The following is a 57671-nucleotide window of genomic DNA, read 5'->3' on the forward strand; positions in this document are numbered from 1 at the left end:
GCAACAGCACGAAAGTTAGTATCACTGATTCATCATGGTCGCATGCATACAGGTACGGGAATATCAACCCGTTATCCATCGACTACGCCTGACGGCCTCGCCTTAGGACCCGACTCACCCTGGGAAGACGAACTTGACCCAGGAACCCTTAGTCATACGGCGGATAAGATTCTCACTTATCAATCGTTACTCATGCCTGCATTCTCACTCGCGTACACTCCATCACACGGTCACCCGGCAACTTCACCACATACACGACGCTCCCCTACCCAACAACACACAAACATGTGTTCTTGCCGCGGCTTCGGCGGTGTACTTAAGCCCCACTACATTGTCGGCGCAGAACCACTCGACCAGTGAGCTATTACGCACTCTTTCAAGGATGGCTGCTTCTAAGCCAACCTCCTGGCTGTCTTCGCGATCCCACATCCTTTTCCACTTAGCACACCCTTAGGGGCCTTAGCCGGCGATCTGGGCTGTTTCCCTCTCGACTATGAAGCTTATCCCCCACAGTCTCACTGCCATGCTCACACTTACCGGCATTCGGAGTTTGGCTGATATCGCTAAGATGATCGTCCCGCTAAACCAACCAGTAGCTCTACCTCCAGCAAGCACACACAACGCTGCACCTAAATGCATTTCGGGGAGAACCAGCTATCACGGAGTTTGATTAGCCTTTCACCCCTACCCACAACTCATCCCCTCAGTTTTCAACCTAAGTGGGTTCGCGCCTCCACAACCTCTTACAATTGCTTCACACTGGCCATGGGTAGATCACTCCGCTTCGGGTCCAGGACATGCCACACACACCCCATGAGGATTCGCTTTCGCTACGGCTACCCACCAAAGGTTAACCCAAGCGACATGCCGCTGACTCGCAGGCTCATTCTTCAAAAGGCACGCCATCACCCCACACAGAGGCTCTGACGGATTGTTAGCGCACAGTTTCAGGTACTATTTCACTCCCCTCCCGGGGTACTTTTCACCATTCCCTCACGGTACTTAATCCACTATCGGTCATATCAAGTATTTAGGCTTACCGAGTGGTCCCGGCAGATTCACAGCAGATTCCACGAGCCCGCTGCTACTCGGGGACAATTCACAAACCATCACAATCACAAGTACACGTACAGGGCTATCACCTTCTACGACGAGTGCTCCCACACCACTTCCGCTCTTGCAACCACAACAATCAACAGCCTGGCAGAACTGTTACGCAAAAAACCCCACAACCCCTAGCATGCAACCACTGCCACGTATCACACACACCAGGTTTAGCCTCATCCGCTTTCGCTCGCCACTACTCACGAAATCACAAATTGTTTTCTCTTCCTACGGGTACTAAGATGTTTCACTTCCCCGCGTTACCCCCACCATGGCTATACATTCACCACGTGGTCACCACCCATAACGATGGCCAGGTTACCCCATTCGGACATCCTCGGATCAACGCTTAGCTGACAACTCCCCGAGGCTTAACGCAGCCTCTCACGTCCTTCATCGGCTCGATATACCACAGGCATCCACTATACGCCCTACACAACACACAACATGCTGCAGAAAAATAGAATAAGATGCTCGCGTCCACTATACAGTTCTCACACAACACCAACCACAGCACACCACCACCCACAAACAAGCAGCAGCACACCACAGCCAGACAACAAGGAAAACACTTAACTGTGCCATCCCAGACACCCAACAGCCACCAGCAGCACCACAACAAACCCACACGCTACCAACCATGACCACGCATGACGTTTCACAACCAAAAAAACAAAAAACAAAACTCCCTAGAAAGGAGGTGATCCAGCCGCACCTTCCGGTACGGCTACCTTGTTACGACTTCGTCCCAATCGCCGATCCCACCTTCGACAGCTCCCTAACGAGTTTAGGCCACTGGCTTCGGGTGTTACCAACTTTCATGACGTGACGGGCGGTGTGTACAAGGCCCGGGAACGTATTCACCGCAGCGTTGCTGATCTGCGATTACTAGCGACTCCGACTTCATGGGGTCGAGTTGCAGACCCCAATCCGAACTACGACCGGCTTTCCAAGGATTAGCTCCACCTCACGATATCGCAACCTACTGTACCGACCATTGTAGCATGTGTGAAGCCCTGGACATAAGGGGCATGATGATTTGACGTCATCCCCACCTTCCTCCGAGTTAACCCCGGCAGTTTCTCATGAGTCCCCACCACTACGTGCTGGCAACATAAGACAAGGGTTGCGCTCGTTGCGGGACTTAACCCAACATCTCACGACACGAGCTGACGACAACCATGCACCACCTGTACACCAACCACAAGGGAAACTACATCTCTGCAGCGATCTGGTGTATGTCAAGCCCAGGTAAGGTTCTTCGCGTTGCATCGAATTAATCCACATGCTCCGCCGCTTGTGCGGGCCCCCGTCAATTCCTTTGAGTTTTAGCCTTGCGGCCGTACTCCCCAGGCGGGGCGCTTAATGCGTTAGCTACGACACAGGAACCGTGAAAAAGTCCCTACACCTAGCGCCCACCGTTTACAGCATGGACTACCAGGGTATCTAATCCTGTTCGCTACCCATGCTTTCGCTCCTCAGCGTCAGTTACTGCCCAGAGACCTGCCTTCGCCATCGGTGTTCCTCCTGATATCTGCGCATTTCACCGCTACACCAGGAATTCCAGTCTCCCCTACAGCACTCAAGTTATGCCCGTATCGCCTGCACGCCCGAAGTTAAGCCCCGGAATTTCACAGACGACGCGACAAACCACCTACGAGCTCTTTACGCCCAGTAATTCCGGACAACGCTCGCACCCTACGTATTACCGCGGCTGCTGGCACGTAGTTAGCCGGTGCTTCTTATCTAGGTACCGTCACCAAAGCTTCGTCCCTAGCGAAAGAGGTTTACAACCCGAAGGCCGTCATCCCTCACGCGGCGTCGCTGCATCAGGCTTGCGCCCATTGTGCAATATTCCCCACTGCTGCCTCCCGTAGGAGTCTGGGCCGTATCTCAGTCCCAATGTGGCCGTCCACCCTCTCAGGCCGGCTACCCGTCGCCGCCTTGGTAGGCCATTACCCCACCAACAAGCTGATAGGCCGCGGGCTCATCTCATACCGAAAAAACTTTCCACCACACCACCTACAATGCAGTCCTATCCAGTATTAGACCCAGTTTCCCAGGCTTATCCCAGAGTATGAGGCAGATCACCCACGTGTTACTCACCCGTTCGCCACTCGAGTACCCTGCAAGCAAGGCCTTTCCGTTCGACTTGCATGTGTTAAGCACGCCGCCAGCGTTCGTCCTGAGCCAGGATCAAGCTCTCCATAAAAAAGGAAAAAACCCTTCCACAACAAAGAGTCAAAACCTAACCAAAAAAACAAAAAACCATCACCAATGACACAGCACATCCGACGAGGACAACACACCATACCACCAGCAACAGCCAAAGCTAAATTAAAAAAACATTATTGATCACCGTGACACCACAACAGCAAGGAATAGCCACAACCCCACCACAGCACCACGAGGCCCATCACACAACAAGCCACAACCAATAACGCGTGAATCCATCACAAAAAATACTACTGGCACACTATTGAGTTCTCACACAACACACATCACCCACACGAAACCACAACACAGCCCCACGCGGTGACCCGACTAAACTTACACACCCACCACACAACACACAAATCCCCAGCACACACCACAAAAAACCGGGGCGTGTGGGCTATTTGGTGAACTTAGGGGAGGGGCTGGACGACGATAGGGGTGCGTCGGACCATAATGGCTGTTGAATTTAGGGCTGCGGAGCTCCCCGCATCGACGGATGCGGGTGTTCTAGTGCATGCTGGTAAATAAAACAGTGACAACTTTAGGAAAGAAATTTAGGAGCCATGCTTGAACGCACACAGGTCTTTGTGGATACGTCTTATTTGCTTGCGAGCTTTTATAACTCGTGGGAGACCGGGGCACGTGCGCAATTAGAAATCGACCTTCCACAGGTAGTTAATACCCTGGATCGGATGATCCAGGAACAATTACATCAACCCGTTCATCGCCAAAATTGGTATGACGGAATTCCTGATTCTGGTCCACACCGTTATCAGCGGGCGCTGAGAACCTGCGACGGGGTGTTATTGCGGGCTGGGCAATTAATTGAATGGGGTGAGCGTCGGACTCAAAAAGCTGTAGACACCAGATTAGTTGCGGACATGGTGCTTGCTTCGGTGAAGCACCATTGTTCAGACATAGTTTTAGTATCGGGCGACGCGGATATGATTCCCGGCGTGCAAGAGGCCACCAATGCTGGCATTAGGGTGCACCTTTATGGCTTTGGCTGGGATTCCATGTCCTCGGCGCTGCGCCATAGTTGTGATACCACCACTATTTTGGATCCGCGCGAAGACTTCTGTGACTGTATGCAAATCCACGTCCTTGAAGGACCGCTGCCGCCCACGGTTCGAAGCAAACCTATTGGGGATGCAGAACCACTAGAGGAAGGTGGATTAACTGAAGTCCCGGACTCGGCTATGCCGCCAGCCCAGCCGCAGGAGGATCAGCCAACAGAATCTGGGGAACAACAACCAGATTGTGCTGAGCCTGATGTTACGGAAACCCCCGGCACTGGGCCGGATAAACCGCCAGCGCAATCTGGTTCCGCGATTGCCGATCCCAGTATTTTTGCCACTCACGACGAAGAATTAGTGCTGCAACCGGGGAATTTCAGTAGCTCTAGTACCCCAGCAACTCCCACTGGGCAAGGGGAAAGCGGAGGACAAAACCTGATTCCAGAGCCCGGGCTGGGAGAGTCGATACCGTCGGCAACACCTGAGCCGTCCACGGAGGATGATTCTGAACCGGCAATGCACAATCAGGGCGAGCAACCCGAGGAATCTGACGCAGCTGATGCCGACCTCAACCCGGAGGATCAGGACAATGGGGTTCCACCTAAGCCTAAGCCCTCAGGCCCACCCAAACCGTCGATGATGGCTCCGCGACGAAAATTGCGATCTCGCTATGTCCCGCTTCCCGCCGAAGTATGGACTACCGCAGGATCTCAAAACCCCTTTGACGTGGGACAGCAATATGCGGCCTGGTGGTATGAAAATGCTGCAAATGAGCAGCAACGCAACCACGCCCACCTGCTGTCCGGCGGAGGATTACCGCCGGAGATTGATCGGCCACTCTTGCAATTTGCCTGCGAAACCCTGCATGAATACACTCTCAGCGAAACCCAACGGGTAAACCTCAGAGATGGATTCCACTCTGGGATTCGGGGAATACTCATTAACCTATCTCAACCAGACTAAGGAATGTATCCCCCGGTGCGACACTACCCCTAAGATTTATCACTCTTGGGGGATTGTTATTCCTCGGAAGGTGTGCTGCTCTCTTCTAATGCAGGCTGGTTTTGTCCAGTGCTAATTCCTAATTCTCCACGCAGTTGCTCTAACCGGGCACTAGCTTTGAGATCAGTTTCAAGGCTTTGATAGTTACTGATCTGCTCACCCACCGAATTCTGGACAAGTTCCTGAGCGCCCAGGGCTTGAGCATAACGGCGCTCAATTTTCTCCCGCACCGAATCTAGCGTGGGCGTGGAACTATCACCACTCAACTGCTGTGCCCCGTCCAAAGCCTCGGAGGCTTTCTTTTGCATGTCCGCTTGAGCTGCTTGGCTGCGCAATTTCTCGAGTTCTCCCAGCTGTTCCTGCAACCGGGATTCGGACTCCTTTTGTTGACGCTTGGCTTGTTCAGCAGCCTGGCTAGCCTGCTGATGCATGGTTTGCGTTTCGCTGATTTGCTCCTCAATAGAAACCAACTGGGTGGCTAATACCTCGGCAGCCTGCTGGTACTCCTGAGCAGTCTGGGCATTCCCTTCACTTGCTGCTTTATCGGCAAGGTTTAAGGCGTTTTTGGTTTGCCCCTCTGCCTTCTCCTTATCCTGGAGCAGGCGATTGATCTTCAACTCCAGTTGATGCTGTTGGCCAATAACCGTTGCTGCCTGTTCACTGATGGCGCGGTGTTGATTACGAGCAGCTTCGATGGCCTGATTGATTTGAATTTGGGGGTCCGCATTCTCATCAATCTTGGCGTCAAGGGAAGCAGTAAGGTATTTCCAGCCTTTAGAGAAAGGGTTAGCCATAGTAGCATCACTCCATCGTTGGGGTTGGTTTGCGGCCGTGGGACGATCTTCCGCAACCGTCCAGAGGCGCCAGCACTATTTATCCTTAAAGGCGAAGATACCCGAAGTCCGACGCCTAGGTATACAGCATTAAGTAATAAATGTTGTTTCTCACAAAAGTAGCGGCAACAAAGTATTAGGCGTTGGGGTCTTGGCTGGCTTCGGCAACCTGACGTCGAACTTCATCCATATCCAGCTCACGGGCTTGAGAAATGAGATCATTCAAAGCAGCTGGCGGCAAAGCTCCAGCTCCGCGATAAATCAAAATGCCATCACGGAAAACCATGAGGGTAGGAATGGATTGAATCTCTAAAGCCGCAGCAAGAGACTGGTTGGCTTCGGTATCCAACTTGGCAAAAGTCAGATCAGTATGTTCATCAGAGGCTTTTTCAAAGGTCGGAGCGAAGGCTCGGCACGGTCCGCACCAGGACGCCCAGGCGTCGACCAGCACAATACCATCGGCGGTGACCGTTGCTTCAAAATTGTCTTCCGTGACATCAATAGTGGCCATTTTTCATCATCCTCCAGCCAATTGCACAGTGATACATCCAAAGATTCCGAGTTAACTGTATGGTCTGTGGTGTTAGGACCGATAATCTAACCCGGACTTGGCTCTTTCAACAGAACCATGGCGTGCATTATTCCGCTACGCGCTCCCACGACAATAAACCTACGGTCTACAGGTGCAAGAAAGGACGAAGTAAGTTGATTAAGAATTACTCCATTAAGGGTATGACCTGCGAACACTGTTCCCACGCGGTAGCGGAAGAAATTAATGATATTCCGGGTGTGCAAGGTGTCACGGTGGACTTAGCAGACGGGGTTGCCACCGTCACCGGTGAAGGTTTTAGCGATCAACAAATTGAAGAGGCTGTCGTGGAAGCCGGGTACACGCTGCTCTAACCCGATGATGTGGGAGTAAGCTAAGGGTGCGCTAAGACAAGGCGCACCCTTTTCGCTGAATGTCGGGGCTGAGTAATGATTTCCCGATCCCGGTGTAGAAGAAAGGACAACTGTGGCACTGGCAGCATCAAATTCTCCTTTTCATCTCCATCTAGATATCACCGGGATGACCTGCACGTCCTGTTCTGCGCGGGTAGAGCGGAAATTAAATAAGCTCGACGGCGTCTCAGCCACCGTCAACTTTGCCACCGAATCAGCAGATATCGACTATGATCCCGCCCTTGTTCAGCCCGAGCAGCTCATAGCTGTGGTCGAGAAAGCTGGATATGGGGCTTTTCTGCCGGTTGCTCCTGATCATGGCGGATCTGACGTTCCCGGGGGAGAGGAACAGTCCCAGGTTCACATGGCTAATGAGGCCCACGCAGCACAGGAACGAGATTTAGCTCAGCGCGCGGTGATCTCATTACTACTCAGTGTGCCGGTCATGGTGCTCAGCATGGTCCCGAGCCTGCAATTTGAGCACTGGCAATGGGCGGTAGCCTTGGTGGCCACTCCCGTTTTCCTGTGGGGCGGGGCGCCATTTCACCGGGCCGCGCTAAAGAATTTGCGACACGGTAGTTTCACCATGGATACCCTGATTTCTTTGGGCACCTCGGCTGCGTGGCTGTGGTCCATGGTGGCGCTATTTTGGGGAGGGGCTGGTGATCCCGGTTACCGAATGCACATGTCCTTAAGCGCTCACTCTCATGCCGGTACAGACCAAATCTATTTGGAATCGGCCAGCATGGTGGTGAGCTTTCTCTTACTAGGGCGATGGGGTGAGCATCGGGCTAAGGGGAAATCTTCGGCAGCCCTGTATCAATTGCTGAATTTGGGGGCGAAGGAAGCCTCCGTACTGCGCGATAACCAGGAGTATCGTATTCCGGCCGCTGACATCCAAGTAGGGGATGTGTTAGTGGTTCGGCCGGGGGAAAAGATTCCCACTGATGCTGAGGTGATCGAAGGGCATTCTGCAGTAGATGAATCCATGATTAGTGGGGAATCTATTCCGGTGGAGGTCAATCAGGGTAGCCAGGTCACCGGGGCAACCTTGAATACCTCCGGGCGTCTGGTGCTGCGCGCAACCCGGGTGGGGAAAGACACCACCTTAGCTCACATGGCAGCGTTGGTCACTGAAGCTCAGACCCGCAAAGCCCCGGTGCAGCGGCTAGTCGATAAAATCTCACAGATTTTTGTTCCCGCAGTCATTCTGATTGCTATTGTGAGCCTGATTCTGCACCTGCTCTGGGGATCTTCCCTCGCGGACTCCTTTAGCGCAGCAGTAGCAGTACTAATTATTGCTTGCCCTTGTGCTTTGGGTTTGGCTACACCTACTGCATTGTTGGTGGGTAGCGGCCGCGGGGCCCAACTTGGTTTGCTTATTCGGGGACCAGAGGTGCTGGAATCCTCACGCGCCATCGACACTGTGGTGTTGGATAAAACGGGCACCATAACCACCGGGCACATGGACGTTGATCAGATCTATATAACACCGAATTCTCAGGTTTGCCCTGGGGAAGAGGAACTGCTTCGCTATGCCGCATCAGTGGAGAAAGCCAGTGAACATCCCATAGCTCAAGCTCTGGTCCGCGCGGCTCAAGACCGCCAACTCTCGTTAATCCCAGTACAGGATTTCCAAGCGCTTCCAGGGCGTGGGGTAGATGGGAGGATCGACGGCCACCTCATCCATATTGCTCGCTTCTCTGGGCAAGAAAGCCCCGGCCTTGCCCGCTGGTGTTCCACGGTCCAGGAACAAGGAAGCACCGTGGTTGTGGTGTCCTGGGATGGTGAAGAAGCTGGGGCGCTTAGCCTCCGGGATCAGGTTAAGAAGTCCTCTGCTTCCGCGATTTCCTCATTACGCCGCATGGGGCTAGAAGTAAGGTTACTGAGCGGGGATAATGCTGGTGCGGTCAACGCCACGGCCCGCGAAGTAGGAATTGCTCCAGATCACGTTACTGCTGGGGTTTTGCCGGAAGATAAGGTGGCTGTTCTGGCCCAGTTGCAGCAAGCTGGACACAAAGTAGCGATGGTGGGTGATGGGATCAATGATGCGGCGGCCTTAGCGCAAGCGGACCTGGGGTTGGCGATGGGCGCTGGCACGGATGTCGCTATTGAAGCTAGCGACATTACCTTGATGAATAGTGATCTGGAATCGGCAGTAGATGCTTTAAAGCTCTCCCGCCGGACACTAAAAATTATCCACGGCAATCTCTTTTGGGCTTTTGCTTATAACGTGCTGCTTATTCCCGTAGCCGCGCTAGGTTTTCTTAATCCCATGTTCGCGGGTGCAGCAATGGCCTTATCCTCCATCTTCGTGGTCAGTAACTCGCTGCGCCTCCGGAACTTCCGCGGTCACCAAAGTTCCTAATCCATCCCCATCCTCTTCATGGGCACGAACCGGGAACAATTCAGCTGGTGGGCCACTTCCACTGTTCCGATGGGTCCACCGCGGTGCTTCGCGATGATAATGTCAGCCTCACCAGCGCGTTCATTATCTGGTTCTTGGGAGTCCGGGCGGTAAAGCAAAAACACCATGTCCGCGTCCTGCTCCAAAGAACCGGATTCACGAAGATCCGCCAACTGGGGGCGTTTATCCGTCCGGGATTCAGGACCGCGGTTGAGCTGAGAGATCGCGATGAGGGGGACGTCGAGCTCCTTGGCAAGAAGTTTTAATTGCCGGGAAAACTCTGACACTTCTTGCTGACGAGACTCCACTTTCTTGCCTGAGCTCATCAGCTGCAAATAGTCCACCACAATCAACTTCAAATCTGCTTGTTGGCTTAAGCGCCGCGCCTTGGCTCGAATTTCCATCATCGTCAGGTTTGGGGACTCATCAATGAAAAGCGGAGCATCACGGATTTCACCTGAGCGCTCTAGCACCTTCACCCAATCTTGGTCATCCATATTGCCGCTGTTCATCTTTTGAAGGTTGATCTCGGTTTCGGCCGAGAGCAGACGTCGACCAATCTCGGTACGGCTCATCTCAAGCGAAAAAATCACGGAGGCTTTTCCTTGGCGCAGTGAACAGGAACGAACAAAGTCCAGTCCTAAGGTTGATTTTCCGACGCCTGGACGCGCCGCAATAATAATCATTTGCCCGCCATGAAGCCCGTTGGTCATGGCATCGAGATCTGGGAATCCGGTGGCAATCCCGGTAGCTTGTCCACCAATTTGTGCAATCTCATCGAGCTCTTCCAAGGTTTCTTCTAGCACACCGGATAACGCCACGTAGTCCTCTTTAGTGCGCCCTTGGCTAATAGCGAATACTTCTTGCTGAGCCATATCCACCAAGGTGTCTATCTCAGCACCGTCATTGCCCTCAAAACCTAGCTGCACCATCCGCGTTCCAGCGTTAACCAGTTGACGCAACGTGGCTTTTTCGGCCACGATCTTGGCGTAATAAGGAGCGTTGAGGGTGGTGGGCACAATCTGAGTCAGGTCCAGGAGATAATCAGTTCCACCTGCTCGATCCAAGTTGTTATGGCGATCCAAATAGTCCGCCACAATTACCGGGTCGGTGGACTTATTTTGGCTGAATAGATCCAGAATTGCCTGGAAAATGATTTGGTGCCGGGGGATATAAAAATCAGCTGGGGCGAGTTCTTCAATAATTTCGACAACGGAGTCATTATTGAGCAGCATGGCGCCAAGGACACTTTGTTCTGCTTCATTGTCATGAGGCATACTCCGTAGCCCGGAAGAGTTTTCTGCGGCTTTTCCTCGGCTCGCGGGGCCTCGAGAGTATCGGGAAGAGGAGCTAGACGGTTCATCCGGATAAAAATTGTCCCGGGATTCAGGAAGCTGCACGGAATCATCATCGAAGCTGTCATCGTAGGCGTTATTAGCCATTGTTCCCCTCACAACGTGCGTCGGATTTTGCGGCTTTTTCTACCTTAGCCGGTGGAGAGAAGAGAAACGATCTCGGCTACTTTTCCACAAAGTTTTCCACAGGGGCTGTGGACGGTAGGTGGAAAACTACCCGATTGTTCACATTCGACACTGCGAAGCTGTGGGGAAACTGTGGAAAAACTCCTTCGACATCGCGTGGTTTTTCTATTTTTCCTGGTCAGCGGGTTTTTTCCAGGTGGAAAAGTTAGCTCTTTTCGTGGAATACCTCAACTACCTGCCAGTTTGACAAATGGTGAATAAGTAGATTCTAGGCAACTTCGCGCTTACCAGCACTTTTCATTTTTATGCAGGAGGAAAAGTTTTCCACAAATTTTCCACAACCTTCTCCACGGCTAAAACCTCACTAAAACCTCAAAAGCCCCGGGTTTCTCTCCTGACTCATCGGAGGAGCTAAACCCAGGGCTTTTAAGTGCTGTTGTCGTTGGGCTAGTTAGTTAGCCGCCATCTCAATACCGCTTAGGCAGAGACGACCTCAAAATTCACCTTGCCGGAAATATCATTGTGAAGCTTCACAATGACCTGGTAGCTACCAGTGCTCTTAATCAGAGTCTTCGGCAATTCAATGGCACGCTTGTCCAATTTCGGCCCGCCAGCTGCACTCACAGCTTGAGCGATGTCTTCCGGCTTCACAGAACCGAAGATTTTGCCTTTTTCAGAGGTGCGGACCTTCACGGTCACGCCGCGCAGCTCATCTAGCTGTTTGCGAACCTCATGTGCATGATCGAGATCTCGGATAGCCCGAGCCTCCTGGGCACGCTTAATGCCTTCAATCTGCTTCACCGCACCGCGGGTTGCGGGAATAGCTAAACCGCGGGGAAGCAGGAGATTACGTCCGTAGCCGTCCTTAACCTCCACGATGTCACCAGCGACACCGAGGTTATCAACGGCAGCGGTGAGGATCAGCTTCATGATCCCTGCCTTTCCTTAAAATCTATGTTGCTACCTCAGAACGGGACATCATCATTAGCTCCACCAAAGCCACCGGCCGGGGGAGCAGAGTTCCACGGATCATCTGCGGGGTCATTGCGAGAATTCCCAGAATTCTGCTGTCCTCCACCAAATCCACCGTAGTTATTAAGTCCCTGATTCTGGTTCTGTTGCGGAGCACCACCCATTCCACCGGAGGGCTGCTGCTGGCCACCGCCAAATCCACCGCTACGGTCTCCACCGTATCCGCCTTCTCGAGGATTACGGTTTACCTGTGCTGTGGCATAGCGCAAAGAAGGGCCAACCTCGTCTACCTCAATTTCAAAAACGGTTCGACGGTTGCCTTCACGGTCATCATAGGAACGCTGCCGGAGCCGACCAGTCACAATGACGCGCATTCCCTTGCTGAGAGTTTCTCGCACATTTTCGGCGAGTTTGCGCCACGCATTACAGGTCAGGAACAAGGCGTCGCCATCTTCCCACTGCCCGGTATCTCGATTATAGAAACGGGGCGTAGAGGCGATTCGGAAATTCGCTACCGCCGCATTGGAGGGGGTATAACGCAACTCCGGGTCATCGACAAGATTGCCGATCACGGTAATGCTGGTTTCTCCTTGTGCCATGTTCTTCTACCTTCCTGCTCTGTTGTGGCCGATGCTAGCAGCTCACGAGTGCTCGTCGCGGTGCTTACTTGTCGTTGCGCAGAACCTTGGTACGCAGGATGTTGTCGTTGATGGTGAGTAGACGATCCAGCTCCTGGACGGTATCCGGCTCACAGGTGAGGTTCAGAACCACGTAGATGCCCTCTTCCTTCTTGAGGATCGGGTACGCCAAACGGCGCTTACCCCATACATCCACCTGATCCACGGTCCCCTTTTCCTTGCGGACTACCTCAAGGAACTTATCCAGGGACGGGGCTACGGTGCGCTCATCCTGGCTCGGATCCATGATGATCATGACTTCGTACTGACGCACGGACCTCATCACCTCCTATGGTCTTCATTCTGTTTTATCGGCCGCACCTGGTCTGTGGGTGCGGCAGGAGGGTCGTTGCGTCAAGCAACCTGTCAAGAGTACCCCAGATTCAGTTCAAAAGATAATCGTCGAGAAAATCCCCCATGACCGCTCTCGCGGGGATCGCGAAAGAGGAACGAACGTTTTAGTTTCCCTCACCCCACACCGCCGTAGCTCGATCCTGAGGAACTAGGTCAGCTACCTGTTGGTCCTTGCGCCCAGAATCCTTGGCCCAGGCCACGGAGACGTCGAACCTGATAGAAGATTTAGAGCTTAGGGGCAGAGATAGTCAGGGCAATAATGACTGGGATAATCGTCACAAAAACTAGTGCGGCTAGGCCTAAGGCGATGAGCAGTTTCTTAGGCTTGGAGCGCATGAAGCCCCAGAACGCAGCCATGATGCATAAGAATCCCAGGAAGACGCTGCACATGGTGAGGAAGGTGAGGGTGTTCATCCTTGGTTCACAACCTTCTTAGCAGGAGAGTGTGATACCCCATGAACCGGCGCAAAATCACCAGCTAAGGGGTCTTGTCCGCGATGGAATTCCGCCACTGGGTCCGGCACCTTGCCTAGCATTTGGCGGATCACGATGATCATGAGGGCAATTATGAGCCCGTCTCGAGTGAGAATCACGAGATTAAGCGCCCATCCCGGAAGCCCATGTGCCGCAGATCCCATCATGTGCCACGTCAGCACGGGCCAGAGAATTGCTTCGGTACTCATCCAGGTCAGCACTAGGCGCCAGCGAGGCACCGCTAGGACAGCTGGAATCATTAGCCATAGCGAGTATTGGGGAGACCACACCTTATTCACCAGGAGAAAACTGGCGATAATGAGGAAGATGAGCTCCGCTACCCGCGGGGGGCGGGGTGCCGCCAGGCCAAGAACTGCGATGGCGATGCACGCCGCAGCGAAGAGCGCAAAGGTGAGTGTGTTGAGGACGGTGGGAACAGAATCTGGTGGATCAAATCCCGCCCACCCGGTGGCGCGAGCAATAACGGCGTAGATGGTGGTCCATTCCCAACTGCGTTCGCGGTTGAGACGGAGAAACTCACTCCACGCTGAGGGATAGAGAACCATCACCGGAAGGTTGATAATTAACCAGCACACTGCGCTGCCCACCAGCATTTTTCTCATCGCTGAGAAACGGCGGTGGCGCAGCGACAGCACCAAAAAGGCTCCTAAGAGATAAAGCGGCCACAGTTTAAAGGCGGTGCCGATTCCGATGCAGATTCCGGCGCAGCCCGCTCGGTGACGTCGAACCCAATATAAGGCAGCTACGGCGAGGAAAATAGAGGGGATGTCCCAGTTAGTGAAGGCGTGAACAACATAAAGGGGAGAGGCTGCGACTAGCACTACATCCCAAACTCGGTTACCGGCGAGTTCTGCCAGCATGGCTATGGTCAGCACCCAGAGCAGGGAGATGGTCAGAGCAGTCAGCGTGAAGTAGACCGCAGCGTCAGCTGGGGGAGTGCCGGGGAGAAGATCGATGAGAGGAATTGCCAGCCGACTCATCCAACCGAGGATCCCCTGGAACAGACCAGCAGCCACGGGATATTCCATGTATCGGGTGAGATCGCCTTCTTGCCAGCTGTAGGCGTAGGGGAATCCCCCGATGTTAAGGCCCCGACCTTGGTAGAGGGGGATGATGTCGTTATAACAAGCCGTGGTGTATTGCCAGGAACCGGACCAATTCAGCCCGACGTGTCCATCGGCGTCAATGCTACGCCGGAGGCAAGCTGCTTTTGCTAAGTAGGCGAAGCAGCTAAAGACCACCGCGGTGCTGAGCAGAACCCGCAGTGGTGTCCACCACCGCTGTCGTCCTACTGCAGCGAAGTGCCCTAGGGGCCCGCCCAAAAACTCCCCCCAGGACCGGGCAGCCGGCTCAGTGCCGATGACGCGACGGCGGTAGTGAGGTTGTCCCAACATCGACAGCATTATCCGGTAGGAACAGGTTGACCTGGTCGAATTTCCGGAGAATTACCGTTTCCGCCACCGGTATTACCTGTTCCTCCCTGGCCACCACCGGGTGCCGGAGCTGGCTCAGCTGGTTGAGTGGGCAGGGGGATAGGAGGTAATCCAGGAATTTGGATGCCGGGATTCGGAGCCGGTGCGGAAGGTTGCTCAGCCGGCGTTGAAGGCTCACTCTTGGCCGTGCTGGAAGTAGTAGTAGAACGTTGACGGTTGTACCAACCAGGAGGCGGCACATTGGCATTGCGCAATGAACGGTTTGTCACCGTAATGGGCTGAGCCTCCGAGAAGTACTCAATATCTTCATTCTGGAGCGCATTGTCCATCGTCGACTTCCAGATGGTGGCCGGGAGTCCAGCACCATAGATGGGTCCACCCCAAGCAGTAGTAATGGGGGAACCATCTTCAGTTCCCACCCAGACAGCGGTAGAAAGCTGCGGCGTAGCACCGATCATCCAGGCGTCTTTATTTTGGCCAGTATCTCCTAGCTGGGTGGTTCCGGTCTTAGCCGCAGAGGGGCGGCCACCTGCTAGGGCATTGCCGTTGGAATATGCCGCAATGGGGAGCATAGCGCTGATGACATTATTGGCAATATTGGCATCAAGCCGGCGTTCCCCATCTCCATCGGGATGCTCATAGAGCACTTCACCCTGAGCATTTTCTACCTTCTGAATAAAGTGAGTCTGGTGGAAAACACCCTCATCAGCGAGAGTTCCTAAGCCCACCGCCATATCTATTGGACGGGTCTGATATTGGCCCAGAATGACACCTTCATAGGATGCGCCATTGTCCTCCGTCAAGGTGTGCGGAACACCGGGGAAAGACTCAGCAACACCTAAATTGTGAGCCATATTCGCGGTATCGGTCGGTCCATTTTCCAGGTCCTGTTGAAGCCGAATGAAACTTGTATTTAATGATTGCTTCAAAGCCTCACGGATACTGCAATACCCGCACGTCATGTTGTCTGAGTTCGTTACCGTAATAGAACCAGGCAATTGAACTGGGGCAGAGGAGTACATCGTCGAAAGCGGAATACCTTGTTGCAAGGCTGCGGCTAAACCAAAGATCTTAAAGGTCGAACCCGTTTGCAGACCGGCACTGCCGTAGTCCCAACCATAGGGGTCCTCACCGCCGTAATAGGCCCGGACTCCTCCGGTACGAGGATCAACACTAACTACTGCTGTGCGGAGTTTCTCATTTTGACCTTTGAGATTGTTCCGCGCCGCATCCACCGCTGCCTGCTGAGCTACCGGGTCAATGGTGGTGGTGATCTTGAGCCCTTCGGTAGTAATAGTGTCCTCGGAAATTCCCAGCGAATCTAGTTCCTCCACCACATGGTTTTTAATCATACCGCTGGGGGCATCAGACTCCACCCCGGCCTGACTTGCTGCCGGATCAATGGTATCCGGATAAACCATGGTAGCTCGTTCCTGGGGATCCAAGGTCCCGACGTCTACCATCCCGTCCAAAACATAATTCCAGCGCTGTTCAGCTTCGGCCCGGTTTGTCCACGGGTCTAGCTGACTCGGACGCTGAATAGACGCAGCCAAAACCGCCGCTTCTGCTGGAGTTAAATCCCGTACTGACTTGTTGAAATAAGCATGAGAGGCAGCCTCCACGCCGTAGGCATTTCGGCCAAAATACACCGTGTTGAGATAGGCACCAAGGACTTCCTCCTTGGACCATTCATTGGACATCTTGACGGAGTACACCAACTCCTTAGCCTTACGGAGATAGGAATGCTCATTTCCCACTAACGCATTTTTCACATATTGCTGGGTGATGGTAGATCCACCACCCGCGGAGGAGTCACCACGTAGTTGACCCAACACCGCCCGGCCAAAACCGCTGAAGGAAAAACCGTTATTGGTGTAGAACTCCCGGTCCTCTGCGGCCAGAACCGCATTTTTTACTGGATCGGGGATATCCTCCACCGGGACGCTACGTCGGTTCCCCTCCGGCGGAACAATTCGCGCCAATTCCGTTTGGCTGTCTGAGGCATAAATCTGCGAAATCTGCGGAGCTGGAAGTTCATCCGGTTCCGGAACATCCACCATGATGTAGGCGATGAGGAACAATCCGAGCGGCACCAAAATCACCGCCGCGAGGGCGCTGACTAGCCCGATAATCCAAGGGCGACGTGGTGATCCACCAGTGCGGCGAAGACCATGCGCACCTTGAGTACGAAGTCCGGCAGCCGTGGACCCGCCTGTGCTTCTGTTCTTCTCTGACAACTTCTATCCCATCCTCTACGGCATACTTCTCTTCTGTCACATTAACCGTCATTCCTGAGAAGTGGATACATTTACCCCGCAACCGCGGTGCGCGCCTTCAAGAGAAAGTTCCACTTACACACTGGACAGACCTCCACGGTGTGAACCGTGATCTCTGGAAATCGGTGTAACAGTTCAGCAATTTCCTCCTTGGTTCGGGCCGTTCCAGAAAGCCGCCCCAGCTTTTCACCGTAGATCCATTCCACGGTTCTGAGCTGTTCAGAACCGCAAATGGGGCAGTCGCGACCGGCCGAAGAGCCATGATATTGGGAAGCGGTAATAAGGAGAAAATCAGCATCACATACGGACTCACGCGACAGCTCTCCTCGACGCCACTGCCTAAGCACATGGCGTCTTTCCCAGAGATGATTAATTTCATCGCGATATGTGAGCACACCTTCATTCTAAATAGTCGGGTGGACATGAGAGCTTGAACGATCAACTCAGCTACTTAATCGATCAGGTTAGGGGAGTTACCCAAATTTGTTGATAAGGCCCGTACCGTGAGAACGATGTGCCGAAAACTAGGGCACCGCAATTCAGTGTGAGGAGATATCTTTTCATGGCCGATTCGACAATTCGCGTGGCTATCGCGGGTGTGGGAAATTGTGCTACCTCGTTGATTCAAGGGGTGGAGTTCTATAAGAACACTCCCGCGGAAGAAAAAGTACCCGGACTGATGCATGTGCAGTTTGGGGATTACCACGTTGGTGACGTGGAGTTTGTGGCAGCGTTTGACGTTGATGCCGATAAGGTAGGCAAAGACCTTGCTGAAGCCACCCGTTCTTCCCGGAACTGCACTATCACTATTACTGAGGTTCCTGATACTGGGGTAATTGTGCAGCGCGGACCTACTTATGACGGCTTGGGGATCCACTATCAACAAGCCATTACTGAGTCCAGTGAAGAACCAGTTGATGTTGTCCAGGCATTGAAAGATGCCCAGGTAGATGTACTGATCTCTTATCTTCCGGTAGGGTCCGAAGAAGCCGATAAGTTCTACGCTCAGTGCGCTATTGACGCCGGATGCGCTTTTGTCAATGCGCTTCCGGTATTTATCGCCTCGGATCCGGAGTGGGCGGAGAAGTTCCGAGCAGCCGGTGTCCCGATTGTGGGAGATGACATTAAATCCCAGGTGGGTGCCACTATTACTCACCGAGTCATGGCTCGACTCTTTGAGGAACGCGGAGTTCGGCTAGAGCGAACCATGCAGCTTAATGTGGGCGGCAACATGGACTTCATGAATATGTTGGACCGCAACCGCCTAGAGTCAAAGAAAATTTCCAAAACTCAGGCAGTGACGTCAAACCTCAGCGAGGGGCCGCTGGCCGGCAAGGTTGAGGATCGAAATGTCCACATCGGACCTTCGGATTACGTGGCGTGGCTCGATGACCGCAAGTGGGCCTATGTGCGCTTGGAGGGAACAGCTTTCGGCGAAGTACCGCTGAACTTGGAATATAAGTTGGAAGTGTGGGATTCCCCGAACTCCGCAGGCATTATTATCGATGCACTTCGAGCTGCGAAAATCGCGCTAGATCGAGGACTGGGCGGACCAATTATGCCAGCGAGCTCCTACCTCATGAAGTCCCCTCCGGAGCAGCTGCCGGATGATATTGCCCGGGCTCGGCTCGAGGATTTCATCCGAAACGAGGCCTAAGAGGCAATCGCGTCTAGCGTGACTTCTGCTAACACGCGGGTTGGTTTGAGAGAGATGATCGACAACTCCCCCGGAGGGGTTCACCTCAACGGGCGAACATATAAGAAATCTCTTTAGAAACTGCCCGCGTTACAGGAGTATTCAAAAAAGAGGCTAATATCACAATTTATTAATTAATAAGCCGAAAATCTCCACCCTTTCTGAGTTCACCTCGCGATTCCTCGGATTTTTAGCAGTTCACAGGGGGTTTCCGAGATAGGTCTTTCACAGCTAAGAATGGGCTATTCTCAGATTTCATACTTTGGTGCAGAAAACTACACAGTGGATAGATAATTTTCCGCAACTAGATGCTTTATCATGTCGATATGACTTCTGCTACCCCTGAGAACAAGGAAACGCCGGAAGAGCGCAAAAAGCGCGAAGCGCGTGAACAGTGGGCTCTAGAGATCTCTGAGCGCGTTCGTCCGGCTATGACCAAACTGTACGTGATGTACTTCCGCTTGGCGTCCCAGTCTGAGCTCACCGGTCCGCAACTATCCATCATGACTCGGCTCCAAGACCATGGCCCGGCGCGAATCAGCCGGATTGCTGAGGAAGAGGGTATCCAAATGCCTACCGCTTCCAATGCTTTACACCAGCTAGAGGTTCGAGGGATGGTGCAACGCGTCCGGGATATCGATGACCGCCGCGGTGTCCGAGTTGATTTAACCCCCCTCGGTCATGAAGAACTAGTCCGCGTCGGCAAGGAGCGAGACAACTATTTTGCTCAGATGCTCAGCACTCTCGACGAGGATCAACTCAAGCAAGCCGAAGCTTTTGTAGATGTGGTTCAAGCGTTGGCAGAGCGCTACAACTCAGATCTCAATAAGCCGAAGTCCGCTGGACATGCAGATCAGTCCTAACTAGCAGCGGACTCAATTCCCTCATCACGCGCCCAACTGGGATAATGAAGCTGTCAGCTTCCACCAACCCCCGGTTGTACTATGCCAAAGAAGAATTCCACCCCTGCCGCACAGCGCTCACCAGACCTACGGCCACTTCGTTTACTTGTTGCGTGGCATCCTCGTTCAGATAGTGCTGAAGCCATTGAATTTGCTGCCTGGTTAGGACGAAGCATCGCTATTAGGGTTCGGGTGGTCACTACTGTTCGACGCCCCTGGCCGTCCTCGTCGCTGAGCCGAATTGGTGGTAAATACCAGAAGTGGTTGAAGAAACAATCAAAGTCCTGCGCTCAACAGGTAAAAGAGGGGCTGATTGCGGCTGGTTTAGAACGCACGCAATGGGACAATAATTATTCAGTTCTATTAGAGGGGCCTTCAGAGACTTTCATTCTTGCTGAAGCGGCTAAAGACTTTGATGCGGATGTGCTCATCTTGGGCTCTTCTGCGGCCGCTCCGAAAGGGCGATTCCTAGCCGGTTCTACAGCGGACGCGCTTCTTCATTCTTCCCCGACGGCTCTAGGATTAGCTCCGCGTCGGCCAAAATTGTCGAAACGCGGAGTAACCAGAATCAACTTTGCGTATCTCAGTGCAGAAAGTGAACAGGATCATTCCGCGCTACGGTATGCGGCCCAATCGGCTGATCGGTGGGAATTGCCCCTACGCCTACTGGCATTTTCCACCGATGGCCTCACCGATAGCGTCATCCATGATCAGCTTGATTTAGGCCAGGATCTCTCCGTGGAATGGCGAGAACACTCCCTGGCGATGCTCGATCGAGCGCGCGATTGGGTACTTGACCAATTCCCCGATCTTCACGTCGAAACTGATTTTGCCTCCGGGGCCGGATGGTCTGGGGCGGTGGACGCCGTGAAATGGAAAAAAGGGGATCTACTATGTTTAGGCTCTCACCCGGTTGGTGCTCTCGAACGCGTTTTCTTAGGGTCCACCGCTTCTTCTTTTCTTCCCTATGCCCCGGTGCCGGTTCTGGTCTATCCCGTCCACAACCCCGCCCCCAAAGTATCTAAGGTTTAGGAGAATACCTTCATGTCTAGTGTCGCCGTAGTTACTGGAGCTTCTGGCGGAGTCGGCGCAATTATCACCCAAGAACTCTTAGCTAAAGGCTGGGAAGTATATCCTCAATATCGACGTGAAGCTGCACGTCACGAGGTAGAAGAGCGGCTTTCTGGCGCACATTGGTGGCAAGCCGATTTCTTGCGCCCACCTGCTGAGGCTCTCGCGAATCTGCCGGTACTAGATACTGTTGACGCTGTGATTCATTGTGCCGGTGTCTGTCCGCTGGGTGAGTTGTGGCAGGTTGATCAGGGTACGTGGCAGGAGACAATGCAGCTAAATGTCATTGCTCCAGCCTTATTAACTGGCCGGCTGATTGAGCAGTTGCGCGCTGCCCAGGGACATGTTATTTATCTCAATTCTGGGGCTGGGCAACATACCCGGCCGGAGTGGGGTTGCTATTCAGCTAGTAAATTTGCTGCCCGAGCGTGGTGTGATGGCCTTCGAGCTGAAGAAGAGAAACTCCGAGTGACCTCGATCTACCCTGGGAGAATCGCGACGCAGATGCAGCGGGAGGTGGTTGCTAGCTTGGGGGAAACATGGCAGCCGGAAAAATATCTGCGGCCAGAATCTGTGGCGGCGGCAGTTATTGCTGCCTTAGAAAGTACCCCGGATGCGCATCCGACGGAGATAACGCTGAGACCTCGCTAGGAAACAATTAGGCTGGAGTTATGTCTCGCCCGCCTTATTCCGAACATCCTGAGAATGATCTCCACTCGGATGCGGACTATGCCAATCGCTATCGACCCGAACCACATAGTTGGGAAGAACTGGCTAGCTCTCAGGATCCGCTGGCGCAGTTGGAAGAAAACCAACGGTCAACCCGCCAGGCTATTGCGTATGCGCTGGGTATGCCCTTGCTTTTGGTCACCTTATCGCTAGCTAGCTTGGTGGCTAATAGAATCATCGGCGGACCTCTGTGTGATCCGGGTCCTCGAACCTGGATCTGTACTGAGGCTTTCCGACTATGGTGGCCCATTGCCACCAGCTTCGGCGCATTCATCATTATCGTTGGCTGCGCCGTCATCATGGTCCACAAACTACGCACCTACACCAGGTGGCGGCCGTGGATGGGTGCCTTTTGGTTTCTCGTCCCCATGGGCATGTTGTGGATGACCACCGTCTTACCCATCGCTATTCTGGGTCATCCCCTCAGCTAGGTTCTGCTCACCAATTTCCTGCCGCAACTTAGCGTTTTCGGTACAGCTGTTTGCGCTGATATTCCGGTTCAGAGGTGACGAGGACCCCGAGATTCCGGAAAATACTTTCATCAACTGGCCCCAAAATGGTAGTGGTGTGAACATCACAACCACGCAGCTCAACTAAGAAGTCAAGAGCCCGCCGGGCAGCCTCGGATTCAGCTGCAGATACTGATAAAGCGATCAGAACCTCATCAGTATGAAGCCGAGGATTATGTGAACCGAGGTGCTGAGTCTTCAGACTCTGAATTGGTCCAATAGCCTCGGGAGATAGGAGGTCTTGCCCCGGATCTATCCCCGCCAAGTGCTTAAGAGCATTCAGTACCATAGCCGCTGAGCAGCCTAGGAGGGCCGAGGTTTTCCCCGTCACAATGGTGCCGTCACCCAACTGGATGGCCGATGCCGGAGCCCCCGTGCGGCGCGCTAGGTCAAGAGCCGGGGTTACTACCGCCCGGTCATGCGTCGAAACTCCTGCCTTCCGCATCACCACCGCAGCGCGATGAGAACGACTATCATCGCTTTCGCTTCGGCGTTCTTCTACTAAAGCCTGGTAATAGCGACGAATAATTTCCTGGCGCGACGCTTCACAACAGATTGCATCATTACTCATGCAATACCCAGCCATATTCACCCCCATATCTGTCGGGGATCGATAGGGTGAAGCGCCAGCTAACATATCCAGCATTTCCTTCAACAGGGGAAAAACCTCAACGTCACGGTTGTAGCTGGTGACCTGCTTACCATAGGCCTGAAGGTGGAAAGGATCGATGAGGTTAATGTCATCCAGATCAACAGTGGCTGCTTCATAGGCCAGATTAACCGGGTGTTCCAGGGGGAGATTCCAGATCGGGAAGGTCTCAAACTTGGCATATCCAGCTGGGATACCGCGCCGATACTCATGATAAATCTGGGATAGGCAGGTAGCTAACTTCCCAGACCCAGGACCGGGTGCAGTGACCACCACCAAATCACGACTGGTCCGCACAAACTCATTTCGGCCAAATCCCTCCTCGGAAACAATCAGCTCTGTGTTGGAGGGATAACCAGGAATCACACGGTGCCGAGCCACCTCTAAACCAAGGCGCTGTAGTCGCTCCATAAAACTCAAGGCCATGTGGTTTTCCTCGTGCAGCTGAGTGAGGACCACATTGTCCACCAAGAATCCGCGTTCCCGGAAAGCATCGATGAGCCTGAGAACATCCTCTTCATAGGGGATACCGAGGTCTGCTCGAACTTTGTGGCGCTCTAAGTCCTTAGCATTAAGGCACACCAGGATTTCAGTTTCATCGCGGATTTCCTCAAGCATCGCAATCTTATTATCCGGGGTAAATCCAGGGAGCACCCGGGATGCGTGCATATCATCAAAAAGTTTTCCCCCCATTTCTAGATAGAGTTTCCCCCCGATCTGCTGGCGCCGCTGGTGAATGTGGTGAGACTGCAACTCAATATATTTTTGATGATCAAAACCAACTGGCCGCGCCATTACTGTGTACTTTCCTTTCTCCCTACCTCAGCAACAAATAAGCGAGGACATCATGCTGTTAATCCTCGCCTTCACCTACTAATTCTTTGACGGACTGGACTCTAGCACCACCTCAAATTCCAGTAGTTCAGCTCCCGTTGCCGCTGGTTTTCGGGGTTCTTCTCCCTCTTGCTGAGCGTGGGCGGTGTGAGCGTCACCATCTCGCCACGCGGCAAAGCTTTCTTCATCCTTCCAACGGGTAACCACGAAATAGCGATCTTCCCCTTTGACCGGACGCAGGAGTTCAAAACCCTCAAAACCTGCGGCATGGTCTACCGCATGTTGGCGAGCGGCGAAACGCTGTTCCACAAGATCCCGAGATTCTTCCGGTACGGTTAGGGCATTGATTTTTACGATACTCATGCTTATCAGGGTACGCGCTGAGCACAACATCAACCGTTAGAAGCGATTTTCTACAATAGAACCCATGCCAGAAGGCCATGTTATCCATCGCTTAGCCCACCAGCTTGAGGAGCATTTTCGCGAATACCCCGTTGAGGTTTCCAGCCCTCAGGGACGTTTTCATCAGGAGGCACAACAACTCAACGGCTCTTGTCTTCACCACGCCGAAGCAGTAGGTAAACACCTTTTCCTCCACTTTGATGCTCCAGTTTCTGCCCACATCGTTCATATTCACCTGGGGTTAATTGGGAAATTCCGGATCGGGCCGTGGCATGAACTTCACGGTCAAGTTCGGCTCCGTCTGGTGGACCACTCCCATACCTGGGTTGCTGACCTTCATGGTCCGCAGTGGTGCCGATTAATTACGGAAGAGGAATATCATGGCGTCATTGCCAAGTTAGGCGAAGATCCCCTCCACCCTGGGGCTCAACCGGATCGAATTTGGCCCCCGCTTCACCGCTCTAGCCGCAGCATAGGGGCACTATTGATGGATCAAAAGTTCTTCGCCGGGGTAGGCAATATTTACCGGGCGGAAACCTTGTTCCGGTTGGGAATCCACCCAGATCTTCCCGGTAAACAGCTCAGCTATCAGCAATTCTTAGATTTATGGCATGACCTGGTTGTTTTGATGTCCGATGGGGTACGCCAGGGTCGCATCGATACCGTTCGCCCAGAACATACTCCGGAAGCTATGAAAAGACCGCCGAGCAAAGACGACCACGGCGGTGAAGTGTATGTGTATCGACGTGCCGGGCAGCCATGTTGGGTCTGTGGCACGCCCATCCAACAGCGAGTGCTACAGGGGCGAAATCTCTTTTGGTGCCCTCACTGCCAAGAACCTCCGCATTAGTGCAAAGACTGCCGCTCTATCTTTGGATTCACCCGGGTAACCCCGTAGAGAGACAGCAAGGAAATCAGCAAGATATAGATTCCGATGGCAATAGATGTGCCGGTGCTATTCAAAAGGATCTGGGCGATCATTGGCGCAAAGGCGCCACCGATGATCGAACCAATGGCGTAGCCAATGGACACACCACTTAGCCGTACCGCCGCGGGGAACATTTCTGCATATAGAGCTGGCTGCGGGCCATAAGTAACACCCAGCAGTATCCCTAGAACCGTCACGGAGAACAGGAAAGGCCAGAAGCGAGCGGTGTCAATGAGCAGCCACATGGGGATAGCCCAGACCATCATGGCGATGTATCCAATAACGAAAGTACGAACCCGGCCTATGCCATCACAAATCCATCCTGCCCCTAGCGTGCCGAAAACCCAGGCGATAGAGCAGATGAAGGTGAGGAAGAGGACTTCACTGCGCGGCATCTGCAATGTTTTGGTGCCGTAATTAGAGAAGAACGCAATAGCTAGATAGCCGGCCGCGTTACATCCCGCGAAAATCAAGGCTGCGATGAAGACTAGGCGCTTTGAACTGCGCATGAGTTCGTTCAGCGGCGCAGAGGATTCCTGCTGAAGCTTTTGCAACTCCGAGAACACCGGGGATTCTTCGACCAAGGAGCGGATCCAGAAACCGATGATGATGAGAACAACGGAGGAAAGGAAAGGAATCCGCCAGCCCCAGGCGTCGAACTGCTCCTGGGTGAGGACCGTTGAGAGAATCAACATGAAGAGGGTAGCCAATAACATGCCGACAGGAACGCCGATTTGGGGGAAGGCGCCAAAGTATCCGCGACGGTGGCGGGGGGCATGTTCGACGGCAAGCATGGCCGCGCCACCCCATTCGCCGCCGGCAGATAGACCCTGAAGGATGCGGAGACAGACCAATAAAATGGGGGCGGCCAGTCCAATGGAATGGTAGTTCGGTAGCAAGCCCATGAGCATGGTGGCTCCACCCATGCCCAAGAGGGTAAATACTAGAATAATTTTGCGACCGAAACGGTCACCAATGTGACCGGCAAGGATAGCGCCGAGCGGCCGGAAGAGGAAGCTAATGCCAATGGAGGCCCAGGAGACAACCTGCGCTAGGGCCGGAACGGAGTTGGCAGCGGGGTCAAAGTACTGGGTGGCAAAGATCATCCCAGCAGCCTGAGCGTAGATGAAGAAATCAAACCATTCGATAGTGGTGCCTACCATCGAACCAGCGAGGACTTTGCGATGTTCCCGGGTAATACTCATAGTCGGTGTCTTTTCTGCTCGGGAATACTAATTCTTGGGGCGGTTATCAACGAGGCGTTTCGCTTTGCCGTCACCGAGATCTACCTCATCTTCGATGGAAACCTGAACCGTCAAACCAATTCGGTTCTTGATGTGTGCTTTCAGCTGAGCTTCAGCGTCGGCCCGTTGGGATTCACTGACTCCAGGGGCAGCTTCCACGCGGAGGGTGAGTTGATCCATCCGGCCAGCACGGTCTAGGACGCATTGATAGCGCGGCCGAAGACGATTATCTTCCACAATGATTTCTTCAAACTGGCTGGGGAAGCAATTAACTCCACGCAGAATAATCATGTCATCATTGCGCGCACTGATTCGCTCCAGGCGTCGCATTGAGCGGGCGGTTCCTGGCAATAACCGAGTGATGTCATGGGTGCGGTAACGCACTACGGGGAAAGCTTCCTTGGTCAGCGTGGTAATAACTAGTTCTCCGAATTCACCGTCGGGTAGGGGTTTACCGGTTTGGGGATCCACAATTTCTGGATAGAAGTGGTCCTCCCACATGGTCAATCCGTCTTTAGTTTCAATGCATTCTTGAGCTACCCCTGGCCCCATGATTTCGGAGAGACCATAAATGTCGGTGGCGTCAATACCAAAGCCGGCTTCAAGTTCATGACGCATTCCTTCGGTCCACGGTTCGGAGCCAAAAATTCCCACTCTCAAGGAGCACTCTCGGGGGTCTTGACCTTCTGCGCGGATTCGATCCAATAGGTTCAGCATGTATGAAGGGGTGCCCATAATGGCATCGGGCTTGAAATCATTGAGGATTTGAATTTGGCGTTCCGTCATACCGCCTGAGGTCGGGATTGCCGTGGCGCCGAGTTTTTCCACCCCATAGTGTGCTCCCAAGCCACCAGTGAATAAACCATACCCAAAGGTCACTTGAACTTTATCCCCAGGCCGAACCCCTCCTGCGCGCAGGGAACGGGCCATGAGATCTGACCATACTTCAATGTCGTTTCGGGTGTAGCCCACGACGGTGGGTAACCCTGTTGTTCCTGAGGAAGCATGGATTCGGGCAATGTGTTGTTCACCTACTGCGAACATCCCAAACGGATATTCCGCTCGGAGATCATTTTTGTCAGTGAATGGGAAAAGCGCTAAGTCCGATAGCTCTTTGAAATCATCCGGGTGGACTCCGTGCTCAGTGAAAACCCTTCGGTAGTGGGGGACGTTGTAGTAGGCGTGGCGTAAGGAATTCATGGCGCGTTTTGTTTGCAGCGCCGTGATCTCATCACGGGAGGCAAACTCAATTCCGGTATCGGGACCATGTTCGGTGGATACTACCTCGAATTTTGTGAGCATGGCGGGCTCCTTTGCTGGGTGAGTTCTCAAGCGATCGCGGGTGGGTGGGTATGCCACTCATCCCCAAAAACAAACCGACCCATCGGTCAGTTGTGAGTCACACTACATTGCTTCGGTGAGCCGCGCCACTACTTTAGAGCATATTTATGCCGTGGAAAGAAAGTTCTACGGTAATCTGCGCTAATTCTCGGGGACTGAGCCGACCCCCGGGCTGATACCACTCCGTCAAAGAGTTGACCATGCCAAAAATTAAGCGCGCCACGGTGTGAGCATCAAGGTCTGGGCGGACCTGGCCTTCGGCCTGAGCTTTCTTCACTAACTCCATGAGGTACTCAGTGAATTTCCGACGTCTCTCCAGCGCAGCGAGTTCCACCTCGGAATTTCCACGAAGCCGGAGCAAGAGGGTGACATAGGGAGTTTCTTCGCAAAGCGCCAGAGTGGTCCCGCGAATCATTTTCTCCAGCTTTTCGCGACTACTCCCCCCGCAGCTTTCACACTGCTCAACAACAGATTGAAGCGTTTCTAAAGCACGATCTGTCGCTTCCTGAAGGATCTCTTCTTTGGAAGAAATGTGGTGATAAATGGCGGATTTACTTAAGCCGAGCCGACCCGCTAAAGCATTCATGCTCATCGCCTCATACCCCACCTCATTAAATGCTTCTACAGCGGTGCGCACCACCGCTGCCCGATCATGCCCGGGGCGTCCACGTGAGTTTCCCGCTTTGCGAGTTTTTGCCGTCATGCTATCCATCATGCCAAGAAGATTTATTCACTGAACAGCGGGCTCGTGGATACTTCCGGTCACAAAGGGACTTGACGTGTGCCGTGTCACACCATAAACTGACCGAACGATCAGTTATTTATCTCTAGCTCACCTCCTAACTCACTTGAGGAGTAGTAAATGACTCAGCAACCAGCCCCTCATTCTCAGGATCAACTCCACTTTGATCAGATTATTGAAGAAGATTCACGGATCGAACCACGAGATTGGATGCCCGACGGCTACCGTCGCACCCTCACTCGACAGATTTCTCAACACGCCCACTCTGAGATCATCGGTATGCAGCCGGAGGCTAATTGGATCAGCCGCGCGCCAAGCTTAAAGCGCAAAGCCATTTTGATGGCTAAAGTCCAAGATGAAGCAGGTCACGGCCTCTATCTTTACTCCGCTGCAGAAACTCTAGGCACCAGCCGAGATGAATTGGTAGAGCAATTACTCAGTGGACAAGCGAAGTATTCGTCGATCTTTAACTACCCGGCACGCACATGGGCCGACATCGGAGCAATCGGTTGGTTGGTCGATGGTGCTGCCATCTGCAACCAAGTACCTCTATGCCGGTGCTCCTATGGTCCCTACGCCCGAGCCATGGTTCGGATCTGTAAGGAAGAATCCTTCCACCAACGCCAGGGCTGGGAAATTCTCTATGAACTTTCCCACGGCACCCCGGAGCAAAAACAGATGGCCCAAGAAGCAATTAACCGTTTCTATGGTCCCGCGCTGCAAATGTTTGGGCCTCCGGACGGAGACTCCCCCCATTCTCAGCAATCGATGGCGTGGAATATCAAGCGTTTTTCCAACGACGAGTTACGCCAACGTTTCGTCGACATGATTGTTCCCCAAGCCGAAGCCCTAGGACTTCACTTTGAAGATCCGGATCTGAAGTGGAACGAAGAACGTGGCCACTACGACTTCGGGGAATTGGATTGGGCGGAATTTCGCTCCGTCATTCAAGGGAACGGCCCCTGCAACTCGCAGCGGATGCAGCGGCGTCGTCAAGCACACGAAGACGGCGCGTGGGTTCGGGAAGCAGCTGCCGCCTACGCCCAAAAATGCGCCGACGCCGTGCAGGTGGATTCACGCCCCGGCGCTTTGAACACCAGCATGGAAGAAAGGACTCCGGCACATGTCTAAACAGAATCAGTGGCCACTGTGGGAAGTTTTCGTACGCACCAGCCGCGGACTATCTCACGTCCACGCGGGTTCGCTCCACGCGCCCGACGCCACCATGGCGCTGCGCAACGCCCGCGATCTCTACACCCGCCGCAACGAGGGAAGCTCCGTGTGGGTGGTGCCTGCCGAAGCTATTACCTCCTCAGATCCGGACTCGAAGGGTGGGTTCTTTGAATCCGCCAAAGGAAAAAGTTTCCGCCACGCTACCTATTACACCAAGAGCGAAGGGGTGAAGCACCTGTGAGCATGACCGCTTCAGAGTCGGCTACCCGTCATTCCCAGGGAGAAGCCATCACCGCCGAAGAGATCCAAGAATCTGGGGTTCACGCTCCTGAGGACGTCGCCCGATACGCCCTCTCCCTCGGTGACGATGCGTTAATTTTGGCCCAGCGCCTGGGGTGGTGGATTTCCCGCGCCCCCGAAATGGAAGAAGATATTGCCTTAGCCAATATTGCTCTCGACACCCTCGGCCACGCCCGCTTCTTCCTCTCCTACGCTGGCACTGCCTGGAACAAAACCGAAGATCAACTAGCATACTTCCGGAACGAGGAAGAGTTTTTATCTTCTCGGCTGGTAGAACAAGAAAACGGAGACTTCGGGCAGACCATTGCCCGCCAACTTCTTTTTAGCCACTACGCCCTAGACCTCTACCAGGAGCTACAGAATTCTCAAGATAAAACGCTCAGCGCCATTGCGGCGAAAGCGCTCAAAGAAGTGGAATACCACGTTGATCACGCCCAACAGTGGGTCCTCCGGTTGGGGCTTGGTACCCAAGAATCACATCGCCGGATACAAGAAGGCATCACCAATATGTGGCCCTATCTGGGAGAACTCTTTGAGGATCTGGACTTCCACCAAGACTTAGCCCGACGCAATATTGCGGTGCTGCCCTCCACCTTGAAGGAACCGGCTTTGTCCCGGATTACCGCAGTTCTCGAGGCTGCTGATTTAGCTGTTCCGGACATTCCCTTTGCCCGCAGCAACGCTCGGACCGGACGGTTCAGCGAACAACGTGGCTACATCCTCGCGGAAATGCAATCCTTTGCCCGCCAGCATCCTGATGCTACGTGGTGATCACCATGCAGCGTCCTCAGGAACCTCAGCTCGCCGCGATCTGGGATGCCGCGGCCCGTGTCCCTGACCCGGAAATCCCCGTGATCTCCATTGCTGACCTCGGAATTCTCCGAGAAGTAGGGCAAAAAGCCGATGGCACCCCGGTCATTACTATTACCCCCACCTACTCCGGATGCCCGGCCATGGACACCATCGCCAACGACGTGGTCGCAGCCGTAGAACCCCTGGGTTTAGGTACACCCCACGTGGAGTTTTCCCTTTCTCCGGCGTGGAGTACGGACTGGATTAGCGAGGCTGGACGTCAGGCTTTGAAGGACTACGGGATTGCCCCGCCAGTTCGACGAACACGGACCCCCGGGGTGGTGCCCTTGACCATCACGATGCCTGTGGAATGCCCTCGGTGCGGATCGAGGAACACCACACTGTTAACCCGCTTTGGGTCTACCTCCTGTAAGGCTTTATATACCTGCCGGGATTGTTTGGAACCCTTTGACTATTTCAAGGAACACTAATGACTTCACCTAGCACACCCGCCCGAAAAAAAGCCGCTTTTCATCCCCTGCGGGTCAATGATATTCGACGCCTGACCACGGATTCTTTAGAGGTGTCTTTTGAGGTACCCGAAGAATTGGTGGCAGATTATAACTATTTGCCTGGGCAATATGTTGCGCTTCGCGCCACTATTGATGGTCAAGAGGTGCGGCGTTCTTACTCCATCTGCGACATGCCTAGTGGCGGAACCTTGAAAGTTGCTATTAAGAAGAATCGCGGTGGCTTATTTTCCACCTGGGCCCATGAGCATCTCAAGCCTGGGGAATTTATTGAGGTGATGAATCCACAAGGAGCTTTTACCTCGCGCACCCACACTACGGCGCTTAATGATCCTGAAGCGCTCTTAGCTGAGGCAGAGGATAAAGCCGGAAGTGACGCGCCTCATATTGCAGCTATCGCCGCTGGTTCTGGAATTACCCCGATTATGGCTTTGACTCGGACTTTTCTTCATAAGGACCGAGAGGCAACAGTGGAACTGATCTACGCCAACCGTGGCGGAAGTGACGTCATGTTTGCCGAAGACATCGGGGATTTGAAGGATGCTTTCCCTACCCGGCTGGCAGTCCACCATGTACTCAGCCGAGAAAACCGGGTGAATCCGTTGTTTTCTGGTCGGATAGATGAGGAGCGTCTAAATACCTTCTTAGATCGGGTTATCCCGATGGATAGCGTCGATGAATGGTTCCTCTGCGGTCCCTTTGACTTAGTGCAGCTTTGCCGAGATACCCTAGCGGAACGCGGGGTAGCCCAGGACAAAATCCGTTATGAGCTTTTCAATACCGGTGATCAATCCGCTGGTCCTGGGGTGGGCGCACAGGGCCGGCATATCGAAGCCGATCCCGAAGGAGATAATGTCACCATTTCCTTCAGCGTAGATGGGTTAAGTGGCGAAGTGCTTTCTCCGCGTAGTGCTCATGAAACTATTTTGAACGCTGCTTTGAGGGTCCGCGATGATATTCCCTTTGCCTGTGCCGGAGGAGTATGCGGCACCTGCCGCGCCAAGGTCATTAAGGGCGAGTTCGAAATGGATGAAAACTACGCCCTAGAGCCCGATGAGATAGCCGCAGGTTATGTGTTGACCTGCCAAACTCGACCCACTTCGGATGAAATCCTCGTGGATTATGACGCCTAAACCCGATGTTGAAAGACCCGATCTCATGATTGACTATGTTGTTTCCCCCTCGCGGGTAGCCGAAATTGTGCTGAATAATCCGCGGAAATTAAATGCTCTTGATGAATCCGCTTTGCATCAATTCAACCAGGTATTAGACCAGGTAGAAGAAGATATTAGTAACGAAAAGATCGGGGCGGTGCTGCTTCGAGGTGAAGGCAAGGGCTTTTGCGCTGGCCGAGATATCTCTGGTTTAGATCCGGCTACCGATGATGCCGAGGGTTATTTAAGCTCTATCGTCACTCCGTTGCTGCGTCGAATTGATAGCCTCGCGGTTCCCACATTCGCGGTGGTCCACGGTGTGTGCCTAGGGGTGGGGTTGGGCTTAGTAATTGCCTGCGACATCGCTTATGTGGCCGAAAATGCCCGCTTCGGGTCTCCCTTTGCCGCCTTAGGCGCAACCCTAGATTCCGGTGGACACTACCTCTTTGTGGAACGCCTAGGAGCCCACCGCGCTTTGGATCTTATTATCACCGGGGACCTCATCACCGGGGAGGAAGCGGTGCGTGCTGGACTTTTCTCCCGGGCGCTACCTGCCGAGGAACTTGTAGAGTTTAGCCGCAGCAAGGCAGAAAAAGCGGCTGCCGGAGCACCTTTGGCGGCTCACGCTTCTCAGCTGTTAGTACGAGAGATTCGAGATCACCGGCGCGGTCTATGGGAAAGTATTGCGGAAGAAAACACCGCTCAAGGAGAGTTGTGTCGCTCTGCTGACTATGCCGAGGGATTTGCTGCTTTCCAAGAAAAGCGCCCACCTCGGTTTCAAGGGCATCGCCAATCGACTCAGAACGGGGAAACCCGATGACTGACGCTGTTTTGGTGTCGGGGCTTCGTACCCCGGTCGGTCGCTATGGTGGGGCGTTATCCTCAGTCCGCCCAGATAACCTCATGGCGCTTGTGATTCGCTCAGTCATTGAGGACGCAGGCATAGACCCTGCGCTTGTTGATGACGTCATCATTGGTAACGCCAACGGCGCAGGTGAAGAAAATCGCAATGTCGCACGCATGGCGTGGTTGCTCAATGATTATCCCGACACCGTTCCGGGGATCACCATTAATCGCCTGTGCGCCTCCGGCATGTCCGCTATTTCCTTAGCTTCTAGCATGATCCGCGCCGGTGACGCTGAGATCGTGGTGGCCGGCGGGGTGGAATCTATGTCGCGGGCACCCTGGGTGATGGCTAAACCCACCGGCGCTTTTGCCAAACCAGGCGAAATAGCTGACACCTCCATCGGTTGGCGCTTTGTTAACCCTATTTTCCAAGCTCAGGAAAAAACCACTTTTTCGATGCCTGAAACCGCTGAAGAAGTAGCGAGGGTGTGCGGCATTAGCCGATCAGATGCTGATGCGTTTGCGGTTGAGTCTCAACGCCGTGCCCACGCTGCCATCGAGTCGGGTTATTTTGGGAAAGAGATTGTGCCGGTAGAGATAAGTGACCGTAAAGGAAAGAAAACTCTGGTCTCCGTGGATGAAGGTCCACGACCCGGCACCACTCTTGAGAAACTCGCCACGCTGCGTCCGGTTGTGGCCGGCGGCGAGGTCGTTACCGCCGGGAATTCTTCCTCCTTGAATGATGGTGCTTCCGCAATCATTGTGGCAAGTGACAAAGCTGTGGAACGTTATGGTCTGCGACCACGGGCGCTCGTGGCGGGATCAGCGTGCGTCGGACTAAAACCAGAGGTGATGGGTCTAGGTCCTATCCCTGCGGTGCGCGCGTTGATGCAAAAAACCGGTTGGAAACTGGAGGACGTTGAGGCTCTGGAGCTTAATGAAGCTTTTGCCACTCAATCCCTTGCCTGTATCAGAGAATTGGGCTTAGACCCGGCGCGAGTCAACGCGTGGGGTGGGGCTATTGCTTTGGGTCATCCTCTGGGATCTTCAGGGTCACGAATCACCATCACCTTATTGAACCGGTTAGAAGAATCCCGGCAGCGCACCGGAGTTGCCACCATGTGTATCGGCGTGGGCCAAGGGGCAGCCATCGCTGTGGAAAGGATAGATTAATGGCCCTAGAACAAGAATTTTCGACGCTTCGTTGCCACGATGACACTCATGCTCTTGTGGTCGAACTCAACCGTCCACAGGTCCGTAACGCCATCGATGAAGTCATGGTGACGGAGCTTCACCAGGTCTGTGCGGAATTAGAAAACAACCCCCGGGTAATGATCATCACCGGAACCGAAGTTGACGTTTCTGGCAAAGGTAAACGCGGTATTTTTGCCTCTGGCGCAGATATTTCTCAGCTCCGAGAACGACGCCGCGACGATGCTTTACGCGGAGTAAACTCAACGATTTTCCACAGAATCAGTGCGTTGCCCATGCCGGTGATAGCCGCTATTGATGGCTATGCCCTCGGCGGTGGTTTGGAGTTAGCTTTAGCCGCTGACTTTCGGGTCGCCACCGACCGGGCAGTTTTTAGCCAACCCGAAGCTGGGCTCGGGATAGTAGCCGCCGCTGGAGCGCTGTGGCGGCTGAAAAAAGCGGTCGGTGAGCCCCTAGCGAAACAGATGATTTTGGCGGGACGCACCCTCAATGCCCAGGAAGCCCTGGAGTATCAGTTAGTGGCGGGAATTTACCCCGCCCCAGAGTTAATGACAGCGGCCATGGATTTAGCCGGACAGATTGCCGCGCTGGATCCCTTAGCCGTGCGCTTGAGTAAACAACTTTTTGCCATGCCTGATTCAGTTCACCCCGGAGTGGACAACATTGCACAAGCCATTTGCTTTGAATCAGCAGAAAAATTTGCCCGGATGGATGCGTTTTTAGAAAAGAGGCGGACATGAGCATTGATGCACTGCCGGCAAAAGTCGGAGTTTTAGGTGGCGGACGAATGGGCGGAGGAATAGCTCACGCCTTTCTCATTAAAGGCTGCCAGGTAACAGTGGTTGATGTCTCCGACAACGCTGCCGCTGCTGCCCGAGAGCGGATAGAACGAGACGTGGCCGGTTCTCTCAAACGTGGATTGGACATTTCCTATGATAGTTGTTTAGACAACTTAAAGGTTAGCTGCGATATGTCTAGTTTCCATAACTGTGACCTCATCATTGAAGCAGTACCCGAGGATTTACAGCTGAAGCAGGATTCTTTCCGGAAAATTTCAGCAGTAGCCCCGGAGGCCCTTCTCGCCACGAACACATCATCTCTTTCGGTGAGTGATCTGGCCCTCAACGCTGCGCGTCCAGAAAATGTTATTGGCCTGCATTTCTTTAATCCGGTTCCAGCTTCAAAGTTGGTGGAAATTATTGTGACTCACAACACTCGGGAAGAGTTAGTGGCCGAAGCTCGAGACTGGGTCAAAGCGCTTGATAAAACCCCCGTGGTAGTCAAAGACGCCCCTGGTTTTGCCTCCTCGCGACTTGGGGTGGCCATAGCTCTTGAAGCCATGCGGATGGTGGAAGAAGGAGTAGCCAGCGCTGAAGATATTGATGCCGCTATGGTCCTAGGATACAAATTCCCCATTGGGCCACTAGCGCTTACGGACATCGTAGGGCTCGACGTCCGGCTGGGGATTGCAGAATATCTCCAGGAAACCCTCGGAGAAAGATTTGCACCCCCGGCCATATTGCGTGACAAGGTAGAAAAAGACCAGTTAGGGCGCAAAACTGGGCAGGGTTTTTATAGCTATTAGGGGTTGACCCTAGGCCTCTGATGGGGTGGAGGATCGTGGCTCTACTAGGGCGTTGGTGATCCGAGCGGTGCATAAGCGCCGACCATGATCGTCGGCGATCACCACCTCATGGGAGCATAGGCGTTTGCCGAGGTGAAGGGCTGTGGCTGTGGCTATAACCTGGCCTTCGCGACCGGAAGAATGGTGGGTTGCGTTGATGTCGACCCCCACTGCCACTTTGCCCAAGGTGGAAGCATGAATAACCGCAGCCCAACTGCCTACCGCCTCAGCCAAACACACCATGGCGCCACCGTGAAGAAGCCCGAATGACTGCCTATTCCCGGAGACCGGCATAGAGGCCACTACTTTCTTGGCACTCTGGCTCAGAATCTCTACTCCCATTTTCTTATCTAGTTCCCCTAACACAATCTGCCAGGGCACACCCGGGGTGGGGGAGGAGTCAGAATGAGACATCAGGTCATTCTCCTAACAAGTATCTCTTACCAACATTTTTTGGTGATATCCGTTACACTATAACCATATACTGACCGACCGTACGGGTGGTTACTCCCGTCTCGACACTCCCTCACCCTCAGAGCACTTAAGGACATTTCTTTCCGATGACTACACCCCACATTGCGCGCGCTATCCTTCACGATGATGAACCCACCGTACTTCCCAGTTACCTCAAAGATCAGTGGGTATGGCCACAAGAGGGCGGAAGAATTAGTGATATTAGTGATCCAGCCACTGGGGCAAGAATCGCCCGAGCTACCACTACTGGGCTGGATTCTCAGGGCGCGGTAGAGCACGGACGCCGTTGCGGCCACGAAAATTTAGCCAAGCTCAGCTTTCATGACCGCGCTCTTATTCTCAAGGATCTGGCGTTATACCTGCAAGAACACAAAGAACAGCTGTACCAGATTTCCTATCACACCGGGGCAACCTCCCGAGATCACCTCATTGATGTTGATGGTGGGATTGGCACTCTCTTTGTGTTTTCCTCTAAAGGTCGCCGTGAAATGCCTAACTCTACCGTGATGATCGACGGCAGCGCCGAGCAATTATCGCGAGATGGAACCTTCCTCGGTGAGCACATCTACACCCCAATCCCAGGCGTCGCAGTACAAATCAACGCTTTCAACTTCCCGGTTTGGGGGTTCCTGGAGAAATTTGCTCCCGCGTTTATTGCCGGGGTGCCCACCATCCTTAAGCCTGCGACTCCTACTAGTTATGTGGCGGCTGCGTGCGTCGAACTTATGATAAATTCCGGGCTTCTTCCTGACGGTTCGCTCCAACTCATCAGCGGTTCCGCTGGTGACCTGCTATCTCACCTGGATTATCGAGATCACGTAGCCTTTACCGGTTCCGCCGGAACCGCGGCAATGTTGCGTAAACAAGTAGCAGATGGTGTCCGGTTCAGCGCGGAAGCAGATTCTTTGAACGCAGCTATTCTGGGCGAGGGGGTCAGCGTCGAGGACCCTGAATTTGATGCCTATATTCGGACCCTCTTTGGGGAAATCAGTGCCAAAGCGGGTCAAAAGTGTACCGCTATCCGGCGCGCATTGGTGCCCGAATCCATGGTGGAGGCTGTGGTCTCTGCGCTATCACAGCGCATAAATGACAAAATCATCGTGGGAAATCCTCAGGATGATGCCACCACCATGGGGCCAGTGGTATCCCTGGAGCAAGCTGAGGATGTCAAAGCAGCAACGCAGCGGCTTATTGAGGCTGGTGGAGTCCTCAAACTTGGTGGTCCGAACGCTATTGATGGGGCCTTTGTTCCGCCCACTATCCTCAGCTTTGATGGTGATAACCGCTGGGCAGAAGCCGTGCATACGGTAGAAGCCTTTGGTCCAGTGGTATCAGTTGTGGCCTACCATGATCGACACGAAGCTATAGAATTGGCTGCTCGTGGTGGTGGATCCTTGGTGGCTACCGTGTGTACCCATGATGCTGAGGAAGCGGCGGCCTATGCTCAAGGGATTGCAGCCCACCACGGGCGCCTGCACTTCCTGGATCGAGACGATGCCCGAAGTACCACTGGACATGGATCACCCCTGCCTCATCTGATCCATGGTGGGCCAGGGCGCGCCGGTGGAGGGGAAGAACTTGGGGGAGTCCGCGGAATCAAACACTATATGCAGCGCAGCGCCATTCAAGGAACGCCAGACCACCTCACCGCTATTACTGGCCAGTGGCATCGTGGAGCCCGCGTTAACAAAGTCACCCGTGCTGAAGTTGATGCTGGCACCGGTACGCACCCCTTCCGTAAATCCCTCGCTGAACTACGCATCGGGGATCAATTTGCCTCGGACCTGCGGACCGTTGAGCTGAAGGATATTCTCGATTTTGCCCACACCACTGGTGATACGTTCTATGCGCATACCGATGAAGAAGCTGCGATGGCTAACCCCTTCTTCCCACGTCGCGTAGCTCACGGCTACCTGTTGGTGTCCTGGGCAGCCGGACTTTTCGTAGAACCTCAGCCCGGCCCGGTTCTAGCTAATTACGGGCTAGAGAATCTACGCTTTATTACCCCGGTAACCTACGGTGATGCCATAAGAGTGGAACTTACTGCTAAGCGCATTACGCCCCGAGTCACCGATGACTATGGCGAAGTTGCCTGGGATACGGTGCTTTATAACCAGAATGATGAGATAGTCGCACAGTATGACGTGCTGACGCTGGTAGAAAAAGAACACCTCACCTATGGCTAAAAGGAAGGTTCGACGTCTCTTCGGCGTCGGATAACCTTTCGTGGACTTTTAGCTTTGAGGTTGAGGATAGGCTAAGACCCGGAAGCGATAAAGACCATTTAGCTGGGTGGGATAGGGCGGACGGGGAACTGGTCTGCCGGATAGAAGATTGGGGTTAATCCCACCGTGAGGAGGAAGGAACACACCGCTAGAGCAATGATTCCGAGGGTGATCTTCTGGATGGTGGGGCTAGCGAATCTCTGGTGGAACAACGCTCCCAGTGCGGTGCCAACGGTGTTGAGAAGAAAATCATCGGTATCGGTGCGTCCGGCTCCAAGAATGAATTGACTAATTTCAATCGCGAGGCTGAAAGCCGCCCCCACCATAATGATTTTTCGTAGCGACCATTGAATTCGGCAAGACAGCAAAAATCCCAGCGGTAGAAAGAGTAGGACGTTACCTACTAGGTCAAAAATTGGACTGAACCACGTGGTACTGGTCCAGATCTGTTCGAAGGGGATTAGTTCTAAGCTGCGGTGTTCTTGGTTCTCTGGGCGCCAGAGGTAGCCAATGCGATACCAGCGTTTACAAAGAGTGAGTGCCAGAATCACTCCCACGTAGGCTAAGAGCAGATAATTCACCCAGGCGTGGGAGACTCTACGGTTTGTGGTACTCATAGGGTCTAACCTTAGAGGTGGAAGGTCGCTTGCTGCACCTCGTATTGACCGCAAGGGAGAATAATGCAACCCCAGCATCTTGCCGCACCACTGTTCCGGGTCGCCCACATCCGCGCAGCGGAGGCGCCTCTGCTCCAGGAGCAAACTCATCCCGATCAGCTCATGCGTTCGGCAGCACACGCCGTCGCGGAAACAGCCCAGATGATGCTGCGCCGGACCGACTGCAAGAACGTGTTGCTTCTGGTGGGATCCGGCGGCAATGGCGGCGATGCTCTCTATGCCGGAGTTGAGCTGCTCAGCGACGGGGTGGACGTCGCTGCTTATCTGCTCTACCCAGAAAAAACTTACCAATCAGCTTGGGAGGCTTTTTGTGCCGCTGGAGGTCGGGCAATAGATCAACATGAGCTGACGGCAAAGCCCTGGGGTTTGGTGATTGACGGGCTCTTAGGGATCGGTGCTCGGGGTGGTCTTCGTGCAGAAGCGCAGGATATTGTCGCGGCGGTATCCGAATCTGCAGCACCGGTGTTAGCGGTAGATATCCCTTCCGGTGTTGACGCCGACACCGGACACGCTGGTCAACTTCATCTTTCCGCTGACCTCACCGTGACGTTCGGCGGCCTGCGCTACGCCCACGCGCTTTCTCCGACGTGTGGTTTAGTTCTTCTGGGGAATCCGCATCTTCCCGGCCAGCTCCAGCGAAGCATTCAAGCGGAATTAGCAACTGACGCGCCATCTGACGCCGCTGTTCTCTACGCCTGGCGAACAGAAAACATACCCGATCTTAGTGAGCCTCGTCGTCGCGGAGCATCCCTTGAGCCTATTCCCCTTTATCCCCGTTTCCCCCGGCAAGAACCCAGCATCGACGACGATAAGTACAGCGGTGGGGTAGTGGGAATTGCGGCCGGGTCGGCGAAATATCGCGGTGCCGCTACTCTATGCACTGCCGGGGCGCTACGAGCTACTAGCTCGATGGTTCGCTATGCCGGAGACTGTTGGGAACGGGTCGTGGCGACTCATCCAGAGGTGGTAGCCACAGCGACACTAACTGACTGTGGCCGAGTTCAAACCTGGGTTTTTGGCCCTGGTAGAGGGCTAGATTCCACAGCCCGTGAGGAGCTTTCTTTCCTTCTTGCCCAGCCTGAACCCCTGATAATTGATGCCGATGGGATCAGTCTGCTTGCGCAAGATTCAGCTCTCCTTGGTGCGTTAAAAGACTCGACGTCAACCGGCCGCACAATTATCCTCACCCCTCACGCCGGGGAGTTTTCTCGATTGGCTGCCGCCATTAACACTGGTTCAGGAGATAGTTCCATGCCGGACGTGGAAAACGATAGCTTGTTGTCTGTGCGTAGCCTGGCTGGCTACCTAGGGGCAACCATCCTCTTAAAGGGGCGAACCAGCATTATCAGTACCGAACAACAATCGTTGATCGTGAATTGCGGTAACTCCTGGGCAGCAACCCCTGGATCAGGAGACGTGTTGGCCGGTGTACTAGGCGCACTCGTGGCTCGTTATGAAGCGCGAAATAAAAGATCCGACACCGATGTTTCACGTGAAACCTTGCTTGACGTAGTGGGTGAAGCTGTTATTCTCCACGCCAGAGCAGCAGCACTAGCCTCTGAAAACATATATGGACAAGCTCCAATCAGTGCTGTTCAGTTAGCTAAAGCGATACCCCTAGCGTGGACGAAAGAACTGAACAACCCGGAAAACTAACGCCTCGTAGAACTTAGATAAACACGACCAGAAATCGCTGTTCCACCTATGCGGTGGGCTTTCACTGTTGGCGGGATACTCTAGATGACACATCCTAAGTGGGGCGCGTTAGTGGGGGGTGCTGGGTTTCGGTGGGGGTGCTGGGGCGCGCGATAGGGGCGAAGAATCTTCGTCTCACCTCGCGATGGCAAAGAAGGCGATATACTTCCTAGTGGGAAACTACTTTTTTGGGTTTCAGGGTAGTCACTCAGACGTTTTGCGACGTCTTGGTGGTTTCAAACGCGCAGTTTAGGGCAGCTAAGCACGAACAAATCAGCGAGGCTGAGGCTGTCATCACACACCTGTTTTCCGGTGATCCACTACGTGCTAAGGAGCACCTGTTCATAAAAAAAATTTGCTGTCGCGGAACCTCAACTGCGGGACCGCAGTCTAACCGAGTACCTGCATCACAACTGCTTGAAAAACTCACAGAGGAGGACCTGACGTGGCCAGACGCTCAGCACCATCTGCTTTAGGAATGGTCCTGTCCAGCATGATGATCTTGCTTTTGCTGTCTGGCTGCAGCAATGACGTATCTAAGACACAACAAGAAGAAACGACGGTAACCGCAGCTTCCGGGATTGAATTTGATCCACACATGCCCTACGCGCCTGGAGAATTCAACGCGGAAGATCCCAACTTCACACTGCGGAATATATGCGAAGACTATACCGACGACATGGCGGCAGAGCTGGAGTTAGGGAAGAGGCTTCCCAATGTAGAGGAACCCTCTTCCGAGCATGGATACCTCTGCCAGTTTGTCCCAAAAACACGAATGGAAAGCTTCGACGACCTGTTTCTGGTGAATGATTCTTTCGCTAAAGAACAAATAGAGAATAATCTTGTGATTTTTCAAGATCCTCATCAATCTCGCATTCCCGGGGTCTATTCATATCTACTTAGTCCTCATGACCAGTATCAATGCACTGCTGCCTATGCTAGTAACAGCGGAAGAGTTAATCTCACTTATTTCGATTTTGATTTGAGGGGACGTCCAGAAGCGCTTTGTAATAATGCAGTACAAACACTCGAAAAAATTATTATCAGGATCGGGGGATCCCTATGACAATCGAAATAAATTTCGGCTCAGTCTATAAAGAAGCTTTTTCCCTAGAGGATATTGCTGAAAAAACTGAAAGAACCATCCAATCGGCCGTACAACATGGTTTATCACCAACATATTCACAAGTATCTGGGCTAGATCAGCTCGCTAATTCTCATTCGAATTCCTTAGTTGGGGGATCTAACTCCGCTGCAGTGGCACTTACTGAATACGCAATCCAAATACGGTGGGCGGCCGATACTTTACATAAAAGCGTTCATGCTATCGAGTCTCAAGAATTGTTTAATTCTCAAGGATTATCGATCGCCAATCCTGATGGAACACCAATGGATCGGCATGTCTTATTCCAAGCACAACCGATGCCTACTATCGCTCCTTTTCATTTCCTTCCGCCGACTGTTTTACCCACTCCGAAGTTAGAGTTACTGGCAGCCCAATTTCACACCACTAACCCTGCTCAAGTTCTGTCAGCATCCCAGGCATGGAGCAAGTTAAGCGCCAAAATAGAAGAAGTAGTGGCAAATCTCCATCAAGTTGCTAGTTCTCTGAACTCGCATAATCAAGGAGAGGTCATTGATAAGGCTTCAGCCAAAATTCTGGGTTTAGCTCAGTCGGGCCAAAATTTCGTGGTCAATGCAGGTGCAATGGCTGCTTCAGTTAGTCAATTGAATACCATCCATGCCACTGGTTTAAAGATTGTGCAGGGTATGCAGGCTATCGTTGCAGCGAATTCGACCGATCCTGCTCGTGCGCAAATAATTGAGCAAGGTCTATTACAAGCTTTCCCGGGGATCTTCACGCCGGAAGTGCTGACAGGAGTGCCGGTAGTCAAACACCTCATGGAGCTTCCCCCTAGTACCGGCGGTGGTTCGGCTGAGGCCCGATTAGATCAAACAGTTGCTGAGCACCTGCCTACAGGAGTTGGGCTTGCTCCCTCAGGGCAAATTGTGGACCACATGATTCGGGCGGTAGAGGATCAGACTGGTCTTAGGGTCAACTACCCTGACCATGTTCCACACCCCGCAGCTGACTCGCTTAATGCAGTCGGAACACATTCGGCTCAGGCAGTTCCACAGAACTTACAGTCGATGGTGCCCCCTACCATTACTGGAAATACGGGCGGTGTTTCAACTTCTTCACACACCAATGGAGCAACACATCTTCCTGGTTTTTCGAGCAGTATGATCCCTTCTAATTCAAGCTCCTCCACAAATGCCGGCGGACTAAACCGTTTCGGTGGTCCAGGAAACAATCTACGCACCCCTAGTAGTTTTACCGGCGGGTCAGGTACAACTGGCTTCGGAGTACCTGGTTCTGGAAACCAATCAGCTGGTAGTGGAGCTCTAAATAGTGGCAGCACATCGGCAACTTATCTAAACAACCAAGCAAGCACGGCGATGACCACCCGGGGACCTGGCGGGTTAGCTCATGCCACTCACGCGGGTACTTCCGGTAGTACTGCAACACATCGGAGACGTAAACCCGTTAAAACTGTCACCAGCGCAGTAGAGCGAGAGGGCAATTTATTAGAGCTCCTAGGTCCACGCCCAAAGATTGTGCCAAGGGTAATAGGTGATTGGGTAAGAGGATAACCTGGCAAAAACTAACAGCCTTCTTCCAGGAAGAATCCTCACAACCTCCGCATCAACGTAAAAATACTCATTCACCAGCCCACTTAAGATAAATTACAGTGACGTAAATGGGGGTAAATAGCTACCAAAATATCGGTCTGCGTTTAGACTGCCTTCATGAATTCCCCGACCGCGACTTCTCATCGCCTTACTGCTGCCGGGCGGCGAGCTCTTATTGCCGCCATCACCGGATCTCTTATTGAATGGTATGACTATGCACTGTACGGCGCCGCTGCCGCTGTAGTTATTGGCCCCTTATTCTTCAATGGCTCGCCTATTGGCGCTCAACTAGCTTCCTTCGCTACTTTTGCCGTAGGTTTCCTTGCCCGTCCGCTAGGGGGAATAGTCATAGGGCATATTGGCGACCGCTATGGACGTCGCCCTGCCATGCTGATTGCCATTCTCATGATGGGATTCGCGACGGTAGCAATAGGTCTTCTTCCTACCACCGCTGTTCTCGGGTCTTTTGCACCTGCTCTCTTGGTGCTGTTTCGCCTCATCCAAGGCTTGGGCGCTGGCGCCGAACTAGCCGGAGCAATGACTATTGTCGCTGAATTTGCGCCTCCACATCGTCGGGGTTTGTTAACCTCCCTTGTTCTAGCTACTCCGCCCACAGGCATAGTGGTAGCCACTGGTGCTTTTCTTCTAGCTGCTTCTCAAGGTGATGAAATCCTCCTCGGTTGGGCGTGGCGAATCCCCTTCCTCATCTCAATCCTCCTTTTCGCATTGGCGGTGTTTATTCGCCATAAACTAGAAGAAACCCCTGAGTACGTAGCCGCGATGGCGCATCATGAAGAAAAGAAGAAAGATCATCTTCTCCCGCTCAATCGATTAATTTCTGTTCATCCCATAGAAGTACTCCTAGGTTTCCTTAGTGTCACCGGACATAATGCCTTGAATTACACCATGGCTGTGTATGCACTTTCCTTCATGACATCTCCTGACATCGGAATGTCACGATCCTCCGCCCTGACTGCGGTGATGGTGGGAACTCTGTTCGGGACTATCACCACCCCCGCAGGCGGTATCGCCGCTGATCGTCTTGGGGCTTCCAGAGTTCTCGCGCTAGGCTCTGGGCTCGGGGCACTTTTCGCTTTCCCACTGATGTTTGGCCTAGCTAGCGGATCCCTTGTCTGGGCAACGTTAGTGATTGCCCTAGGTTATGGCGTAATCATCGCCATGACTTCCGGGGCGCAAGGCGCGTTCCTCGCTAGTTTGTTCCCACCTGCGGAACGATATAGCGGTATAGCCTTGGCACGAGAACTCAATGGGGCAATAGTCGCCGGCTTTACCCCCTTGATTCTGACCTGGGTCCGCACCCACTCAGGAAACGCTACCTTTGTCCCTGCATTAGCTATTGCATTGTGTTTGGCTACTTCTTGTCTCGCCGTTGTGGTAGGAGGCTCCCGGGCACGACATTAAAACGAAATTAGGAATAGCGATTGTTTTCCATCTAGAAAGGTTTTGTTTCACGTGAAACGTCAAATCCCTCAAATCTCAGAATTACTTCCACTCATGCACTTCGCTCGGCCTTCCCTCGACCGTCGGGCAGCGCGGCTAGCTCGCGCAGCAAGCGTAGAAGACCTCCGTGTGATCGCACGTCGCCGCACTCCCAAACCTGCCTTTGATTATGTGGATGGGGCAGCAGTCGACGAACGAACTGCAGACCGCACTAGAGAAGCCTTCCTCAACTGTGAACTTGTTCCTCGGGTACTGCAGGGCCACGGAGACGTCGATCTCAGCACCACTATCGCTGGTGGCCCTTCAGCACTTCCTTTTGGCATCGCACCCACCGGATTTACTCGTTTTATGCATGCGGAAGGAGAAGATGGTGGAGCCGCCGCAGCAGCTTCTCACGGTATTCCCTTTAGCCTTTCCACTATGGGTACACGGAGTATAGAAGAAGTTGCCCAGATCGCCGGGGCAGGGAGGAAATGGTTTCAGCTTTACCTCTGGCGCGACCGAGAAGCCTCCCAAGATTTGCTCCGCCGAGCTGCTGACAATGGTTTCGACACCCTCTTGGTAACCGTTGATACCCCGGTAGCAGGACAACGGCTCAGAGACGCCCGAAACGGGATGACTATTCCCCCCAAACTCACCTTGTCCACCGTGGTTGACGCAGCTTGGCGTCCAGAATGGTGGTTCAATTTCCTTACTACTGAACCGCTTACCTTTGCGTCACTCAGTGATACCACGCATGAGCTACCAACCCTGATCAACTCCATGTTTGACCCCACCATCAATATGGATGATTTAGCCTGGATCAGGAAGAATTGGCAAGGAAAGCTTCTTGTAAAAGGCATCCTTACGCCAGCCGATGCCCTCATGGTGCTCGATGCCGGAGCAGACGGCATCGTGGTTTCCTCTCACGGCGGGCGTCAGCTCGACCGAGCTCCAATCCCACTTCAAGCGCTACCTGCTATTAGGGCAGCTGTCGGTAATGATGTTGACATTCTCTACGACTCTGGCGTGCGCTCCGGTAATGACGTGGCCATCGCTTTAGCCCTCGGCGCAGACTTCTGTCTGATCGGCAGAGCCTATCTTTACGGTTTGATGGCTGGTGGCCGGGAAGGAGTCGATAAAGTCATTGACCTTATTGCCAACGAACTGAGGATTAGTTTGCATCTTCTTGGGGTATCCGGAGTCCAGGAACTAAACCGTGATCATGTGCGGACCCCGTGGGATAAATCTGAAGAAGATCCCGCCACCTTCCAAGCGTAGGAAGCTCTCCACCCCCTTATTTAACCCCCTTGAACATTGTTCATCCTGCTTAGCTAGGGTAGAGGAGTGAGAACTGAGGATCTAACTCGCTTTGACGCCCAGCACGTCTGGCACCCGTATGGACCACTTCCTTCCGCTGTTCCAGCTTTACCCGTGGTTGCAACCGAAGGAAGTTACATCGAACTGGCTGATGGTAGGAAACTCATCGATGGAATGAGCTCCTGGTGGGCGGCAGCACATGGGCACTCCCACCCAAAGCTAGTCAAAGCTGCAACTACCCAAGCCACCACGATGAGCCATGTCATGTTTGGGGGACTTACTCACGAACCCGCAGTTAACCTCGCTCAAGACCTCGTCGCGCTTAGTGATGATCCTCTTGAATGTGTATTCTTTTCTGATTCCGGTTCCATCTCCGTGGAAGTAGCAATCAAAATGGCCTTGCAATATGCACGCGCCACCGGTCACCCCGAACGTAACCGGATCATGACCTGGCGAGGTGGATACCACGGTGACACTCACTGGCCCATGAGTGTGTGTGATCCCGACGGCGGTATGCACTCACTGTGGTCAGGTGCCCTCACCCCCCAGGTTTTTGCTCCTCGACCCCCAACACGAGGTTCTTCTGACCAAGACATCAGCGCCTATCTCAAGGAATTTGAATCTCATCTCCAAGACAACGTCGCTGCGGTCATCATTGAACCGGTAGTCCAAGGAGCCGGCGGGATGCGCTTCCATGATGAAGCACTAGTCCGAGGAGTAAAAGAGATCTGTCAACGCCACGAACGGCTATTCATAGCCGATGAAATCGCTACTGGTTTCGGTCGAGCCGGCTATTTATTTTGCACCAGCAACCCCGGCGCCGACGCCACTCCGGATATTCTCTGCGTGGGCAAGGCCTTAACCGGAGGTTTTTGCACCCTAGCCGCCACCATTACTACTCGAGAAATCGCGGAGACTATCTCGCGTGAGCATGGCGGCATTATGCATGGGCCGACGTTTATGGCCAATCCCTTAGCGTGCGCTGTCGGACATGCGGCGATGGGCATCATCAAAACGGGGGAATGGAAAAAACAAGTCCCTCGGATCGAGACTCAGCTTCAGCAGGGGCTTTCTCCTCTTGCGTCCCATGAAAACGTTGCAGACGTTCGGGTGTTGGGAGCTATCGGAGTGGTGGAAATGAAAAAACCCGTGGATATGGTGTCCGCTACTGCAGCTGCCGTATCGGCGGGGGTGTGGCTACGTCCATTCGGGAAACTGGTCTACACCATGCCGATGTATCCCAGCACCGCCGAAGAGATAGAGAAGATTTCTCAGGCAATTACCGCTATCGTGGAGGCACAATCATGAAAATTACCTTAGTCACCGGCACTAACACCGATGTCGGAAAAACCATTGCGACGGCAGCTCTGGTGGTGCGTTTGCAGGAGCAGGGTAAAAGCGTCGCGGTGATGAAACCAGCTCAAACCGGTGAACCGGAAGGGAGTGGAGACTTAGCTACCATCCACAAGCTAACTGGCCTTGACCATCTATATGAATGCGCTCGATTTCCAGAACCTTTAGCCCCTGATGTCTCAGCTCAGCGCGCTGGGGTTTCGCTGTTGGATTTTGATGATGTCGTAGAAAGAATTGTCGGATTAGAAGGCAAGTATGAGCATTTACTCATCGAGGGAGCAGGTGGCCTTTTGGTCCGCCTTGGTGCTCAACAACAACCTAAGCGACTATGGACCTTAGCTGACTTGGGGGCAGAACTGCATAGCCGAGGTTATGACACCGAGTTTCTCATCGTTACCAGCACCAACTTGGGCAGTTTAAATTCTGCTGAATTAACTGTCGAAGCTCTTCGACATCGGGATTTGCCCTGCGCTGGGCTTATTGCTGGTTCTCATCCGACCCACGCCGGTTTAGCTGAACAGCTCAATCTCACCGATCTTCCTCGTGTCACAGACCTACCCCTGCTAGCGGTAATACCGGAAGGCAGCGGCAAACTCTCCACTGCCGAATTCCGCCATGCTTCTCAGCAATGGTTTTCTTGACGGACGCGTTAAAATTCAAAGCATGGATGAGGCCAATAACACCAGCAACTACAATGTCCGAATCATCGCGGCATTACTACTTTTGGTCGCTTTCGGGGGGCTTCCAACTATGGTGGACGGGCGTCCTTTATGGGCTGCTTTATTGGGTGCAGCCGGGGTGATCGTCGCCATTATTATGCTCGCACTGTCCCTGGGGACTATCTTGCGTAACCGCCGTCGTAACCGGGTGAGGAAACTACACGACGACGCGTAGGGTAGGCTGCATGCTTCATCATCATCCGGCTCATGACTCTTGTGAACCTAACCTCGCCCGCGATCTCGAAGTTATCGGCGAAATCCCACCGGCCTCACTTCGTGCTCATCACCATCATCACCAAGAAATTGAAGCTCCGCTATTAGTGCGCCCCGCCATTCACGCCACGATGTTTCACGTGGAACCAGAAATTATTGCTCGGTCCCGACAAATTCCTGTGTTTGTGCTCTTAGGTGGACCCCTGCACCCTGGGGTCAAATATACTCGGCAGCTCTTGAGTACAGCAGCCATCGAAGCCGGAGGTAGCTGGGTTTTCGCCTGGATAGATGCGGATCAAGAACCCGAGGTCATCACACAGTTTCGCCCCGAAAACTTACCTCGTCTCTACGCCGTGGCCGACGGCACTGCCATTGGATCTACTCCGCTTGGTGAAAGCGATGAGATACTCGAATGGGTCCGCAATGCGGTTCACCACGCCGCGGCTCGACTCCCAGGACTACCAGCGGAGGCGATACTGGAACGCCCCGATCATAATTCCGGGCACACAGATTATTCGGGAGATGACGTCGAACTTCCGGCTACGGAACTCCAACGGGCAGCTATTGCTGTTGCCGAAGGGGACTTTGAGCAGGCCCTAGAAATCTATCAGGACTTAGAACATTCGACGCCCCCAGCGCAGCACGACGTCATACTCCGCGCTCAAGCAGCGGTGGGAGTTCTTCAGCGCGCACAGAAGTCTACGCCTGGGGCAGATCCCATTTCCGTAGCGAATGCGCATCCTGAGGATGTGTCTTTAGCGCTGGCCGCTGCTGACGCAGAGATTATTTTAGACCAGCCCGAAGACGCGATTTGTCGGCTCAAGATTCTGGTGAAAGAGCCCGAAGCCCGAGCTCGATTAATTGAAGTTCTTCGCCTGCTCCCAGCCAATCATGAGTTAGTTGCCGCAACGCGCCAGGAAATTGCAGCAGCTATTTTTTAAATTCCGCTACCACACGTGCGCATTGCGCCCACTAACCTATTTCACAACCAGGTTAACCATCCGGCCGGGCACAACGATGTGCTTGACGATATCCTTGCCGTTGACCGCAGCACTGACCTTTTCTTCAGCTACCGCCGCCGCAATAATCTCATCCTGGGACGCATCCGCAGCGACCATGATTCTGCCACGAACTTTCCCATTGACCTGCACCGGAAGTTCAATTTCCGCATCATGCAACCATTTCTCATCAAAAGTGGGGAAAGGTTCATAGGTAATGGTGGCGTCATGCCCCAGACGACGCCACAACTCTTCAGCAATATGCGGTGCCACCGGGGAAACCATAATGATCAGCGGCATAATCGCTGCCACAGGGGTGTGCTGGGTATAGGTCTTTGTCAAATAATTGACGTAGCCGATGAGCTTTGCCACCACGGTGTTCATCCGCAGTTGCGCATAATCTTCCCGCACTCCAGCAATAGTGCGATGAAGCTGCCGCTGATCCTCCTCACTCAAAGGCAGATCTTGGGCTACAACTTCTCCGGTATTTTCATCAATGACTAAACGCCACAAACGCTGGAGGAAGCGTTGCGCACCCACCATGTCTTTCGTGGCCCACGGCCGGGAGGTATCCAAGGGGCCCATAGACATCTCATAAACCCGGAGAGTGTCAGCCCCGTATTGAGCGCAGATCTCATCGGGAGAAATGGAATTCTTCAGGGACTTGCCCATCTTCCCATATTCTTGGAAGACTTCTTCTCCCTGCCACCAATACTTTCCGTCGCGTTCCTCTACCTCAGCGGCTGGAACATACACACCACGAGCGTCTGTGTAGGCGTAGGCCTGAATATATCCCTGGTTATAGAGGCGCCGATAAGGTTCTGTAGAGGTGAGATGTCCCAAGTCGTAGAGAACTTTGTGCCAGAAGCGGGAGTAGAGCAAGTGCAAAACTGCATGTTCTACACCACCAACATAAAGATCAACTCCGCCGGGATCCTGTGGTCCGTGTAGATCAGGACGCGGTCCGGTCCAATAGCGCTCATTCTCAATATCGCAGAAAGCTTCATCATTAGCTGGATCAATATAACGCAACTGATACCAGGAAGATCCAGCCCACTGCGGCATAACATTGGTATCTCTGGTGTACTTGCGTGGGCCGTCACCTAGATCAAGCTCTACCTCCACCCAGTCTTTCACTTTCGCTAACGGGGGTTGAGGCTCACTGTCGGCATCCTCCGGATCAAAGGCCACCGGATTATAATCATCCACCTCAGGAAGCTCTACCGGCAACATAGATTGCGGCAAAGCGTGTGGAATTCCATCCTCGTCATAAACGATAGGGAAGGGTTCCCCCAGTAGCGCTGCCGAGCAAACAACCAATCCCTTAATTTATATTGGATCTTTTCCCGCCCGGCTCCGGCTTCTTCAAGCCACGCAATGGTCTGGGAGATGGCCTCATCTTTCGCTAAACCATTGATGTCCAAGCCTGCGTCATTAGCTGAATTCACCGCCTCGCCAGATTCAGTGAAAGCTTCCTCTGAGATATTTCCGCCAGCAACCACTTCCACAATTGGTAAACCAAAAACTGTGGCGAATTCATAGTCTCGGACGTCATGGGCAGGCACCGCCATAATGGCGCCTGTTCCATATCCAGTCAGAACATAGTCAGCAATAAAAATCGGGATCTCTTGTCCATTAACCGGATTAATTCCATAGGCCCCCAAGAAAACACCCGTTTTTTCCTTATTTTCCTGGCGCTCTAAATCCGATTTAGCAGCAATGGCCTCGCGGTATGCTTGCACCGCTGCAGAGGGCGAGTCCTGTCCGAAAGTCCACCTCGGGTCAACACCGTCATAGTTTTGGGTGCCTCCCGCCACTAACTCATCAACAAGCTCATGCTCCGGAGCCAAAACCATATAGGTAGCACCGAATAGCGTATCCGGCCGAGTCGTAAATACCGTTAGGGTGTGGTTCTGCGCGGTGAAGTCCACCTCCGCACCTCTAGAACGCCCAATCCAATTTCGTTGCATGGATTTGACTTTTTCCGGCCAATCCAAATACTCAAGGTCATCAAGCAAACGATCAGAATATGCGGTAATCCGCATCATCCACTGAGAAAGGTTCTTTCGGAAAACCGGATAGTTGCCGCGCTCCGAGCGTCCATCCGCGGTCACTTCCTCGTTTGCCAGCACGGTGCCTAACCCTGGACACCAATTGACTAGGGACTTTGAACGATAAACCAACCGGAAGCTATCAATAACCTCTGCCTTGCTTAGGGCGTCTAAATCCTGGAAAGTACCGCGGTCGGCAAACTCCTCCGGAAGAGCAATCTCTCCGCTTTCCAAAAGTGGAATGAGCTCTGCGATCGGGCGCGCCTTTTGGGCATCCTGGTCAAACCAGGAGTTGAAGATCTGCAAGAAGATCCATTGGGTCCAGGTGTAATACTCCGGATCAGTAGTAGCTACTGAACGTCGTTCGTCGTGCCCCAAACCTAAGAGGCCTATTTGCCATTTCATATTGGCGATATTGGCCATGGTCGTGGTGCGCGGATGTGTACCCGTTTGGATAGCGTATTGTTCCGCCGGCAAACCAAACGCGTCGAACCCCATGGTGTGCAGCACATTCTTACCCAACATGCGGTTGTAGCGAGCGTAGGCGTCAGTGGCGATATAACCAAGCGGGTGACCCACGTGTACCCCTGAGCCAGAGGGGTAGGGGAACATATCTTGAACAAAAACCTTATCCGCCGGGAGCTTCTTCCCGTCCTTCGGAGCGAGTTTCCCTACTGGGTTGGGAGCATGAAAGGTGCCGTTCTCATGCCAATATTTCTGCCAACTACGTTCAATCTCATTCGCCAATTCCGGAGTGTACCGATGCCCGGTCTCCACGCTGCTATCGCTCGCTTTCGTCATGCCTAAATAGTGTAGTAGGCCAGCTCATCGCCACAACATCCAGCTAGAAAAACTCGCCGGTTTCACGTGAAACATCGTCATATTTTCACGAACCGGCGAGTGCAAGAATTGAGTTGTAGTCCCGACGCCTACTTGGCGTTTTCTCGCTGAGGATTCTCTTCTACCTCCGCCTCCGAAGAGCCCGCTGTCGTTGGTAGCTGATCTTTCGCAAAGCGATTAACCAGCAACGCAATTGCTCCGTCGCCCGTCACATTGGCTGCCGTACCAAAAGAGTCAATAGCAATATATGCAGCAATCATCAGGGCAACCTGGTCTGCGTCAAATCCCAACATGCTCTGCAATAGGCCGACAGCCGCCATAATTGCACCGCCCGGAACTCCCGGCGCGGCAATCATGGTGATACCCAGCATCAAAATAAATCCCACTGCTAAGGCAGGAGAGAGATGAGTGCCCGTCATATAGAGAATGGAATAGGCAAACAACCCGATCTTCATCATCGACCCAGCGAGGTGAATGGTGGCACACAGCGGAATAACAAATCCAGCCACATTGGCTTCTACGCCGTTTTTCCGAGCACACTGATACGTCACCGGAATCGTAGCTGCCGAAGAAGAAGTACCTAGAGCCGTGGCATAGGCCGGAAGCATATTCTTCAAAGCCCGGAAGGGATTTGTGCCAACAACCGCCCCTGCTAAAAGATACTGGGCAATAACATAAAGGACTGTCATGACGGTGGCGAGGATAAGAACCTTCGCGAAGGTCACCAAAGTGTGGGTGAGGTTTCCGTTCATCCCTAATGTCAAGAACATGCCGTAGATGAACACCGGAAGAAGCGGAATAATGAAGGACTCAATAACCTTCATCACCACTCGCTGAAGGTCTTGCGCAGCCTCATACAAGGTATCGGACTTCACCACCGTCATCGCTAAACCTACGGCGAATGCCAAAAGCAGAGCAGACATCACCTCAAAAGGCGCCGGCATCTCAACGGTGAAATAGGGCGAAATCGCTCCTTTTTCGATATCCACCGCAGCCACTAAATCTTGACCTTTCAAGAGGATGGGATAGAGCCACACCGAGAGGCCGTAGGCGATAAATCCAGAAATAATTGTAGAAATATAGGCGATACCGGTGGTGATTCCTAGCCACTTTCCAGCGCCGCGCCCGAGGCCAGCGATGGCGGGAGTAATTAAGGCAAAGATCAGAACAGGGACAAAAAAGTTCAAGAAATTGCCGAAAAGCCCGTTAAAAGTAGCGAAAATTCGGGCGAGCCATTCAGGGAAAAACAGGCTACACACAACGCCTAAGATTATTGCCACTAGCACCCGAAAGAGCAGGGAGGAGCTGAGTTGTTTGATACCCATAACGTCCTTCTTTGTCAGAATAAGGAAGAGCAGAATAGTTAACTCGGAACATTACCGCACGTCACCCCGCTGTTTAACCTTTACCTCATCGATATAGGCTAGGAACCATGAATTGGTTCCTCGGCATTCTCTTTCTCATCCTTGGCGTAGCCCAGGTGACTTTCGGTTTCCTCGCCTGGAAACGTAAGCTCCCCGGTAATAAATTCTTCGGCTTAAGGGTTCCTGAGGTCCGTAAATCCAAAGAAATCTGGGACTCCGCCCACGCCATTGCAGGACCCGTGTGGCTCTGCGGCGGTCTCACCCTCCTCTTCGCCTCCGTAATTGCTTTCCTTGCCTACGGCTGGCTCTGGTTGCTGACTGCGGCGACTGTTCTTATTGCCTTAGCTAGCCTTGGTTTAGGCGCCAATGTCGGTGCACGCACTGCCGTAGTGATGGATCAAGACATGGTCGACGAAGATTCATCATGTTGCTCTTCACCAGGTTCATCCGCCCCCGCATCCTCCCCTAAGGTTGACCTGGATGCTGTTCGCAAAGCCGCCCAGGCCCAGGACTAATTGCTCATGAGATGCGGTTTCATCTACCCGCATCTACCCCCAAACCCCGCTTCTTGTTGCACCATCCTCCCCATCCCGGTAAGTTTCCATACTATGAACGACCTATTCCAAATCATGGACAACACATGTTTGTGGTGGTGGCGCGCATCATAGCGGGCCATATTTTCGTCGTTCCCACTCAGCTACACAGGCGTCAGGGTCCGCAAGCTTCTCCAGAAGCACACCGCGGGCCCTTTTTTGGTACCGGAAGGGCCCCAACCTCACCGCCCTCAGCACTATAGAAAGGCTCACCTACCGGTAATGACTCACCTCCATCAAGAAAAACCTCCAGCACTAGAGGTCATTCGACGCAGCATCCCTTATCAAGAAGAGGCTTCCGCATTATTCGAACGGCTCGGCGGGGTCTCGGCAACTGATTCGGTGTTATTGGAAAGCGCGGATATTACCACCCACTCCGGTATTACCTCGGTCATGGTGTTATCCGCATCTCTACGGCTAAGTTGCTTCGGCCAAAAAGTCTATGTTCAAGCTCTAAGTCCGTCGGGCGCGGCCTTATTGGCTCAGCTCACGTCTCAGCTCCAGGACTATCAATGTGCCACTACCTTGCCGGACACTAGTGCGTTCCATTTCCCGATATCACATGCCGCCGATGAGCGAGAACGTCTCAAAGCAATCAGCACTATGGCACCACTCCGACAGCTTCAATTCCATTCCGGTATTCAAGACAGCAGCGGCACCATGCCATTTTTAGCCGGCGGATGGGCTTTCGACTATCTAGCTACTTTCGAGTCACTTCCCGAAGTAGCGGAATCTAGCAATACCTATCCGGATTACCAATACATCATGGCTGAGGTTCTTCTGGAGATTAATCACCAGGAGCACACTGCACAGTTAACGGCGGTGGCCACGGCTGATGATCTTGATCGCATACAGGAACAACTGGACGCTATTGAAGAGATTTGTAGCACTGCTCCGGCTCCTCGGGAATGTTTCACGGGAAACATGAATCCATCCCCACTCCATGTCCATGCAAGTATTGCGGATGAGCCTTTCCGCTCCATCGTGGAAGATTTACAGCAGGAAATTGAGCGGGGAGAGGTCTATCAAATCCTTCCGGCCCGCAATTTCCACACGGATTGTCCTGACGCCTTCGCCGCCTATAAAGAACTGCGTCGAACTAATCCAAGTCCCTACATGTTCTATATTCGCGGCAGTTCTTCCTTAGAACAGCATCACCCCTACGAACTTTTTGGCGCCTCTCCGGAATCTAATCTTAAGTTCACCGCCGCAAACCGTGAGGTTCAGCTTTATCCCGTAGCTGGGACCCGCCCCCGCGGCCTCAACCCCGATGGCACAGTTAACCATGAACTAGATATTCGCGCCGAATTGTATATGCGCACTGATGCCAAAGAGCTCGCCGAACACATCATGCTAGTAGACCTAGCTCGGAATGATTTAGCGAGAGTAGCCCTCCCAGCTACTCGAAAGGTAGCTGATTTACTTCACGTAGATCGGTATTCCCGGGTCATGCATCTAGTCTCCCGGGTAGTAGCAACGTTGGACCCAGAGTTCGACGCCCTGGATGCTTATCGCGCATGTATGAATATGGGGACGTTAACCGGCGCGCCCAAGTTACGGGCCGCAGAATTGATCCGATCAGTAGAAGGGCAGCGTCGTGGTAGTTATGGCGGTGCTGTGGGCTACCTCCGCGGCAATGGAGATATGGACAACTGTATTGTGATCCGGTCAGCCTATGTCCAGGACGGAAAAGCGAATGTTCAAGCTGGTTGTGGGGTAGTCCGTGACTCTCGTCCCCAAGCTGAGGCCGATGAAACTTTGCACAAAGCTTACGCCGTTCTTCACGCCATAGCGCTGGCAACCGGCCGTCCATTAGAGGTGATCCGATGAGTAACGCTCGCATTATTCTGATTGATAACCGCGATTCCTTCGTCTACAACTTGGTAGACGCCTTTGCTACAACGGGTCGCGAATGCACAGTTTTCCGCAATAACGTCGACCCTTCGACGGTCCTGGAACACCATCCCGACGTGATCTGTTTATCTCCAGGTCCTGGCCATCCCACCGAAGCGGGAAATCTCATGGCTATTCTCGATGCCGCCCTTCGGGCGTCGGGCCCCCATAATCAGGGAATACCTGTTCTGGGTATCTGCCTTGGTTTCCAGGCACTTTTGGAGCATTATGGCGGTCACGTCGCACCGTGCGGGGCAGTACATGGAATCGCTGAGAATATGACCCTCACCTCCGCAGGAAGCTCTCACCGCATTTTTGAGGGTCTCACCCTGGATCGGGATCCCGAGCACCCAGAAAAGCCTGGGCAGCTTGTCCCGGTAGCTCGCTATCACTCTTTAGGATGCACCAACCCTCCAGCCGGTTTAGAAAATCTAGCGACTATTGATACACCTCATGGTGCAGTCAGTATGGCTGCAGAAACGGTTCAACGCCAAGGGCCAGGTCATGCTCTGGGGCTTCAATTTCATCCCGAGAGTGTCTTGAGCCCCTCGGGGCCCCTGATCCTACAAAGAAGTATTGATTATCTCCTCCGCACGCATCAGAGCTAAGGATTCTTCCGATGACGAACTCTTCCACAGTTGATGGCTTAATTGCTTACTTAGATAATCCGCACCCGACGGTCGAGGAAGCTGTTGATGTCTTTACCCCGCTCACGGTGGGGGAATACGACGATATCCACATTGCAGCTTTGCTCTGCACGATCCGAACTCGTGGTGAAACCTTTGCTGATCTAGCCGGGGCTGCGCAAGCTTTCCTCGCTGCTGGTCGAACCTTCCCGATCACCGGGAAGGGACTCCTAGATACAGCGGGTACCGGGGGAGACCATGCGAATCTCATTAATATCACCACCGGCGCTTCCCTCGTTGCCGCAGCGGGTGGATGCAAATTGGTGAAGGTGGGTAACCGTTCCGTGTCCTCACAGTCTGGTTCTGCCGATGTTCTCGAAGCAATGAACATTCCCCTAGATTTGGACCCGGATCGTGCTGTTCGTCAATTCAAGGCCTCTAATTTCACTTTCTTGTTTGCTCCGGCCTATAACCCCGCGGTAGCTCATGTCCAACCCGTTCGTCGAGCTCTGAAAATCCCCACGATCTTCAATACTCTTGGACCGGTATTGTCTCCTGCCCGACCGGAATTTCAAATCATGGGAGTAGCTAATCCCCAGACCGGGAGAA

The 57671-nt window shown here is 53.3% G+C and carries 50 protein-coding genes, 2 rRNA genes and 1 pseudogene (2 of these 53 only partly in view); 32 read left to right on the top strand and 21 right to left on the bottom strand.

Annotated elements, in window-relative coordinates:
- Together GP475_RS11975 and GP475_RS11980 are read right to left on the bottom strand one after the other, a co-directional pair.
- A 23S ribosomal RNA gene (locus tag GP475_RS11975) occupies positions 1-1550 on the bottom strand; it reaches 1564 nt to the left of the window's first position.
- A 247-nt stretch (positions 1551-1797) separates the two neighbouring features.
- Positions 1798-3316, bottom strand: a 16S ribosomal RNA gene (locus GP475_RS11980).
- The 16S and 23S rRNA genes sit together here, the layout of an rRNA operon.
- Before the next feature lie 568 nt (positions 3317-3884).
- Here GP475_RS11980 and GP475_RS11985 point away from each other — a divergent pair.
- Positions 3885-5300, top strand: coding sequence for an NYN domain-containing protein (locus GP475_RS11985; RefSeq protein ID WP_187974580.1), 1416 nt, complete (start codon positions 3885-3887; stop codon positions 5298-5300).
- 56 nt (positions 5301-5356) lie between these two features.
- Here the strand turns inward: GP475_RS11985 and GP475_RS11990 are convergent, their stop codons facing one another.
- Both GP475_RS11990 and trxA read right to left on the bottom strand, forming a co-directional pair.
- Positions 5357-6133, bottom strand: coding sequence for a PspA/IM30 family protein (locus GP475_RS11990; RefSeq protein WP_187974581.1), 777 nt, complete (start codon positions 6131-6133; stop codon positions 5357-5359).
- 175 nt (positions 6134-6308) lie between these two features.
- Positions 6309-6683, bottom strand: a complete 375-nt coding sequence (gene trxA / locus GP475_RS11995; protein WP_187974582.1) for a thioredoxin — start codon at positions 6681-6683, stop codon at positions 6309-6311.
- A 194-nt stretch (positions 6684-6877) separates the two neighbouring features.
- On the opposite strand from trxA, the gene GP475_RS12000 reads away from it, so the two are divergent.
- Together GP475_RS12000 and GP475_RS12005 are read left to right on the top strand one after the other, a co-directional pair.
- The gene (locus GP475_RS12000; RefSeq protein ID WP_187974583.1) at positions 6878-7075 is read left to right on the top strand and encodes a heavy-metal-associated domain-containing protein; all 198 of its coding nucleotides are present in this window, start codon (positions 6878-6880) and stop codon (positions 7073-7075) included.
- Positions 7076-7241: 166 nt separating this feature from the next.
- Complete coding sequence (locus GP475_RS12005) at positions 7242-9482, top strand: heavy metal translocating P-type ATPase (protein WP_187975938.1); 2241 nt, start codon at positions 7242-7244, stop codon at positions 9480-9482.
- Here the strand turns inward: GP475_RS12005 and dnaB are convergent.
- From dnaB to GP475_RS12045, 8 genes are all read right to left on the bottom strand, one after another.
- Positions 9479-10963 (bottom strand): replicative DNA helicase, encoded by a 1485-nt coding sequence (gene dnaB, locus GP475_RS12010; RefSeq protein WP_187974584.1) that lies wholly within the window; start codon positions 10961-10963, stop codon positions 9479-9481. The two genes, GP475_RS12005 and dnaB, sit on opposite strands and share 4 nt — an antisense overlap.
- Before the next feature lie 516 nt (positions 10964-11479).
- Positions 11480-11932, bottom strand: coding sequence for a 50S ribosomal protein L9 (gene rplI, locus GP475_RS12015; protein WP_187974585.1), 453 nt, complete (start codon positions 11930-11932; stop codon positions 11480-11482).
- A 35-nt stretch (positions 11933-11967) separates the two neighbouring features.
- The gene (locus GP475_RS12020) at positions 11968-12573 is read right to left on the bottom strand and encodes a single-stranded DNA-binding protein (protein WP_187974586.1); all 606 of its coding nucleotides are present in this window, start codon (positions 12571-12573) and stop codon (positions 11968-11970) included.
- Between the two features lie 64 nt (positions 12574-12637).
- Entirely contained in the window at positions 12638-12925 is a 288-nt protein-coding gene (gene rpsF / locus GP475_RS12025; RefSeq protein ID WP_187974587.1) for a 30S ribosomal protein S6, read from the bottom strand.
- Positions 12926-13230: 305 nt separating this feature from the next.
- Positions 13231-13419, bottom strand: coding sequence for a hypothetical protein (locus GP475_RS12030; protein WP_187974588.1), 189 nt, complete (start codon positions 13417-13419; stop codon positions 13231-13233).
- Positions 13416-14894 (bottom strand): glycosyltransferase family 87 protein, encoded by a 1479-nt coding sequence (locus tag GP475_RS12035; protein WP_262485193.1) that lies wholly within the window; start codon positions 14892-14894, stop codon positions 13416-13418. Before GP475_RS12035 ends, GP475_RS12030 begins: the two co-directional genes overlap by 4 nt.
- 8 nt (positions 14895-14902) lie before the next feature.
- Complete coding sequence (locus tag GP475_RS12040; RefSeq protein ID WP_394367390.1) at positions 14903-17170, bottom strand: transglycosylase domain-containing protein; 2268 nt, start codon at positions 17168-17170, stop codon at positions 14903-14905.
- Between the two features lie 71 nt (positions 17171-17241).
- A complete protein-coding gene (locus GP475_RS12045; protein ID WP_187974590.1) occupies positions 17242-17604 on the bottom strand; it encodes a DUF5318 family protein in 363 nt (120 codons plus the stop codon).
- A 167-nt stretch (positions 17605-17771) separates the two neighbouring features.
- Here GP475_RS12045 and GP475_RS12050 point away from each other — a divergent pair, with 167 nt between their 5' ends.
- The 5 genes from GP475_RS12050 (at position 17772) to GP475_RS12070 (ending at position 22038) form a co-directional block, all read left to right on the top strand.
- Positions 17772-18866, top strand: a complete 1095-nt coding sequence (locus tag GP475_RS12050) for an inositol-3-phosphate synthase (RefSeq protein ID WP_187974591.1) — start codon at positions 17772-17774, stop codon at positions 18864-18866.
- A gap of 470 nt (positions 18867-19336) precedes the next feature.
- Positions 19337-19768, top strand: coding sequence for a MarR family winged helix-turn-helix transcriptional regulator (locus GP475_RS12055; RefSeq protein WP_224400232.1), 432 nt, complete (start codon positions 19337-19339; stop codon positions 19766-19768).
- Between the two features lie 81 nt (positions 19769-19849).
- The gene (locus GP475_RS12060) at positions 19850-20839 is read left to right on the top strand and encodes a universal stress protein (RefSeq protein ID WP_187974593.1); all 990 of its coding nucleotides are present in this window, start codon (positions 19850-19852) and stop codon (positions 20837-20839) included.
- 12 nt (positions 20840-20851) lie between these two features.
- On the top strand, positions 20852-21529 hold the full coding sequence (locus GP475_RS12065) for an SDR family oxidoreductase (protein ID WP_187974594.1): 678 nt from the start codon (positions 20852-20854) through the stop codon (positions 21527-21529).
- Positions 21530-21549: 20 nt separating this feature from the next.
- Complete coding sequence (locus tag GP475_RS12070) at positions 21550-22038, top strand: hypothetical protein (protein WP_187974595.1); 489 nt, start codon at positions 21550-21552, stop codon at positions 22036-22038.
- 28 nt (positions 22039-22066) lie between these two features.
- Here the strand turns inward: GP475_RS12070 and GP475_RS12075 are convergent, their stop codons facing one another.
- Both GP475_RS12075 and GP475_RS12080 read right to left on the bottom strand, forming a co-directional pair.
- Positions 22067-23560 (bottom strand): DUF1846 domain-containing protein, encoded by a 1494-nt coding sequence (locus GP475_RS12075; protein WP_187974596.1) that lies wholly within the window; start codon positions 23558-23560, stop codon positions 22067-22069.
- 78 nt (positions 23561-23638) lie between these two features.
- The gene (locus GP475_RS12080; RefSeq protein WP_187974597.1) at positions 23639-23962 is read right to left on the bottom strand and encodes an antibiotic biosynthesis monooxygenase family protein; all 324 of its coding nucleotides are present in this window, start codon (positions 23960-23962) and stop codon (positions 23639-23641) included.
- 64 nt (positions 23963-24026) lie between these two features.
- On the opposite strand from GP475_RS12080, the gene GP475_RS12085 reads away from it, so the two are divergent.
- A complete protein-coding gene (locus tag GP475_RS12085; RefSeq protein ID WP_187974598.1) occupies positions 24027-24851 on the top strand; it encodes an Fpg/Nei family DNA glycosylase in 825 nt (274 codons plus the stop codon).
- On the opposite strand, the gene GP475_RS12090 is transcribed toward GP475_RS12085, so the two are convergent.
- From GP475_RS12090 to GP475_RS12100, 3 genes are all read right to left on the bottom strand, one after another.
- Entirely contained in the window at positions 24848-26134 is a 1287-nt protein-coding gene (locus GP475_RS12090) for an MFS transporter (protein ID WP_187974599.1), read from the bottom strand. The genes GP475_RS12085 and GP475_RS12090 overlap by 4 nt on opposite strands.
- A 27-nt stretch (positions 26135-26161) precedes the next feature.
- Positions 26162-27475 (bottom strand): AMP-binding protein, encoded by a 1314-nt coding sequence (locus tag GP475_RS12095; protein ID WP_187974600.1) that lies wholly within the window; start codon positions 27473-27475, stop codon positions 26162-26164.
- A gap of 133 nt (positions 27476-27608) precedes the next feature.
- The gene (locus GP475_RS12100) at positions 27609-28217 is read right to left on the bottom strand and encodes a TetR/AcrR family transcriptional regulator (RefSeq protein ID WP_262485194.1); all 609 of its coding nucleotides are present in this window, start codon (positions 28215-28217) and stop codon (positions 27609-27611) included.
- Between the two features lie 159 nt (positions 28218-28376).
- On the opposite strand from GP475_RS12100, the gene paaA reads away from it, so the two are divergent.
- From paaA to GP475_RS12145, 9 genes are read left to right on the top strand one after another with little or no spacing between them, the layout of a single operon-like run.
- A complete protein-coding gene (gene paaA, locus GP475_RS12105; RefSeq protein ID WP_187974601.1) occupies positions 28377-29387 on the top strand; it encodes a 1,2-phenylacetyl-CoA epoxidase subunit PaaA in 1011 nt (336 codons plus the stop codon).
- Positions 29380-29670 carry a 1,2-phenylacetyl-CoA epoxidase subunit PaaB gene (gene paaB / locus GP475_RS12110; protein ID WP_187974602.1) on the top strand — a complete coding sequence of 97 codons (291 nt, stop codon included), beginning with the start codon at positions 29380-29382 and terminating at the stop codon, positions 29668-29670. The genes paaA and paaB overlap by 8 nt, the downstream gene beginning before the upstream one ends.
- Positions 29667-30500: a 1,2-phenylacetyl-CoA epoxidase subunit PaaC gene (paaC, locus tag GP475_RS12115; protein ID WP_187974603.1), complete on the top strand. Its 834-nt coding sequence runs from the start codon at positions 29667-29669 to the stop codon at positions 30498-30500. Before paaB ends, paaC begins: the two co-directional genes overlap by 4 nt.
- 5 nt (positions 30501-30505) lie before the next feature.
- Entirely contained in the window at positions 30506-31012 is a 507-nt protein-coding gene (gene paaD, locus GP475_RS12120; RefSeq protein ID WP_187974604.1) for a 1,2-phenylacetyl-CoA epoxidase subunit PaaD, read from the top strand.
- Positions 31012-32184 carry a 1,2-phenylacetyl-CoA epoxidase subunit PaaE gene (paaE, locus tag GP475_RS12125; RefSeq protein ID WP_187974605.1) on the top strand — a complete coding sequence of 391 codons (1173 nt, stop codon included), beginning with the start codon at positions 31012-31014 and terminating at the stop codon, positions 32182-32184. Before paaD ends, paaE begins: the two co-directional genes overlap by 1 nt.
- Entirely contained in the window at positions 32174-33025 is an 852-nt protein-coding gene (locus GP475_RS12130) for an enoyl-CoA hydratase/isomerase family protein (RefSeq protein ID WP_394367391.1), read from the top strand. Before paaE ends, GP475_RS12130 begins: the two co-directional genes overlap by 11 nt.
- Positions 33022-34224: an acetyl-CoA C-acyltransferase gene (locus GP475_RS12135; RefSeq protein WP_187974606.1), complete on the top strand. Its 1203-nt coding sequence runs from the start codon at positions 33022-33024 to the stop codon at positions 34222-34224. Before GP475_RS12130 ends, GP475_RS12135 begins: the two co-directional genes overlap by 4 nt.
- Positions 34224-35003 carry an enoyl-CoA hydratase/isomerase family protein gene (locus tag GP475_RS12140; RefSeq protein ID WP_187974607.1) on the top strand — a complete coding sequence of 260 codons (780 nt, stop codon included), beginning with the start codon at positions 34224-34226 and terminating at the stop codon, positions 35001-35003. Before GP475_RS12135 ends, GP475_RS12140 begins: the two co-directional genes overlap by 1 nt.
- Positions 35000-35848: a 3-hydroxyacyl-CoA dehydrogenase family protein gene (locus GP475_RS12145; protein WP_187974608.1), complete on the top strand. Its 849-nt coding sequence runs from the start codon at positions 35000-35002 to the stop codon at positions 35846-35848. Before GP475_RS12140 ends, GP475_RS12145 begins: the two co-directional genes overlap by 4 nt.
- A gap of 9 nt (positions 35849-35857) precedes the next feature.
- Here the strand turns inward: GP475_RS12145 and GP475_RS12150 are convergent, their stop codons facing one another.
- Positions 35858-36301 carry a PaaI family thioesterase gene (locus GP475_RS12150; RefSeq protein WP_187974609.1) on the bottom strand — a complete coding sequence of 148 codons (444 nt, stop codon included), beginning with the start codon at positions 36299-36301 and terminating at the stop codon, positions 35858-35860.
- 146 nt (positions 36302-36447) lie between these two features.
- On the opposite strand from GP475_RS12150, the gene paaZ reads away from it, so the two are divergent.
- Complete coding sequence (gene paaZ / locus GP475_RS12155) at positions 36448-38547, top strand: phenylacetic acid degradation bifunctional protein PaaZ (protein ID WP_187974610.1); 2100 nt, start codon at positions 36448-36450, stop codon at positions 38545-38547.
- 98 nt (positions 38548-38645) lie between these two features.
- Here paaZ and GP475_RS12160 read toward each other — a convergent pair whose 3' ends face one another.
- Positions 38646-39203: a VanZ family protein gene (locus tag GP475_RS12160; RefSeq protein ID WP_187974611.1), complete on the bottom strand. Its 558-nt coding sequence runs from the start codon at positions 39201-39203 to the stop codon at positions 38646-38648.
- Positions 39204-39266: 63 nt separating this feature from the next.
- Between GP475_RS12160 and GP475_RS12165 the strand changes: the two genes are divergently transcribed.
- The 9 genes from GP475_RS12165 (at position 39267) to GP475_RS12205 (ending at position 49638) form a co-directional block, all read left to right on the top strand.
- Positions 39267-40919 carry an NAD(P)H-hydrate epimerase gene (locus GP475_RS12165; RefSeq protein ID WP_187974612.1) on the top strand — a complete coding sequence of 551 codons (1653 nt, stop codon included), beginning with the start codon at positions 39267-39269 and terminating at the stop codon, positions 40917-40919.
- Positions 40920-41403: 484 nt separating this feature from the next.
- Complete coding sequence (locus GP475_RS12170; RefSeq protein ID WP_187974613.1) at positions 41404-42024, top strand: hypothetical protein; 621 nt, start codon at positions 41404-41406, stop codon at positions 42022-42024.
- A complete protein-coding gene (locus GP475_RS12175) occupies positions 42021-43613 on the top strand; it encodes a hypothetical protein (protein ID WP_187974614.1) in 1593 nt (530 codons plus the stop codon). The genes GP475_RS12170 and GP475_RS12175 overlap by 4 nt, the downstream gene beginning before the upstream one ends.
- A gap of 156 nt (positions 43614-43769) precedes the next feature.
- Entirely contained in the window at positions 43770-45074 is a 1305-nt protein-coding gene (locus GP475_RS12180; protein ID WP_187974615.1) for an MFS transporter, read from the top strand.
- 51 nt (positions 45075-45125) lie between these two features.
- Positions 45126-46373, top strand: a complete 1248-nt coding sequence (locus GP475_RS12185; protein WP_394367392.1) for an alpha-hydroxy acid oxidase — start codon at positions 45126-45128, stop codon at positions 46371-46373.
- A 66-nt stretch (positions 46374-46439) separates the two neighbouring features.
- Positions 46440-47720, top strand: coding sequence for an adenosylmethionine--8-amino-7-oxononanoate transaminase (locus GP475_RS12190; RefSeq protein WP_187974616.1), 1281 nt, complete (start codon positions 46440-46442; stop codon positions 47718-47720).
- Positions 47717-48406: a dethiobiotin synthase gene (gene bioD, locus GP475_RS12195; protein ID WP_187974617.1), complete on the top strand. Its 690-nt coding sequence runs from the start codon at positions 47717-47719 to the stop codon at positions 48404-48406. The genes GP475_RS12190 and bioD overlap by 4 nt, the downstream gene beginning before the upstream one ends.
- Positions 48407-48428: 22 nt before the next feature.
- A complete protein-coding gene (locus GP475_RS12200; protein WP_187974618.1) occupies positions 48429-48659 on the top strand; it encodes a hypothetical protein in 231 nt (76 codons plus the stop codon).
- A 10-nt stretch (positions 48660-48669) separates the two neighbouring features.
- Complete coding sequence (locus GP475_RS12205; protein WP_187974619.1) at positions 48670-49638, top strand: tetratricopeptide repeat protein; 969 nt, start codon at positions 48670-48672, stop codon at positions 49636-49638.
- 36 nt (positions 49639-49674) lie between these two features.
- Here the strand turns inward: GP475_RS12205 and leuS are convergent.
- Together leuS and GP475_RS12215 are read right to left on the bottom strand one after the other, a co-directional pair.
- Positions 49675-52547 (bottom strand): annotated as a pseudogene (gene leuS, locus GP475_RS12210) (leucine--tRNA ligase).
- A gap of 128 nt (positions 52548-52675) precedes the next feature.
- Positions 52676-53911: a dicarboxylate/amino acid:cation symporter gene (locus GP475_RS12215; RefSeq protein WP_187974620.1), complete on the bottom strand. Its 1236-nt coding sequence runs from the start codon at positions 53909-53911 to the stop codon at positions 52676-52678.
- A 107-nt stretch (positions 53912-54018) separates the two neighbouring features.
- Here GP475_RS12215 and GP475_RS12220 point away from each other — a divergent pair, with 107 nt between their 5' ends.
- From GP475_RS12220 to trpD, 4 genes are all read left to right on the top strand, one after another.
- Positions 54019-54465 carry an SdpI family protein gene (locus GP475_RS12220; RefSeq protein WP_187974621.1) on the top strand — a complete coding sequence of 149 codons (447 nt, stop codon included), beginning with the start codon at positions 54019-54021 and terminating at the stop codon, positions 54463-54465.
- Positions 54466-54765: 300 nt separating this feature from the next.
- Positions 54766-56373 (top strand): anthranilate synthase component 1, encoded by a 1608-nt coding sequence (locus GP475_RS12225; protein WP_187974622.1) that lies wholly within the window; start codon positions 54766-54768, stop codon positions 56371-56373.
- Positions 56370-57044 carry a glutamine amidotransferase-related protein gene (locus GP475_RS12230; protein ID WP_187974623.1) on the top strand — a complete coding sequence of 225 codons (675 nt, stop codon included), beginning with the start codon at positions 56370-56372 and terminating at the stop codon, positions 57042-57044. The genes GP475_RS12225 and GP475_RS12230 overlap by 4 nt, the downstream gene beginning before the upstream one ends.
- An 11-nt stretch (positions 57045-57055) precedes the next feature.
- Positions 57056-57671 carry the 5' portion of an anthranilate phosphoribosyltransferase gene (gene trpD / locus GP475_RS12235; protein ID WP_187974624.1) on the top strand. The gene runs 413 nt beyond the window's last position, so only the first 616 of its 1029 coding nucleotides appear in the window; the start codon lies at positions 57056-57058; the stop codon falls past the right edge of the window.

Source organism: Corynebacterium poyangense (assembly GCF_014522205.1).
In the GTDB taxonomy this organism is placed as follows: Bacteria; Actinomycetota; Actinomycetes; order Mycobacteriales; family Mycobacteriaceae; genus Corynebacterium; species Corynebacterium poyangense.

What these genes read in the sequence shown, in the direction of transcription:
- GP475_RS11985 (WP_187974580.1), top strand. Translation starts at nt 3,885, where the DNA reads ATGCTTGAACGCACACAGGTCTTTGTGGATACGTCTTATTTGCTTGCG.
- GP475_RS11990 (WP_187974581.1), bottom strand. Translation starts at nt 6,133, where the DNA reads ATGGCTAACCCTTTCTCTAAAGGCTGGAAATACCTTACTGCTTCCCTT.
- trxA (WP_187974582.1), bottom strand. Translation starts at nt 6,683, where the DNA reads ATGGCCACTATTGATGTCACGGAAGACAATTTTGAAGCAACGGTCACC.
- GP475_RS12005 (WP_187975938.1), top strand. Translation starts at nt 7,242, where the DNA reads ATGACCTGCACGTCCTGTTCTGCGCGGGTAGAGCGGAAATTAAATAAG.
- dnaB (WP_187974584.1), bottom strand. Translation starts at nt 10,963, where the DNA reads ATGGCTAATAACGCCTACGATGACAGCTTCGATGATGATTCCGTGCAG.
- rplI (WP_187974585.1), bottom strand. Translation starts at nt 11,932, where the DNA reads ATGAAGCTGATCCTCACCGCTGCCGTTGATAACCTCGGTGTCGCTGGT.
- GP475_RS12020 (WP_187974586.1), bottom strand. Translation starts at nt 12,573, where the DNA reads ATGGCACAAGGAGAAACCAGCATTACCGTGATCGGCAATCTTGTCGAT.
- GP475_RS12030 (WP_187974588.1), bottom strand. Translation starts at nt 13,419, where the DNA reads ATGAACACCCTCACCTTCCTCACCATGTGCAGCGTCTTCCTGGGATTC.
- GP475_RS12035 (WP_262485193.1), bottom strand. Translation starts at nt 14,894, where the DNA reads ATGTTGGGACAACCTCACTACCGCCGTCGCGTCATCGGCACTGAGCCG.
- GP475_RS12050 (WP_187974591.1), top strand. Translation starts at nt 17,772, where the DNA reads ATGGCCGATTCGACAATTCGCGTGGCTATCGCGGGTGTGGGAAATTGT.
- GP475_RS12055 (WP_224400232.1), top strand. Translation starts at nt 19,337, where the DNA reads ATGACCAAACTGTACGTGATGTACTTCCGCTTGGCGTCCCAGTCTGAG.
- GP475_RS12060 (WP_187974593.1), top strand. Translation starts at nt 19,850, where the DNA reads ATGCCAAAGAAGAATTCCACCCCTGCCGCACAGCGCTCACCAGACCTA.
- GP475_RS12065 (WP_187974594.1), top strand. Translation starts at nt 20,852, where the DNA reads ATGTCTAGTGTCGCCGTAGTTACTGGAGCTTCTGGCGGAGTCGGCGCA.
- GP475_RS12070 (WP_187974595.1), top strand. Translation starts at nt 21,550, where the DNA reads ATGTCTCGCCCGCCTTATTCCGAACATCCTGAGAATGATCTCCACTCG.
- GP475_RS12075 (WP_187974596.1), bottom strand. Translation starts at nt 23,560, where the DNA reads ATGGCGCGGCCAGTTGGTTTTGATCATCAAAAATATATTGAGTTGCAG.
- GP475_RS12080 (WP_187974597.1), bottom strand. Translation starts at nt 23,962, where the DNA reads ATGAGTATCGTAAAAATCAATGCCCTAACCGTACCGGAAGAATCTCGG.
- GP475_RS12085 (WP_187974598.1), top strand. Translation starts at nt 24,027, where the DNA reads ATGCCAGAAGGCCATGTTATCCATCGCTTAGCCCACCAGCTTGAGGAG.
- GP475_RS12090 (WP_187974599.1), bottom strand. Translation starts at nt 26,134, where the DNA reads ATGAGTATTACCCGGGAACATCGCAAAGTCCTCGCTGGTTCGATGGTA.
- GP475_RS12095 (WP_187974600.1), bottom strand. Translation starts at nt 27,475, where the DNA reads ATGCTCACAAAATTCGAGGTAGTATCCACCGAACATGGTCCCGATACC.
- GP475_RS12100 (WP_262485194.1), bottom strand. Translation starts at nt 28,217, where the DNA reads ATGACGGCAAAAACTCGCAAAGCGGGAAACTCACGTGGACGCCCCGGG.
- paaA (WP_187974601.1), top strand. Translation starts at nt 28,377, where the DNA reads ATGACTCAGCAACCAGCCCCTCATTCTCAGGATCAACTCCACTTTGAT.
- paaB (WP_187974602.1), top strand. Translation starts at nt 29,380, where the DNA reads ATGTCTAAACAGAATCAGTGGCCACTGTGGGAAGTTTTCGTACGCACC.
- paaD (WP_187974604.1), top strand. Translation starts at nt 30,506, where the DNA reads ATGCAGCGTCCTCAGGAACCTCAGCTCGCCGCGATCTGGGATGCCGCG.
- paaE (WP_187974605.1), top strand. Translation starts at nt 31,012, where the DNA reads ATGACTTCACCTAGCACACCCGCCCGAAAAAAAGCCGCTTTTCATCCC.
- GP475_RS12130 (WP_394367391.1), top strand. Translation starts at nt 32,174, where the DNA reads ATGACGCCTAAACCCGATGTTGAAAGACCCGATCTCATGATTGACTAT.
- GP475_RS12135 (WP_187974606.1), top strand. Translation starts at nt 33,022, where the DNA reads ATGACTGACGCTGTTTTGGTGTCGGGGCTTCGTACCCCGGTCGGTCGC.
- GP475_RS12140 (WP_187974607.1), top strand. Translation starts at nt 34,224, where the DNA reads ATGGCCCTAGAACAAGAATTTTCGACGCTTCGTTGCCACGATGACACT.
- GP475_RS12145 (WP_187974608.1), top strand. Translation starts at nt 35,000, where the DNA reads ATGAGCATTGATGCACTGCCGGCAAAAGTCGGAGTTTTAGGTGGCGGA.
- GP475_RS12150 (WP_187974609.1), bottom strand. Translation starts at nt 36,301, where the DNA reads ATGTCTCATTCTGACTCCTCCCCCACCCCGGGTGTGCCCTGGCAGATT.
- paaZ (WP_187974610.1), top strand. Translation starts at nt 36,448, where the DNA reads ATGACTACACCCCACATTGCGCGCGCTATCCTTCACGATGATGAACCC.
- GP475_RS12160 (WP_187974611.1), bottom strand. Translation starts at nt 39,203, where the DNA reads ATGAGTACCACAAACCGTAGAGTCTCCCACGCCTGGGTGAATTATCTG.
- GP475_RS12165 (WP_187974612.1), top strand. Translation starts at nt 39,267, where the DNA reads ATGCAACCCCAGCATCTTGCCGCACCACTGTTCCGGGTCGCCCACATC.
- GP475_RS12175 (WP_187974614.1), top strand. Translation starts at nt 42,021, where the DNA reads ATGACAATCGAAATAAATTTCGGCTCAGTCTATAAAGAAGCTTTTTCC.
- GP475_RS12180 (WP_187974615.1), top strand. Translation starts at nt 43,770, where the DNA reads ATGAATTCCCCGACCGCGACTTCTCATCGCCTTACTGCTGCCGGGCGG.
- bioD (WP_187974617.1), top strand. Translation starts at nt 47,717, where the DNA reads ATGAAAATTACCTTAGTCACCGGCACTAACACCGATGTCGGAAAAACC.
- GP475_RS12200 (WP_187974618.1), top strand. Translation starts at nt 48,429, where the DNA reads ATGGATGAGGCCAATAACACCAGCAACTACAATGTCCGAATCATCGCG.
- GP475_RS12205 (WP_187974619.1), top strand. Translation starts at nt 48,670, where the DNA reads ATGCTTCATCATCATCCGGCTCATGACTCTTGTGAACCTAACCTCGCC.
- GP475_RS12215 (WP_187974620.1), bottom strand. Translation starts at nt 53,911, where the DNA reads ATGGGTATCAAACAACTCAGCTCCTCCCTGCTCTTTCGGGTGCTAGTG.
- GP475_RS12220 (WP_187974621.1), top strand. Translation starts at nt 54,019, where the DNA reads ATGAATTGGTTCCTCGGCATTCTCTTTCTCATCCTTGGCGTAGCCCAG.
- GP475_RS12225 (WP_187974622.1), top strand. Translation starts at nt 54,766, where the DNA reads ATGACTCACCTCCATCAAGAAAAACCTCCAGCACTAGAGGTCATTCGA.
- GP475_RS12230 (WP_187974623.1), top strand. Translation starts at nt 56,370, where the DNA reads ATGAGTAACGCTCGCATTATTCTGATTGATAACCGCGATTCCTTCGTC.